This is a genomic window from Variovorax sp., from assembly GCF_035634955.1.
In the GTDB taxonomy this organism is placed as follows: Bacteria; Pseudomonadota; Gammaproteobacteria; order Burkholderiales; family Burkholderiaceae_C; genus Variovorax.
Window position 1 is genome coordinate 396,945 of the sequence record NZ_DASQBZ010000015.1, and the last position, 55,058, is coordinate 452,002.

57 protein-coding genes and 1 pseudogene (2 of these 58 cut by a window edge) are annotated in these 55,058 nt (G+C 69.0%); 46 read left to right on the forward strand and 12 right to left on the reverse strand.

Going from position 1 to position 55,058, the window contains the following annotated elements; translation table 11 throughout:
• The 4 genes from VES41_RS06770 to VES41_RS06785 form a co-directional block, all read left to right on the forward strand.
• Nucleotides 1-538: the 3' portion of a formate/nitrite transporter family protein gene (locus tag VES41_RS06770; protein ID WP_324814615.1), read on the forward strand. Its footprint begins 314 nt before the window's first position; only the last 538 of its 852 coding nucleotides appear in the window; its start codon lies off the left edge, out of view; the stop codon is at nucleotides 536-538.
• A complete protein-coding gene (locus tag VES41_RS06775) occupies nucleotides 535-2,274 on the forward strand; it encodes a protein kinase domain-containing protein (RefSeq protein ID WP_324814618.1) in 1,740 nt (579 codons plus the stop codon). The genes VES41_RS06770 and VES41_RS06775 overlap by 4 nt, the downstream gene beginning before the upstream one ends.
• A gap of 93 nt (nucleotides 2,275-2,367) precedes the next feature.
• Nucleotides 2,368-3,339, forward strand: coding sequence for a tripartite tricarboxylate transporter substrate binding protein (locus VES41_RS06780; protein WP_324814620.1), 972 nt, complete (start codon nucleotides 2,368-2,370; stop codon nucleotides 3,337-3,339).
• Nucleotides 3,340-3,367: 28 nt separating this feature from the next.
• The gene (locus VES41_RS06785; protein WP_324815019.1) at nucleotides 3,368-4,705 is read left to right on the forward strand and encodes an FAD-dependent oxidoreductase; all 1,338 of its coding nucleotides are present in this window, start codon (nucleotides 3,368-3,370) and stop codon (nucleotides 4,703-4,705) included.
• A 19-nt stretch (nucleotides 4,706-4,724) separates the two neighbouring features.
• Here VES41_RS06785 and dmeF read toward each other — a convergent pair whose 3' ends face one another.
• On the reverse strand, nucleotides 4,725-5,693 hold the full coding sequence (gene dmeF / locus VES41_RS06790; protein ID WP_324814624.1) for a CDF family Co(II)/Ni(II) efflux transporter DmeF: 969 nt from the start codon (nucleotides 5,691-5,693) through the stop codon (nucleotides 4,725-4,727).
• A 47-nt stretch (nucleotides 5,694-5,740) separates the two neighbouring features.
• On the opposite strand from dmeF, the gene VES41_RS06795 reads away from it, so the two are divergent.
• Both VES41_RS06795 and VES41_RS06800 read left to right on the forward strand, forming a co-directional pair.
• Complete coding sequence (locus VES41_RS06795; protein ID WP_324814627.1) at nucleotides 5,741-6,016, forward strand: metal/formaldehyde-sensitive transcriptional repressor; 276 nt, start codon at nucleotides 5,741-5,743, stop codon at nucleotides 6,014-6,016.
• A gap of 262 nt (nucleotides 6,017-6,278) precedes the next feature.
• Nucleotides 6,279-7,352, forward strand: coding sequence for an OmpA family protein (locus VES41_RS06800; protein ID WP_324814630.1), 1,074 nt, complete (start codon nucleotides 6,279-6,281; stop codon nucleotides 7,350-7,352).
• Nucleotides 7,353-7,491: 139 nt separating this feature from the next.
• Here the strand turns inward: VES41_RS06800 and psrA are convergent, their stop codons facing one another.
• From psrA to phnD, 4 genes are all read right to left on the reverse strand, one after another.
• A complete protein-coding gene (gene psrA, locus VES41_RS06805; RefSeq protein ID WP_324814633.1) occupies nucleotides 7,492-8,589 on the reverse strand; it encodes an iron-containing alcohol dehydrogenase PsrA in 1,098 nt (365 codons plus the stop codon).
• Nucleotides 8,590-8,719: 130 nt separating this feature from the next.
• Nucleotides 8,720-9,532 (reverse strand): phosphonate ABC transporter, permease protein PhnE, encoded by an 813-nt coding sequence (phnE, locus tag VES41_RS06810; protein WP_414719050.1) that lies wholly within the window; start codon nucleotides 9,530-9,532, stop codon nucleotides 8,720-8,722.
• A 2-nt stretch (nucleotides 9,533-9,534) separates the two neighbouring features.
• The gene (gene phnC, locus VES41_RS06815; protein WP_324814638.1) at nucleotides 9,535-10,347 is read right to left on the reverse strand and encodes a phosphonate ABC transporter ATP-binding protein; all 813 of its coding nucleotides are present in this window, start codon (nucleotides 10,345-10,347) and stop codon (nucleotides 9,535-9,537) included.
• Nucleotides 10,344-11,225, reverse strand: a complete 882-nt coding sequence (gene phnD / locus VES41_RS06820; RefSeq protein ID WP_324814640.1) for a phosphonate ABC transporter substrate-binding protein — start codon at nucleotides 11,223-11,225, stop codon at nucleotides 10,344-10,346. The genes phnC and phnD overlap by 4 nt, the downstream gene beginning before the upstream one ends.
• A gap of 174 nt (nucleotides 11,226-11,399) precedes the next feature.
• Between phnD and VES41_RS06825 the strand changes: the two genes are divergently transcribed.
• From VES41_RS06825 to VES41_RS06850, 6 genes are all read left to right on the forward strand, one after another.
• Nucleotides 11,400-12,263, forward strand: coding sequence for a LysR substrate-binding domain-containing protein (locus VES41_RS06825; RefSeq protein WP_324814642.1), 864 nt, complete (start codon nucleotides 11,400-11,402; stop codon nucleotides 12,261-12,263).
• 181 nt (nucleotides 12,264-12,444) lie between these two features.
• Nucleotides 12,445-14,622 (forward strand): TonB-dependent siderophore receptor, encoded by a 2,178-nt coding sequence (locus VES41_RS06830; RefSeq protein ID WP_324814645.1) that lies wholly within the window; start codon nucleotides 12,445-12,447, stop codon nucleotides 14,620-14,622.
• Between the two features lie 5 nt (nucleotides 14,623-14,627).
• A complete protein-coding gene (locus tag VES41_RS06835) occupies nucleotides 14,628-15,551 on the forward strand; it encodes an alpha/beta hydrolase (protein WP_324814647.1) in 924 nt (307 codons plus the stop codon).
• Nucleotides 15,548-15,826: a hypothetical protein gene (locus VES41_RS06840; RefSeq protein ID WP_324814649.1), complete on the forward strand. Its 279-nt coding sequence runs from the start codon at nucleotides 15,548-15,550 to the stop codon at nucleotides 15,824-15,826. The genes VES41_RS06835 and VES41_RS06840 overlap by 4 nt, the downstream gene beginning before the upstream one ends.
• A 1-nt stretch (nucleotide 15,827) precedes the next feature.
• Complete coding sequence (locus VES41_RS06845; protein ID WP_324814652.1) at nucleotides 15,828-16,124, forward strand: hypothetical protein; 297 nt, start codon at nucleotides 15,828-15,830, stop codon at nucleotides 16,122-16,124.
• Nucleotides 16,125-16,132: 8 nt separating this feature from the next.
• Nucleotides 16,133-17,806, forward strand: coding sequence for a PepSY-associated TM helix domain-containing protein (locus VES41_RS06850; RefSeq protein WP_324814655.1), 1,674 nt, complete (start codon nucleotides 16,133-16,135; stop codon nucleotides 17,804-17,806).
• Between the two features lie 3 nt (nucleotides 17,807-17,809).
• Here VES41_RS06850 and VES41_RS06855 read toward each other — a convergent pair whose 3' ends face one another.
• Nucleotides 17,810-18,772 carry a LysR family transcriptional regulator gene (locus VES41_RS06855; RefSeq protein ID WP_324814657.1) on the reverse strand — a complete coding sequence of 321 codons (963 nt, stop codon included), beginning with the start codon at nucleotides 18,770-18,772 and terminating at the stop codon, nucleotides 17,810-17,812.
• Between the two features lie 92 nt (nucleotides 18,773-18,864).
• Here VES41_RS06855 and VES41_RS06860 point away from each other — a divergent pair, with 92 nt between their 5' ends.
• Both VES41_RS06860 and VES41_RS06865 read left to right on the forward strand, forming a co-directional pair.
• Nucleotides 18,865-20,082 (forward strand): CoA transferase, encoded by a 1,218-nt coding sequence (locus tag VES41_RS06860; protein ID WP_324814660.1) that lies wholly within the window; start codon nucleotides 18,865-18,867, stop codon nucleotides 20,080-20,082.
• A 76-nt stretch (nucleotides 20,083-20,158) separates the two neighbouring features.
• Nucleotides 20,159-21,154 (forward strand): tripartite tricarboxylate transporter substrate binding protein, encoded by a 996-nt coding sequence (locus VES41_RS06865; RefSeq protein ID WP_324814662.1) that lies wholly within the window; start codon nucleotides 20,159-20,161, stop codon nucleotides 21,152-21,154.
• 12 nt (nucleotides 21,155-21,166) lie between these two features.
• Here the strand turns inward: VES41_RS06865 and VES41_RS06870 are convergent, their stop codons facing one another.
• Nucleotides 21,167-22,072 (reverse strand): LysR family transcriptional regulator, encoded by a 906-nt coding sequence (locus tag VES41_RS06870; RefSeq protein ID WP_324814664.1) that lies wholly within the window; start codon nucleotides 22,070-22,072, stop codon nucleotides 21,167-21,169.
• A gap of 123 nt (nucleotides 22,073-22,195) precedes the next feature.
• Here VES41_RS06870 and VES41_RS06875 point away from each other — a divergent pair, with 123 nt between their 5' ends.
• From VES41_RS06875 to VES41_RS06885, 3 genes and pseudogenes are all read left to right on the forward strand, one after another.
• Nucleotides 22,196-22,600, forward strand: a complete 405-nt coding sequence (locus tag VES41_RS06875) for a heme-binding protein (protein ID WP_324814667.1) — start codon at nucleotides 22,196-22,198, stop codon at nucleotides 22,598-22,600.
• Nucleotides 22,601-22,723: 123 nt separating this feature from the next.
• Complete coding sequence (locus VES41_RS06880) at nucleotides 22,724-23,200, forward strand: VOC family protein (RefSeq protein WP_324814669.1); 477 nt, start codon at nucleotides 22,724-22,726, stop codon at nucleotides 23,198-23,200.
• Nucleotides 23,194-23,769 (forward strand): annotated as a pseudogene (locus VES41_RS06885) (glutathione S-transferase family protein); the annotation flags it as partial. The gene VES41_RS06880 and the pseudogene VES41_RS06885, both read left to right, overlap by 7 nt.
• A 15-nt stretch (nucleotides 23,770-23,784) precedes the next feature.
• Here the strand turns inward: VES41_RS06885 and VES41_RS06890 are convergent.
• Nucleotides 23,785-24,114 (reverse strand): hypothetical protein, encoded by a 330-nt coding sequence (locus tag VES41_RS06890; protein ID WP_324814671.1) that lies wholly within the window; start codon nucleotides 24,112-24,114, stop codon nucleotides 23,785-23,787.
• Between the two features lie 224 nt (nucleotides 24,115-24,338).
• On the opposite strand from VES41_RS06890, the gene VES41_RS06895 reads away from it, so the two are divergent.
• The 10 genes from VES41_RS06895 (at nucleotide 24,339) to VES41_RS06940 (ending at nucleotide 33,644) form a co-directional block, all read left to right on the forward strand.
• Entirely contained in the window at nucleotides 24,339-25,475 is a 1,137-nt protein-coding gene (locus VES41_RS06895) for an ABC transporter substrate-binding protein (protein WP_324814673.1), read from the forward strand.
• Nucleotides 25,476-25,495: 20 nt separating this feature from the next.
• Complete coding sequence (locus VES41_RS06900; protein WP_324814676.1) at nucleotides 25,496-26,368, forward strand: branched-chain amino acid ABC transporter permease; 873 nt, start codon at nucleotides 25,496-25,498, stop codon at nucleotides 26,366-26,368.
• Entirely contained in the window at nucleotides 26,365-27,402 is a 1,038-nt protein-coding gene (locus tag VES41_RS06905) for a branched-chain amino acid ABC transporter permease (protein WP_324814678.1), read from the forward strand. The genes VES41_RS06900 and VES41_RS06905 overlap by 4 nt, the downstream gene beginning before the upstream one ends.
• Nucleotides 27,399-28,196, forward strand: coding sequence for an ABC transporter ATP-binding protein (locus VES41_RS06910; protein ID WP_324814680.1), 798 nt, complete (start codon nucleotides 27,399-27,401; stop codon nucleotides 28,194-28,196). The genes VES41_RS06905 and VES41_RS06910 overlap by 4 nt, the downstream gene beginning before the upstream one ends.
• Entirely contained in the window at nucleotides 28,193-28,957 is a 765-nt protein-coding gene (locus VES41_RS06915; protein WP_324814682.1) for an ABC transporter ATP-binding protein, read from the forward strand. Before VES41_RS06910 ends, VES41_RS06915 begins: the two co-directional genes overlap by 4 nt.
• A 123-nt stretch (nucleotides 28,958-29,080) precedes the next feature.
• A complete protein-coding gene (locus VES41_RS06920) occupies nucleotides 29,081-30,307 on the forward strand; it encodes an FAD-dependent monooxygenase (RefSeq protein ID WP_324814684.1) in 1,227 nt (408 codons plus the stop codon).
• A 70-nt stretch (nucleotides 30,308-30,377) separates the two neighbouring features.
• Nucleotides 30,378-31,094, forward strand: coding sequence for an Asp/Glu racemase (locus VES41_RS06925; RefSeq protein WP_324815023.1), 717 nt, complete (start codon nucleotides 30,378-30,380; stop codon nucleotides 31,092-31,094).
• Nucleotides 31,091-31,921 carry an alpha/beta hydrolase gene (locus VES41_RS06930; protein ID WP_324814686.1) on the forward strand — a complete coding sequence of 277 codons (831 nt, stop codon included), beginning with the start codon at nucleotides 31,091-31,093 and terminating at the stop codon, nucleotides 31,919-31,921. Before VES41_RS06925 ends, VES41_RS06930 begins: the two co-directional genes overlap by 4 nt.
• 24 nt (nucleotides 31,922-31,945) lie before the next feature.
• A complete protein-coding gene (locus VES41_RS06935; RefSeq protein ID WP_324814688.1) occupies nucleotides 31,946-33,025 on the forward strand; it encodes a 2,5-dihydroxypyridine 5,6-dioxygenase in 1,080 nt (359 codons plus the stop codon).
• Nucleotides 33,018-33,644: an isochorismatase family protein gene (locus tag VES41_RS06940; RefSeq protein WP_324814689.1), complete on the forward strand. Its 627-nt coding sequence runs from the start codon at nucleotides 33,018-33,020 to the stop codon at nucleotides 33,642-33,644. Before VES41_RS06935 ends, VES41_RS06940 begins: the two co-directional genes overlap by 8 nt.
• Nucleotides 33,645-33,663: 19 nt before the next feature.
• Here VES41_RS06940 and VES41_RS06945 read toward each other — a convergent pair whose 3' ends face one another.
• The 3 genes from VES41_RS06945 to VES41_RS06955 all read right to left on the reverse strand — a co-directional run bounded on the left by VES41_RS06945 (nucleotide 33,664) and on the right by VES41_RS06955 (nucleotide 36,536).
• Nucleotides 33,664-34,275: a TetR/AcrR family transcriptional regulator gene (locus VES41_RS06945; protein ID WP_324814692.1), complete on the reverse strand. Its 612-nt coding sequence runs from the start codon at nucleotides 34,273-34,275 to the stop codon at nucleotides 33,664-33,666.
• 94 nt (nucleotides 34,276-34,369) lie between these two features.
• Nucleotides 34,370-35,419, reverse strand: coding sequence for an RNA methyltransferase (locus tag VES41_RS06950; RefSeq protein ID WP_324814694.1), 1,050 nt, complete (start codon nucleotides 35,417-35,419; stop codon nucleotides 34,370-34,372).
• A 103-nt stretch (nucleotides 35,420-35,522) separates the two neighbouring features.
• Nucleotides 35,523-36,536: an AraC family transcriptional regulator gene (locus VES41_RS06955; RefSeq protein ID WP_324814696.1), complete on the reverse strand. Its 1,014-nt coding sequence runs from the start codon at nucleotides 36,534-36,536 to the stop codon at nucleotides 35,523-35,525.
• Nucleotides 36,537-36,736: 200 nt separating this feature from the next.
• On the opposite strand from VES41_RS06955, the gene VES41_RS06960 reads away from it, so the two are divergent.
• The 12 genes from VES41_RS06960 to VES41_RS07015 all read left to right on the forward strand — a co-directional run bounded on the left by VES41_RS06960 (nucleotide 36,737) and on the right by VES41_RS07015 (nucleotide 48,407).
• Nucleotides 36,737-38,185 carry an FAD-binding oxidoreductase gene (locus tag VES41_RS06960; protein WP_324814697.1) on the forward strand — a complete coding sequence of 483 codons (1,449 nt, stop codon included), beginning with the start codon at nucleotides 36,737-36,739 and terminating at the stop codon, nucleotides 38,183-38,185.
• Nucleotides 38,182-39,453, forward strand: a complete 1,272-nt coding sequence (locus VES41_RS06965; RefSeq protein WP_324814700.1) for a tetratricopeptide repeat protein — start codon at nucleotides 38,182-38,184, stop codon at nucleotides 39,451-39,453. Before VES41_RS06960 ends, VES41_RS06965 begins: the two co-directional genes overlap by 4 nt.
• Nucleotides 39,446-39,661: a DUF1127 domain-containing protein gene (locus tag VES41_RS06970; protein ID WP_324814702.1), complete on the forward strand. Its 216-nt coding sequence runs from the start codon at nucleotides 39,446-39,448 to the stop codon at nucleotides 39,659-39,661. The genes VES41_RS06965 and VES41_RS06970 overlap by 8 nt, the downstream gene beginning before the upstream one ends.
• 239 nt (nucleotides 39,662-39,900) lie before the next feature.
• The gene (locus tag VES41_RS06975) at nucleotides 39,901-40,899 is read left to right on the forward strand and encodes an ABC transporter substrate-binding protein (protein ID WP_324814705.1); all 999 of its coding nucleotides are present in this window, start codon (nucleotides 39,901-39,903) and stop codon (nucleotides 40,897-40,899) included.
• Nucleotides 40,900-40,955: 56 nt separating this feature from the next.
• Nucleotides 40,956-41,714 (forward strand): ABC transporter ATP-binding protein, encoded by a 759-nt coding sequence (locus VES41_RS06980; protein ID WP_324814709.1) that lies wholly within the window; start codon nucleotides 40,956-40,958, stop codon nucleotides 41,712-41,714.
• Between the two features lie 3 nt (nucleotides 41,715-41,717).
• Nucleotides 41,718-42,500, forward strand: a complete 783-nt coding sequence (locus VES41_RS06985) for an ABC transporter permease (RefSeq protein ID WP_324814713.1) — start codon at nucleotides 41,718-41,720, stop codon at nucleotides 42,498-42,500.
• Between the two features lie 3 nt (nucleotides 42,501-42,503).
• Nucleotides 42,504-43,268: an ABC transporter permease gene (locus VES41_RS06990; RefSeq protein ID WP_324814715.1), complete on the forward strand. Its 765-nt coding sequence runs from the start codon at nucleotides 42,504-42,506 to the stop codon at nucleotides 43,266-43,268.
• A gap of 15 nt (nucleotides 43,269-43,283) precedes the next feature.
• Complete coding sequence (locus VES41_RS06995) at nucleotides 43,284-44,831, forward strand: FAD-dependent monooxygenase (RefSeq protein WP_324814718.1); 1,548 nt, start codon at nucleotides 43,284-43,286, stop codon at nucleotides 44,829-44,831.
• An 11-nt stretch (nucleotides 44,832-44,842) separates the two neighbouring features.
• Nucleotides 44,843-45,712, forward strand: a complete 870-nt coding sequence (locus tag VES41_RS07000) for an SDR family oxidoreductase (RefSeq protein WP_324814720.1) — start codon at nucleotides 44,843-44,845, stop codon at nucleotides 45,710-45,712.
• 200 nt (nucleotides 45,713-45,912) lie between these two features.
• Nucleotides 45,913-46,962 carry a porin gene (locus VES41_RS07005; RefSeq protein WP_324814722.1) on the forward strand — a complete coding sequence of 350 codons (1,050 nt, stop codon included), beginning with the start codon at nucleotides 45,913-45,915 and terminating at the stop codon, nucleotides 46,960-46,962.
• Nucleotides 46,963-47,050: 88 nt separating this feature from the next.
• Nucleotides 47,051-47,914 (forward strand): IclR family transcriptional regulator, encoded by an 864-nt coding sequence (locus VES41_RS07010; protein ID WP_324814724.1) that lies wholly within the window; start codon nucleotides 47,051-47,053, stop codon nucleotides 47,912-47,914.
• A 109-nt stretch (nucleotides 47,915-48,023) separates the two neighbouring features.
• Nucleotides 48,024-48,407 (forward strand): DUF1622 domain-containing protein, encoded by a 384-nt coding sequence (locus VES41_RS07015; RefSeq protein ID WP_324814727.1) that lies wholly within the window; start codon nucleotides 48,024-48,026, stop codon nucleotides 48,405-48,407.
• Between the two features lie 15 nt (nucleotides 48,408-48,422).
• Here the strand turns inward: VES41_RS07015 and VES41_RS07020 are convergent, their stop codons facing one another.
• Nucleotides 48,423-48,899: a DUF202 domain-containing protein gene (locus tag VES41_RS07020; protein WP_324814729.1), complete on the reverse strand. Its 477-nt coding sequence runs from the start codon at nucleotides 48,897-48,899 to the stop codon at nucleotides 48,423-48,425.
• A gap of 148 nt (nucleotides 48,900-49,047) precedes the next feature.
• Here VES41_RS07020 and VES41_RS07025 point away from each other — a divergent pair, with 148 nt between their 5' ends.
• From VES41_RS07025 to VES41_RS07055, 7 genes are all read left to right on the forward strand, one after another.
• Complete coding sequence (locus tag VES41_RS07025; RefSeq protein WP_324814732.1) at nucleotides 49,048-49,737, forward strand: TetR/AcrR family transcriptional regulator; 690 nt, start codon at nucleotides 49,048-49,050, stop codon at nucleotides 49,735-49,737.
• 98 nt (nucleotides 49,738-49,835) lie between these two features.
• Nucleotides 49,836-50,369: a TRAP transporter small permease gene (locus tag VES41_RS07030; RefSeq protein WP_324814736.1), complete on the forward strand. Its 534-nt coding sequence runs from the start codon at nucleotides 49,836-49,838 to the stop codon at nucleotides 50,367-50,369.
• Nucleotides 50,366-51,646, forward strand: coding sequence for a TRAP transporter large permease subunit (locus VES41_RS07035; protein WP_324814739.1), 1,281 nt, complete (start codon nucleotides 50,366-50,368; stop codon nucleotides 51,644-51,646). The genes VES41_RS07030 and VES41_RS07035 overlap by 4 nt, the downstream gene beginning before the upstream one ends.
• Nucleotides 51,647-51,700: 54 nt before the next feature.
• Nucleotides 51,701-52,705, forward strand: a complete 1,005-nt coding sequence (locus tag VES41_RS07040) for a TRAP transporter substrate-binding protein (protein ID WP_324814741.1) — start codon at nucleotides 51,701-51,703, stop codon at nucleotides 52,703-52,705.
• Nucleotides 52,706-52,742: 37 nt separating this feature from the next.
• Nucleotides 52,743-53,579, forward strand: coding sequence for a shikimate dehydrogenase family protein (locus VES41_RS07045; RefSeq protein WP_324814742.1), 837 nt, complete (start codon nucleotides 52,743-52,745; stop codon nucleotides 53,577-53,579).
• Between the two features lie 77 nt (nucleotides 53,580-53,656).
• Nucleotides 53,657-54,553, forward strand: coding sequence for an acyl-CoA thioesterase II (locus VES41_RS07050; protein WP_324814744.1), 897 nt, complete (start codon nucleotides 53,657-53,659; stop codon nucleotides 54,551-54,553).
• A gap of 37 nt (nucleotides 54,554-54,590) precedes the next feature.
• Nucleotides 54,591-55,058: the 5' portion of a CreA family protein gene (locus tag VES41_RS07055; protein WP_324814746.1), read on the forward strand. Its footprint extends 21 nt past the window's final position; 468 of the gene's 489 nt are visible here — the first part of the coding sequence; the start codon lies at nucleotides 54,591-54,593; its stop codon lies off the right edge, out of view.

Below are 55,058 nucleotides of genomic sequence, written 5' to 3' on the forward strand. Positions count from 1 at the left end.
GGGCCTGGTGTTCTGCGGCAACTTCGCCGGCGCCTTCACGGTGGCCGTGTTCATGGCGATCATCTTCACCTTCGGCTTCTCGGAGGCGCCGAACATCATCGGCCAGAAGATCGGCCATATCGGCGAAGGCCGCACGGTGGGCTACGCCAACCACGGCGCGGCCGGCATGCTGACGCTGTTCATCCGGGCCGTGATGTGCAACTGGATGGTCTCCACCGGCGTGGTCGCCGCGATGATGTCGACCAGCGTCTCGGGCAAGGCGATCGGCATGTGGATGCCGGTGATGGTGTTCTTCTACATGGGCTTCGAGCACTCGATCGTCAACATGTTCCTGTTCCCGTCGGGCCTGCTGCTGGGCGGCAACTTCACGATCATGGACTACCTGATCTGGAACGAGATCCCAACCGTGCTGGGCAACCTGGTGGGCGGACTGACCTTCGTCGGCGCCACGCTCTACTCGACGCACTACAAGACGGCGCCCAAGCGCGCGGTCGCCGCACCGGCGGCCAAGAGCGTGGCCTCGCGCGCCGCCGCTTGAGCGATACCGGGCCGCGCGTCGCGCTCGGCCAGCATTCGCAGGCCGGGCACGCAGGCGGCGTCAACCAGGACTTCCACGGCGCGGTGCTGGCCCGCGAGCCGCAGCGCTCGCGCAAGGGCATCGCGCTGGCACTGGCCGACGGCATCGGCTCGAGCCGCGTCAGCCAGGTGGCCAGCGCCGCGGCGGTGCGCGGCTTCCTGGACGACTACTACGCCACTTCCGAGGCGTGGTCGGTGCGGCGCTCGGGCGAGCGCGTGCTGGCCGCCACCAACGCGTGGCTGCATGCGCAGAACCAGCGCGGCCATGCCCGCTTCGACAAGGACAGCGGCTACGTGTGCACCTTCAGCGCGCTGATCCTCAAGGCGCGCGAGCTGCATCTGCTGCACGTGGGCGATTCGCGCATCTACCGCGTGCATGGGCAGTCGCTCGAGCAGCTCACGCAGGACCACCGCGTGCGCCTGTCGGCCAACGAGTCGTACCTCGGCCGCGCGCTGGGCGTGAACCCCGGCGTGGAGATCGACTACCAGTGCCTGCCGGCCGAGCCCGGCGAGGTGTACCTGCTGGCCACCGACGGCGCCTGCACCGCGCTGGAAGCCGCCGCGGTGCACGAGGCGCTGGCGCAGGCGGCAGACGACCTGGACGCCGCCGCCCGGGCGCTGGTCGAGCGGGCGCGCGAACACGGCAGCGACGACGACGCCACCGTGCAGCTGCTGCGCATCGACGCGCTGCCCGTGCCCGATCCCGAGCGCCTGCCGCTCTCGCGCGAGGCCCTGGCGCTGCCGCCAACGCTGGCGCCGCGCACGCAGTTCGAGGGCTACACCATCGTGCGCGAACTGCACGCGAGCGCGCGCAGCCACGTGCACCTGGCGCTCGACGATGCCAGCGGTGCGCAGGTCGTGATCAAGACGCCCTCGACCGACCTGCGCGAGCAGCCCGACTACCTCGACCGCTTCGTGCTGGAGGAATGGGTGGCCCGGCGCATCCACCACCCGCACGTGCTGCGCCCCGCGGCCGATGCGCGGCCGCGCCGGCACCTGTTCACCGCGATGGAGTACGCATCGGGCCAGACCCTGGCCCAGTGGATGACCGACCATCCACGCCCCGCGCTGGAGGCCGTCCGCGCCATCGTGGCGCAAGTCGCGTTGGGCTTGGCGGCATTCCACGGCAAGGAGATGCTGCACCAGGACCTGCGGCCCGAGAACATCATGGTCGACGCCACCGGCACGGTGAAGATCATCGACTTCGCCGCCGTGCACGTCGCCGGGCTGGCAGAAGGCATGGGCGAGCCCCACGCGCGGGCGATCCTGGGCTCGCTGCAGTACACCGCGCCGGAATACTTCTGCGGCGGCGCCGGCAGCGAGCGCTCGGACCTGTTCTCGCTGGCGGTGCTGGCCTACCAGATGCTCACGGGACACCTGCCCTACGGGTTGCAGGTCACGCAGGTGCGCGGCCCGGCGGACCTGCGCCGCCTGCGCTACGAGCCGGTGCGCCATCGCCGGCCCGAGTTGCCGGCCTGGCTCGACGCCGTGCTGGCCATGGCGCTGCATCCGGACCCGGCCAGGCGCCAGGAAAGCCCGGTGGCGTTCGCGCAGGACCTGAAGGCGCCGGGCCCGCAGTTCCACCGCGCCGCTGCGCCGCCGCTGATCGACCGTCACCCGGTGCGGTTCTGGCAGGCCTCGACGGTGCTGCTGGCATTGGCGGTCATCGTCCTGCTGGGCCTCCTGCTCGCGCGCTGACCAGGTGGGCCAGACCAGGGCCGGGCCCCGAGGCACGATGGGCGCCCTGGGGCTAGACTCGACCGTTTCACTTTCAGATACAGTTTTCGCAACATGCAATTCGCCCGCAGAACCGCCCTGATCGCCGCCTGTTCCGCCGCACTGCTCGCAGCCGGCGGTGCCCATGCCCAGTCCTGGCCCAGCAAGCCGATCCGCCTGATGGTGGGCTTCCCGGGTGGCTCGACCCCCGACATCGTGGCGCGCATCGTCGCCGAGCCGCTGTCCAAGGCCCTGGGCCAGCCGATCGTGGTGGACAACAAGCCCGGCGCGTCCGGCAACATCGCCGCCGACCAGGTCGCCAAGGCCACCGACGACCACACCATCGGCGTGGTGATCAACGGCAACCTGACGTCGTCCCAGATGCTGTATCCGAACCTGCCGTACGACCCAGCCAAGGACTTCAGCTACCTGTCGCTGCTGGCCACCGCGCCGCTGGTGCTGGTGGCGAACAACAGCGTGCCCACCGGCAAGGCCTTCGTCGAGGCAGCCGCCAAGAGCGGCCAGAAATGGAGCTACGGCTCGGTCGGCGTGGGCTCGGTCGGCCACCTGGGCATGGAGCTGATGAAGTCGCGCATTCCGGGCTTCCAGGCGGTGCACGTGCCCTACCGCGGCAATCCGCAGATCCTGACCGACATGATCGGCGACCAGGTGCAACTGGCGCTGATCCCGCCCGGCCTGGCCATGCCGCAGGCGCAATCGGGCAAGGTCAAGGCGATCGGCCTGACCACCGCCGGCCGCAGCGCGCTGGTGCCGGATCTGCCGCCGCTGTCGGAGATCGGCGTGAAAGACTTCAACCTCGAGGTCTGGACCGCGCTGATCGGTCCGGCGAACCTGTCGCCGGCCGCGCAGAAGCGCCTGACCGACGCGCTGGCGACCATCATGAAGTCGCCCGACGTGCGCAAGAAGCTTTTCGACCAGGGCTGGCAGGCCGTGGGCACCTCGCCCGAAGGCATGAAGCTGCGGGTCAAGGAAGAGGCCGCCATCATGGGCAAGATCATTTCGAGCCAGAACATCAAGCTGCAGTAATCGCGTCGGAGGTCTCTGGTTGGAAAACATGATCGAGCCGGCGCGCGCGTTGCCGGTGTTTGGCAGCTATGACGTGGTGGTGGTGGGCGGCGGGCCGGCAGGCATTGCCGCTGCCTTGAGCGCGGCCCGCCACGGCGCGCGAACGCTGCTGGTGGAGCGCTACGGCTTCCTGGGCGGCATGGGCACGGCAGGCGGGGTGACCAACTTCGCCGGGCTGTACGGCCGCGTGGACGGCCAGATGCAGCAGGTGGTGCGCGGCGTGGCCGACGAGCTGCTGGCGCGCATCGATGCGCTGGGCGGCCTGAACAACCCGCAGGACGGAATGGGCGGGCGCATCCGCGTGCGCTCGTACGATGTGTCGGCCTACAAGTGCGCCGCCGATCCGCTGCTGCTCGAGGCCGGCGTGCAGATGCTGTTCCACGCGCAGGCGGCGGGCGTGATCCTCGAGGGCGCACGCATCGCGGCGCTGGCGGTGGAGACCAAGTCCGGCCGCCAGGCGATCCGCGCCAACAGCTTCGTCGACTGCTCGGGCGACGCCGACGTGGCGGCGTTCGCCGGCGTGCCCTTCGAACTGGGCGACGGCGCGGGCAGCGGCCTGTTCCCGACCACCATGTTCCGCGTGGGCCAGGTGGACGCCGCGCCGGCGCTGCAGGCGGTGGGCGAATTCAAGGCCATCAACGACTGGATCGACAAGGTCAAGGCGGCAAAGCCCGGTGCCTACCGCTTCGCGCGCGAGGGCGCGATCCTGCGGCCCAACATCGACCCGCGCGAATGGCGCGTCAACGTCACCCAGATCAGGAACGCGCACGGCAAGGCCATGAACGGCGTGGACGCGCGCGAACTGAGCGAGGGCGAACTCGAAGGCCGGCGCCAGATCGCGGAGTTCTTCCGCTTCCTGAAGGCGGAGATTCCCGGCTTCGAGCACTCGGCCATCGTCGACATCGCGCCGCAGGTGGGCATCCGCGAGACGCGGCGCGTGCGTGGGCTGTATGCGCTCAGCGGCGAGGACATCCTGGGTTCGGCGCGGTTCGACGACACCATCGGCATCAATGCCTGGCCGATGGAGTTGCACGCCGACGGCCGGGTGGACTGGCACTTCCCGCGCGACGCGGCCAATGCGGTGAACCAGCTGCCCTGGCGCATGCTGGTGGCGCACGGCGTGGACAACCTGCTGGTGGCGGGCCGGTGCGCCTCCATGACGCACGAGGGCCAGTCGGCCGCGCGCGCCAGCGGCGCCTGCTTCGTCATGGGGCAGGCCGCGGGCACGGCCGCCGCCATGCTCGGCAAGGACGGCGCCTTCGGGCGCATCGACGTGCCGGCGCTGCAAGGCGCGCTGGCCGCAGACGGGGCGCGGCTGGCCGCGTAGCTGCGCGCGACGCCGGCCCTCAGGCGGGGGCCGGTGCGTTGACCTCGACGGTCACGTGCGCCAGCTCTTCGTGAATGCTCAGGAGCTGCCGCACGTCGTCCGCATTGAGGTCATCCTTCGCCTCGAGCGCGACGATGCAGGCGTACTTGCCTTTGCCCACGCGCCACACGTGCAGGTCCGAGATGGTCGCGGCCGGGGCGCCCTCGCCGATGGCCTCGCGTACTTCGCGCACGACCGGCGCGTCCATTTCCGCGTCGAGCAGCACGCGGCTGCTGCTGCGAAGCAGTCCGAGGGCCCATGCCGCGACCAAGGCGGCGCCGACCAGACCCATGACCGGGTCGAGCCAGCCGAAGCCCCAGAGCATGCCGCCCACCAGCGCGACGATGGCCATGACGGAGGTGGCTGCGTCCGCGACCACGTGCAGGTAGGCGGATCGCAGGTTGATGTCTTCATGGGCGGCGTCGCCGTCATGCGCGTGGCCATGTTCATGGTCGTCACCGTGACCGTGGTGATGCCCGTCCTTGAGCAGCCAGGCGCAGGCCAGGTTCACCGCGAGGCCGATCACGGCGACCGCGATGGCCTGCTCGTAGCCGATGGCGGCGGGCGACAGCAGCCGCACCACGGACTCGTAGACCATGAGACCAGCCACGAGCAGGAGGAACAGGGCGCTGGTGTAGCCGGCCAGAACCTCGATCTTCCAGGTGCCGAACGCGAAGCGTGGATTGCCGGACAGGCGTCGCGCGGCGACGTATGCCGCCACCGACAGGCCGAGGGCAAGCGCGTGGGAGCTCATGTGCCAGCCGTCGGCCAGCAGCGCCATGGAGTTGAAGTAGTAGCCGCTGGCGATCTCCAGGACCATCATCGTCGCGGTCAGCCAGATGGCCAGCCGGGCCTTCTTCTCGCCGAGCGGATTGCCCTCGTCGAACACGTGCGAATGGGTTCGGCGACCCGCAGTGGGGGATGGGTTCACGGATACGGCGCTGTTCATCAGGATACTGTACCCCAGTATGTTGGCGCGCTCTAGAATCGCGCTCCATGGCACATACGGTTCTGAACAGGAAGCCCTTGCTGGCGCGCATCCGCCGCATCAAGGGCCAGGCGGAAGGGCTCGAGCGCGCGCTCGAGGAGGCCCGGGACTGTTCGGCGATCCTGCAACAGCTGGCGGCCATCCGCGGTGCAGTCAACGGCCTGATGCTCGAAGTGCTCGAGGGCCACGTTCGCGACCATCTCGGCGCGGACGACATACCCGCGGCGCAGCGCGAAGCAGACCTGGACCTCGTGGTTTCCGTGCTGCGCTCCTACGTCCGATAGCGCCAGACGGACTGTGTTGTAGGACGGCGCCGACGCGGCAGGCGCATTGCCGCCCGCAGCGCTACCACAGACTCGTTGCCGGTTCGCCACTGCCTGGGTTCGGCACTGCAAGATTTGCAACCGCAGGTGCGAGCGCTTACTGGGCGATAGACACACATGGTTGCGCATGTGCCGGACGGCGCACTTGCCCGGACTTACGTTCCGGATTCATTTCGCTTCGGCAGTGACTCTCATCAACCCTTCTACGAATCGAGAGGTTTTCATGTTCGACCGACGCTCACTAGTTGCCTGCTGTGTACTTGCCCTTCCATGTGCGACCGGCCTAGCGCAGTCGTACACGGCCGAGCAGTACTTCGACAACCGCTGGTACATCACCCCTTTCGGCGTGTACGTCAACCCGGACGGCGGCCGGCTGGCCGACGACGGCTGGGGCGGCGGACTTGCGATCGGCAAGCCGATCAGCCCCTACTGGAACCTCGAACTGCGCGGCCAGTACGAGGAGATGGACTCGACCTGGCTCGGCCCCGACAGCAAGTACAAGAACTGGAGCGGTACGTTCGACGCGCAGTGGTTCTTCCTCGGCCGCCAGGGGCTTCGCGCATGGCAGCTGGGCAGCGTGCAGCCCTATCTGGTCGGCGGCATCGGCGCCATCCAGGACAAGATCAGCGGGCAGGCCGGCAGCGACAGCAAGACGAGCTTCATCGCCAACGCCGGCGTGGGCATCGTCTGGCCGTTCTCGTCCTGGGGCCGCCTGGTGGCCGACGCGCGCTATCGCTACGACGACAACGCCGACCGGTTCGTGAACAACCAGGGCCAACTCGACGAATGGATGTTCACCGTGGGCCTGCAGATCCCGCTCGGGGCGCCCCCGACCGTGGCCCAGGCAGCGCCGCCGCCGGCGCCGATGGTTGCGCCTCCGCCTCCGCCGCCGCCGCCGATGCGCAACTTCCAGCTCTCGTCGGATGGAACCTTCGTCTTCGACAAGGCGGTGCTCACGCCAGCGGGACGTACCAAGGTCGACGAAATGCTGCAGGAGCTCAAGACCTCGAACTTCCGTCCGCGCTCCATCATGGTCGTCGGCTACACCGATCCGCTGGGCAGCACCGAGTACAACCAGCGCCTGTCCGTGGCGCGGGCCAATGCAGTGCGTGACTACATGGTCCAGCAGGGCGTGCCGGCAGGCGTGATCCAGACCGAAGGCCGGGGCGAGACCGACCTGAAGATCACCGAAGCCGATTGCCGCAGCCAGGGCGCCAGGAGCCGCAGCGCGCTCATCGCCTGCCTGCAGCCGGACCGCCGCGTGGAGATCCGTGCGACGGGCGAGCAGGTTCAGTAACCTGGCGGGTTACCGCCGGCCAGCGGCCGGCGGCCACTGGACACCGCCCGGCGCGCGAACTGCGCAGCGCCGGGCGGATCCTCAGTCCTTCACCACGGGAACGTGAACGTCTTGCAGTTGGTGTCTGCGACGGCCGTGCTCATGCGGCCTCCCGCATGGCCGTGCCGATGAAGTTCCGGCCGCGCGCGCCCGTGAGGGCGTAGGCGACCATCTTCTCGGCCTGCTCGTCGGTGACGCCGTAGTCGGCGAAGCGCGTCTTGACGCCCAGGCGCTCCATGAACGCAGCCAGGCGCTGCGCGGCGCCGTCCAGCGGCCCCAGTGCGCGGGCCAGTACTGCGTCGCGCTCGGCACTGCGGCCGAGCGCCCGCTGCAGCACCATCGGCAGCGGAAACGAGCAGGCGATGCCGTGCGGCAGGCCGTAGCGCAGTGTCATCTCGTAGGAAATGGAATGCGCCAGGGCCGTGCGGGTGTTGGAGAACGCCATGCCCGCCTTGAGGGCGGCCAGCGCCATGCGCCCGCGCAGGCCGACGTCGTCGAGACTGGCCATGAGCCTGGGCAGCGTGTCCAGGATGTCATGGATGGCGGCGACCGCGAAGGTGTCGGAGACCGGGTTCGCGTTGACGTTCCAGATCGACTCGAGCGCATGCGACAGCGCGTCCAGCCCGCTCTGCAGCGTGACCGCGGCGGGCAGCGACAGCATCAGCTCCGGATCGATGACAGCCACGTCCGGCCAGGTCTGCGGCAGGTGCAGCGAATACTTCTTCTGCGCCGCGCGGTCCCAGACCGTCGCCCAAGGCGTGACTTCGCTGCCCGTGCCGGCGGTCGTCGGCACCGCGATCAGGCGCTTGCACCGGGCCGGCTCGAAGGGGCGGCCTGCGGCCAGGGACTCCACCAGCTCGTCGAAGCGGCCGGAGGCGGTGCCGACCATCAGCGCCTTGGCGGTGTCGATGGCGCTGCCGCCGCCCACGGCGACGATCACCTGCGCGCGTTCGGGCGCGCGCCAGAAGTCGTCGTACAGCGCGCGCAGTTCGGCCACGTCGGGGTTGGGGCGCACGTCGTCGATCACGCCGGCCAGGCGGTCGCCGAGCAGCTGTTCCAGGCGCGCGACCAGGCCGAGCTGGCGCGCCTCCGGAAAGGTGACCACGACGGCGCGCTGGCCGTCGAGCAGGCCGGGCAGCGACGACAGGGCGCCGGCCCCGTACACGCTGCGCACGGGGTTGAAATACTCATGGGACATGAAGGAAGCCTCTAGGTCGAAAGTTCGTTGTGGTTCAGCGCGAGGTCGCTGCCGACGTCGTGCCGCGCGCGCAGCTTGTGCCTGGCCGTCACCGCCGCCACCAGGGCGCCGGCCTCGGCGGGGCCGGTCATCAGCGGGCGCCCTTCTGGATCCAGGCGCGCAGGCGGGTCGACACATAGTCGGCCACCATCACCATGGCGATGATCACGAGGATGCAGGTGGCGGTGTCCTGGTACTGGAACAGCTTCATGCTGCCCACCAGCTCGAAGCCGATGCCGCCCGCGCCCACCATGCCCAGCACGGTGGCCTGGCGCAGGTTGGTCTCGAAGCGGTAGAGCACAACGGCGATCCAGGCGGTGATCACCTGCGGCAGCACGCCGAAGATGATGGTCTGGATCGGCCCGGCGCCGGTCGCACGCAGCGCCTCGATCGGCCCCTGGTCGATCTCCTCGATGGATTCGGAGAAGAACTTGCCCAGCATGCCGGCGCCGTGCACCGCCAGGGCGAGTACGCCGGGGAACGGCCCCAGCCCGACGGCAGCCACGAAGATCAGTGCGAGGATGATCTCGTTGATGCCGCGCGTGACGTTGAACACCTGGCGCGTGAACTGGTAGACGGCCAGGTTGGGCGTGAGGTTGCGCGCGGCGAAGAAGCACACCGGCACCGCCAGGATGACCGACAGCAGCGTGCCCCACAGCGCGATCTGCACCGTCTCGATGGCCGGCGTGATCAGCTTGTTGATGAAGGACCAGTTCGGCGGCAGCATGCGCGAGAGGAAATCGCCGATCCACGGCAGGCCCTTGGCCAGTTCGCCGAAGCTGACCTGCGCGCCGGCCGCCGCCCACCACAACACCGCCAGGACCCCCGCGCCGGTGGCCAGGCGCGGCCACCACCCCATGTTGCCCGGCTTGGCGACGAGCAGCGTGTATGAGCCGACATTCATGGTCAGGCCTCCTCGAGTTGCAGTTGCCGCAGCACCGGCGCCGGCGTGGCCGCCATGGGCGAGGCGCTGTGCGCCTGGCCTTCGTCCAGGCCGGGGTAGATGCGATGAAGCACGTCGCCCGTGAGCTGGTCGGGCCCGCCTTCGAACACGATGCGGCCGCCCGACACGCCGACGATGCGCTCGCCGAACTCGCGGGCGTAGTCGACCTGGTGCAGGTTGCACACCACCGAGATGCCCAGCTCGCGGCTGGCCTGCTTGAGGTAGTTGAGAACCGTGCGCGAGGTCTTCGGATCGAGGCTGGCCACCGGCTCGTCGGCCAGAATGATCTTGGGCTGCTGGGCCAGCGCGCGGGCGATGCCCACCCGCTGCTTCTGCCCGCCCGAGAGCGTGTCGGTGCGCAGCTCGGCCTTGTCCTGCAGCTCGACGCGCCGCAGGCACTCGAGCGCGATCTCGACGTCCTTGCGCGGGAAGATCTGCAGCCACGACAGGACCGAAGGCATGGCGCCCAGCCGGCCGGTCAGCACGTTCTTCTGCACCGACAGGCGCGGCACCACGTTGTAGTGCTGGAAGATCATCGCCACCTGGCAGCGCAGCCGCCGCAGGCTGGCGGCGTCCGGCTTGAGAAGCTGGCCGTCGATGTGGATCTCGCCGCTGGTGGGTTCGGCCAGCCGGTTGATGCAGCGCAGCAGTGTCGACTTGCCGGCGCCGGACGGGCCCAGCACCACCAGGAACTCGCCCGGCTTCACGTCCAGGTCGATGCCCTTGAGGGCCTCGAATGCGCCGAAGCGCTTGGTCAGGCCTCGGATCTTGATCACTTCATCGCCTTCAGGTCGAGGTGGAGGATGCTGGCCGTCTCGCGGATGACGTCGTAGGCCTTGTCGTTGGTCGGGTGGAAGCCGTTGAGCATCCCCTGGTCGGACCACGGGATGTCCTTGACTTCCAGGAACGCCGCCTGCACCCGCTTCTTGAGAGCGGGGTCCAGGTCCTTGCGCCACACGGTGGGCGACTCCGGAATGGGGTCGGACTTCCACACGACCACCAGGTCGTCGCGGTTGGCCAGGCCCTTGGCGATGGCCGCGTCCAGGATGCGGTCGGCGATCGCCACCGCGTCCACCTTCTTGTTCTGCACCGCGACGGCGTTCGAGTCGTGCGAGCCGGAGAAGATGACGCGGCCGAAGTCCTTGTCCGGATCGAAGCCGGCCTTCATCAGCCCGGCCTTGGGGAACAGGTGGCCGGAGGTGGACGTGGGGTCGACGAAGGCGAAGGTCTTGCCCTTGAGGTCGGAGACCTTCTGGATGCCGCTGTCCTTGCGCGCCACGATGAGCGAGTGGTAGTAGCTGCGGCCGGCCTTCTTGGTCTCGGCGACGGCGAAGGCCTCGATCGGCGCCACGGTCGTGCCCATCACGTACGAGAACGGGCCGAGGTAGGCCACGTCCAGGCGCTTGGAGCGCAGCGCCTCGATCACGCCGTTGTAGTCGGCCGCCACGAAGGGCTTGACCGGCATGCCGAGCGACTTCGACAGCATGTCCATCATCGCCTGGCTGTTGGCGATCATGGCGCGCGAGTCTTCGGACGGGATCAGGCCCACCGTGAGCACGTCGGCGGCATGCGCCGCGCCGGTGCCGAGGCCGATCAGGGGGGCGCCCAGCACGGCGGGCGCGCAGGCGAGGAGGGAACGTCGGGTGAGCTTCATCGAGGTCTCCAATTGCGGAACTGAGGGATCCGTCACTTTTTCCGCGCCACTTCACAGGTTCATGACGCCGAGGCGGACTTTCGGCGCAGACGCCACATTCAGCCAATTCAAGTTTTTTGACCTATGTATTGAGCAAACCTATAGTTCGGCCGGGATAACACCGAGACTCGATTCATGCGGCTGACTCAATTGCGCTCTTTCCATGCCGTGGCCACGAGCGGCAGCTTCACCGCCGCCGCGCAAAGCCTGCACGTGAGCCAGCCCACCGTGACCACCCAGGTCGGCCAGCTCGAGGCGCTGTACAAGGTGGAACTGTTCCACCGCGCCGGCCGGCACGTGCGCCCCACCGAGATGGGCGAGCGCCTGCTGCACCTGTCGCGCCAGGTGTTCAGTCTGGAGGCCGAGGCCGTGCAGCTGCTGCGCGAGTCGGGCGAACTGCGGACCGGCCACCTGCGGGTGGCGGCCGTGGGGCCGGCGCAGGTCACGAAGATGCTGGCTGCGTTCCACCAGCACTATCCCGGCATCAAGGTGTCGGTCAGCACGGGCAATTCGCAGGACGTGCAGGACCGCCTGGCCGACTACAGCGCCGACGTCGGCGTGCTGGCCCACGTGGCGAGCGACAAGCGCTTCGTGTCCGTGCCCTACAGCGACCACCCGGTGGTGATCTTCTGCTCGACGCACCACCGCTTCGCGCGCAGGCGCAGCATCCGCACCGACGAGCTCGCCGGCGAGAAGCTGATCCTGCGCGAGCTCGGCTCCACCACGCGCCGGGCGATCGAGTCCGCGCTCGCCGCCGCCAAGGTGGAGGCGGAGGTGGTGATGGAAGTCGGCAGCCGCGAGATCATCCGCGAGGCGGTGGCGCAGAACCTGGGCGTGGCCGCGGTGTCGGAGGTGGAGTTCATCCCCGGCCCGGGCCTGCACGCGGTGCGGCTCGACGACGCGCAGGTCAGGACCTACGTGCACATGGTGTGCCTGGCCGAACGCCGGGACATGCGCATGGTGCGGGCGTTCTTCGAGGTGGTGGGCAAGGAGCCCTGAGGACGCGCGCCGGTGCCAGGCCACACAGGACGGTCGGACGACGAATATAGAATGCGACTCGTTCGCATTCGTATTCAGGAAAACCAGCATGAAGTGTGCAGTTCTCGCGTTGCCCGGTCGTCGTCCTCCCGTCCGCCGTTTTCCCCCGCGCGTTGACCAGGCAGATATTCGTTCCGCCGCCGTGGGCGCACCGCTGCCCCGGGCCGCGCAGCTGGCTTGTGCTGCCTTCCTCGCCGGCGGCCTGTACGCCCCGGCCGCCGTGCTGGCCCAGTCCGCCATCACGGCCGAGAGCGCCGCACCGCCCGCCGGCGCCCTGCCCGCCGTGACGGTGACCGCGAGCCCGACGGGGCCGGAAGCGCTTCCGCCGGTCTACGCGGGCGGACAGGTCGCCACCGGCGCAAGGCTGGGCCTGCTGGGCAACGTCGACGTGATGGACACGCCGTTCAACACGACCAGCTTCACCTCCGAACTGATCGAGAACCAGCAGGCGCGCACGCTGGCCGACGTCGTGCGCAACGACCCTTCGGTGCGCTACACCACCTCGTCCGGCCATGCCTACGAGAACTTCCGCATCCGCGGCTTCGACGTGAACCAGAACGACATCGCCATCAACGGGATGTACGGCCTGGCGCCGATCGGCCACGTGCCGCTGGAGTTCGTCGAGCGCGTCGAACTGCTCAAGGGGCCGAGCGCACTCTTCGGCGGCATGGCGCCGAGCGGGGCGGTGGGCGGCACCATCAACCTGGTGCCCAAGCGTGCGGGCGACGAGCCGCTGTCGCGCGTCGGCCTGGGCTACGAGTCGGACGGGCAATGGGGCGGGGCGGTCGACCTGGGGCGCCGCTTCGGGCAGGACAACGCCTGGGGGCTGCGGGTCAACGGCGCGTACAGCGACGGCGACACGGAACTCGACGGCCAGTCGAAGAAGCGGGAGTTCGTCTCGGCCGCGCTGGACTACCGGGGCCGCGACCTCAAGGCATCGCTGGACGCCTACAGCAGCAAGGAGTCGTACCGCGGCGGCACGCCCGCCATGTTCTGGTTCTCGAGCACCGCGATCCCCGCCGCGCCGGCCGCGTCGATCAACCAGTTCCCGGCGGCGCGCGGAGATCTCGAGAGCAAGGCCGCCATTGCCCGCGCCGAGTACGAGTTCAACCCGAACCTGTCGGCATTCGCCGCGGTGGGCGTCAAGCATGACGACTACGCCGGTTTCATCAACGGCACGCACGTGCGCAACATCAATGCGCTGGGCACCAGCACGACCACCGTGACGGCGGCCCAGTTCGGCTACGAGAAGGACGTGTCTTCCGAAGCGGGCCTGCGCGGCAAGTTCAGCACCGGTCCGGTGCTGCACGAGGTGGTCCTGCAGGCCTCCAACCTCGACCAGGAAGCCGGCTCGGCCAACAACTCGTCGAGGCCGTTCACGACGAACATCTACGACCCGGTGTACACGGCCATGCCCGCCATCCCGACGCTGGCACCCATGACGAGCGAATCGACCCTGCGCAGCCTGGCGCTGGTCGACACGATGTCCTTCATGCAGGACATGCTGCGGCTCACCGTCGGCCTGCGCAACCAGTCCGTCAAGACCACCAACTTCAACGCTGCCGGCGCCGTGACCGGCGCCTACGACGAAAGCGCCGTCACGCCCGCCGTCGCCGCCGTGTTCAAGCCATGGGGGCCGGGCATCTCGCTGTACGCCAACTACGTCCAGGGCCTGAGCAAGGGCGACAGCGTGTCGCCGCCGCTGTATGCCTACAGCTACACCTTCGCGCCCTACAAGTCCGAACAGGTCGAAGGCGGGGTCAAGTGGAACGCGGGCACCTTCACCAATACGGCGAGCCTGTTCCAGATCACCAAGCCCATGCTGATCACCGTGGACGGCAACGTGCCGTCGGACGGCGGCGAGAAGCGCGTGCGCGGACTGGAGTGGAATACCTTCGGCGAGATTGCACCGGGCGTGCGCCTGCTGGGCGGCGCTACCTACACCGACGGCGTGCAGACGAAGACGGCCGGCAGCGCCTACGACGGCAACACGGCCGTCGGCGCGCCGCGCTGGCAGGGCAATCTCGGCGTCGAGTGGGACACGACGTTCGCGCCCGGCCTGACGCTGAGCGGGGGCGTCATCGCCAGCTCCAGCCAGTACGTGAACGCGGCCAACACGCAGGAAATCCCCGGCTGGGGCGTCTTCGCACTGGGCGCGCGCTATGCCACGCAGATGGCCGGGCGCGACCTGGTGCTTCGGCTCAATGTCGCCAACCTGTTCGACAAGCGCTACTACTCCGGCGCGTTTAGCGACACCACGCCCATCGCCACGCTCGGCCAGGGCCGGACAGTGGGTGTGTCGGCGACGATGGAATTCTGACGCCCATGCACGCCCATCGCGCGGTGCTGCGCCATCTTCTTCTCGCCGCGGCCATGCTGGTGCCGGCCGCTCGCGCGCCGGCAACCGAGCGCGCCTCCGCGTGGCAGGACGTCGTGCTGCCCGAAGCCCGGCAGCTGGACGTCACATCGCGCACGACCGGCCACGGCTACCGCATCTTCGTGGCCGCGCCCGCGGGGCCGGCCCCGGCCACGGGCCACCCCTTGCTCGTCGTGCTCGACGGCAACGCGGCGTTTCCCGTGGCGGCATTTCTGGCGCGCTCGGCTGCCGCCCGCAGCGAGGTCACCGGGCACGCGCCGCCGGTCGTGGTGGGCATCGGCTATCCGGGCGCGCGCGACTTCGACGTGCCCGCGCGAAAACGCGACTACACGCCCGGCCGCCCCGACGCACCAGCCACCGAAGGCGGCGCGGCGAGCTTCCTCGACTTCATCGAGCAGGAGGTCAAGCCGCTCGTCGCCTCGCGCCACAGCATCGACCCGCAGCGGCAGGCGTTGTTCGGCCACTCCTTCGGCGGCCTGTTCGTGTTGCATGCCCTGTTCTCGCGGCCGGACAGCTTCTCGACGTTCATTGCCTCCAGCCCTTCCATCTGGTGGCAGGACAAGCTGGTGCTCGACGGGTTGCCGCGCTACGAGAAGCTCGATCCCGCCCGCAGGCCGCGGGTGCAGATCAGCGTCGGCGCGCTTGAAGACGCGCCGCGCAAGGGCAACTACTCGCCCGAGACGCTCGCGTTGATCGCCAGCCGCCCCATGGTGCCCGAGGCGCGCGCCCTCGCGCGGCGCCTGCAGCAGGCGCCCGGGACCGAAGGCCGGGTGGCCTTCCACGAGCTGGCCGGAGAAGACCACGGCCCGGCCTGGCTGCCGGCCATGACGCGAGGCATGCAATTCTTCCTCGAGCAACCGGCGTCCCCATGATCGCCTACGTCTGTACGCTGGCCGGCCTGGTCTTCGTGCTGCTCGGCAGCGCGGGCGTCTATCTCGCCTCGCCCAACCAGCGGTGGCTGGTCTCGCCGCTGCGGCGCGGGCCGGCGCGCACCGCCGGCACGGGCTGCTGGCTGCTCGGCTGGCTGTGCTTCGCCCAGACGATGACCGCGCTCACCGCGATCTTCGCGCTCGCCACCACGCTGATGCTGGCGCTGGTGCTGCTGCCTTACGCCGGCGCCCTTCGTTCGCTGCGCCGGGAGCCATGACATGAAACATGCCCGGCCCCGGCCGATCCGTCCGGACTGGATCGCCAAGACACTGGCCGGCCTCGTACTCGGCCTGACGCTCGCGCTTGCCGCCAGCGGCATCCTCTCGGTCCTGACCGCCGACGTGCCGCTCGCGGTCCGCGGCCAGCTGGCCATGTGGATCGTCCCGCCGATCTGGCTGTTCACGCTCGGTCTCGTGTACTTCTTCGAGAGCGGCCTTCGCGCCTGGCTTTGGCTGGGCGGCTTCAACATCGTGGCCTGCGGCGCCTGGTGGGCGTTGCGCGCCGCGGCCATCTGACACATCGCATGAGAGCCGACCACATCCGGATCTACAAGTCGGTCCACACCTGGACCGGCATCGTCAGCGGCATGGCATTGTTCATTGCCTTCTACGCGGGTGCGCTGACCGTCTTCAAGGAGCCTATCGAGCGGTGGGCGTCGCCGCCGGCGCCGGCACCGGCACAGCAGGTGCCGCTCGACCAGGTCCCGCAACTGATCGCCAGGACGATCGGCGACCATCCTGCCGTCGCCAGGGGCTTCACCATCCACGTGCGGGAGAACGAGGGCATTCCCGCGCGCATGGCCTGGGATGTGCGGGACCCGGGCGCCGGCGACCACGACGAGTCGTCGAAGCGGCACTTCGCCGCGACGCTGGACGCCAGCGGCGCTGCCTCGGTCGGGGAGGTCCACCCGTCCAGGCTCGGCGCGTTCATCGACGTGCTGCACCGCGTCGTCGGCCTGCCGTTCGACAACGACCCGGGCCGCTGGTTCATGGGTGTCGTCTCCGCCCTGTACGCGGTCGCGCTGATCTCGGGCGTCGTGGTGCTGCTGCCTTCGCTGGTCAAGGACTTCTTCGCGCTGCGGGTGGGCAGGAACCTCAAGCGCATGTGGCTGGATGCGCACAACGTGGTGGGCATCGTCAGCCTGCCCTTTCATATCGTCATGGCGCTGTCGGCCGTGGTGTTCGCTTTTCACGACCAGATCTACGACCTGCAGGACAGGCTCGTGCACGAGGGGAAGTGGTCAAGCGCATTCCAGCGCCCGCAGACGTCTGCCGCGCCGCCGCCGCCGCCGCGGGACGTGGGCACGATGCTGCCGCCGGCCGAACTGCTGGCCCGGACACGCGAGATCGCGCCGGGCCTGGCGCCCACGATGCTGCAGTACCAGCAGGTCGCGGGCCCGCGCGCGGTGGTGCGCGTCTGGGGCAAGGACACGTCCGCGATCTCTCCTCGCGCGATGGGCGGCTTCGTCGCGCTGGATCCGTACAGTGGCAAGGTCCTCGACAGCGATTACCTGCCGGGCCGCCAGAATGTGCCCAATCTCTTCATCAGCAGCTTCTTCGCGCTGCACATGGCGTCGTTCGGCAACGCGGCCGTGCAATGGATGTACTTCGTGCTGGGGCTCGCGGGGGCGTGGCTGTTCTACAGCGGCAACCTGCTGTGGATCGAGTCGCGGCGCAAGTCCGCACGGAACGCCGGCGCAAATCCGGTCCAGCGCCTCGACACGCGGCTGATGGCCAGCGCCACGGTGGGCATCTGCCTGGGCAGCGTCTGCGGCATCTCGTTGATGCTCGTCGCTGCCAAGTGGCTGCATGGACGGGTCGGCGACCTGACGGGCTGCCTTCAGCTCGTCTACTACGGCATGTTCTTCGCCGGCGTCGCCTGGGCGTTCATGCGCGGCGCCGCCCGGGCCGGCATCCATCTGCTGTGGACCGCCGCTGTCGTGACGGCTGCCATTCCGTTGACGAGCGCCATCGGCTGGCTGGTGCCGCAGACGGGCGCCTGGGCGCACGGGTCGGCGGCCACGCTGGGCGTCGACGCGGTGGCCGCGGCCCTGGCCGCATGCTTCGCATGGATGGCTCGCGCGACGGCGCGCCGCGCCAGGACGGGACGGCCGGACAGCGTCTGGGCCATCGAGGCGGCGCGGCAGCCGGCGCCCGCTCCCGGGCAGGCGCTGTCGCTGGACCCGCACGCGCGCTGACGCCTACCTGAACCGCTGCGACGCGAGCGTCGCGCCGACCTGCCTGACCGCGTCGGCGAACGCCTTCAGCACTGTCGGCGGCTCGAGCGTCTCGCTGCGTGTGAACAGCCCGAACGACGGCAGGCTTACGGCGGGCGCCACGTTCACCCTTCGCACCCCGCCTCTGGCCGCCTCGTCCACCGCCTGCTCCAGGCGCACCGCGCACAGCAGGGTGGGGTCCAGGCGCAGGACCGCGCCGACGGTCACCGACGACATGGCCTCGACGACCGGCTCGGGCGGCGTGACGCCGTCGTTCAGGAAGGCGGTCATGAAGGCCTGCCGCACCAGCGTTTCCCTGGGCGGCAGGACCCATGGCGCATCGCGCAGGTCGGCCCAGCGCATGGCGCGCCGTGCCGCCATGCGGTTGGCCGCCGAGGTCATCACGCACAGTGTGTCGTCGAGCAGCAGTTCCGAGCGCAGGCGCGGCAGCATCTGGCTCGAAAGCAGTTCGGGCGTGATGGCCCCGAAGACGCAGTCGAGTTCGCCCTCGAGCAGCCGCTGGATCAGCTCGTAGACCCGGCCTTCGCGTACGTGCACGGCCGCGCCCGGCATGCGCTCGCGCAGCCGGACGATGGCGGCCGGCACGGTGGCGGTGACCGAAGGCGCGCCCAGGCGCAGCACCGCGGCGACGCCGTTGTGCATGGCGTCGACGTCCTGCGTGGCGCGCGCCAGCTCGTTGAGGGCCGCGCGAGCGCGGTAGACGACCGTCGCGCCCAGGGCATTGACCTGCACGCCCTGGTGGCTGCGCTCGAACAGCCTGGCGCCGAAGGAGCCTTCGATCTCGCCGAGCATCTTGCTGATGGCCGGCTGGCTCAGGTGCAGCCGCGCTGCGGCGCCGCGCATCGTGGCGGCTTCCGCCAAGGCCACGAGCAGGTCGAGATGCCGCAGGCGCAGCTTGCGTACCAGATGGTCTGTCTTGGCGTCCATGTCGTCCCGCTCCGGGTGATCACCAAACGTGATCAGCACCTCACGATTATCGAATTTTCAAGAATCGCCCAGGAGGATAACGTCACCGCCAAATGAACAGCGACCATCCAGAAGAACGGCGGGCGGCCCGTCCGGCCACGCCTCTCGCGGGCGTCCGGGTCCTCGACCTGGGCCAGTACATCGCCGGCCCCGGGGCGGCCATGGCGCTCGGCGAACTCGGCGCCAGCGTGATCAAGATCGAGCCGGTTGCGGGCGACCAGGCCAGGCACATCGGCCGCTATGGCGAGTCGATGATCCGGGCCTACAGCCGCGGCAAGCGGTCGATCGCGCTGAACCTCAAGAGCGAGGCCGGCAGGGCGGTTGCCTGGCGGCTGATCGCGGACAGCGACGTCGTCATCCAGAACCTGCGGCCCGGCGCGGTGGAGTCGCTCGGCCTCGGCCCGGCCGCCGTGCGCGAACGGTTCCCGCGCCTGATCTACCTGTCGATCTCGGGCTTCGCCAGCCAGGGCCCGTCGCGCGACCGGCCCGGCTACGACATCGCCGCGCAGGCCGAGAGCGGGCTGATGTCGGTCACCGGCGAGCCGGACCGGCTTCCGCAGAAGGTCGGCGTGCCGGTCATCGACGCGGCGGCGGCGCACCTGGGCGCGCAGGCAGTTCTGGCGGCGCTGTACGGCCGCGAGAAGACGGGCCTGGGCGAGACGCTGCAGACCTCGCTGCTCGAAGTGGCCGTGCACCTGCAGGCCACCACCTGGAGCGACTACCTCGGCGGCGCCCCCGAGCCCATGCGCATCGGCGATGGCCAGCCCAACAACGCCCCGGCCGCCGAGGTGGTGCCCACGCGCGACGGGCACATCGTGCTCTCGGCCTACGCCGACGATCATTGGGCGCGCTTTTGCCGGGTGGTGGGGCGCGAAGCCCTGGCACGCGACCCGCGCTTCTGCACGAACGCCCTGCGCGTCGAGCACCGCGGCGAGCTGCGCGCGGTGCTGCGCGAGTGCCTCTCGGGTTTCACCAGCGACGAATGCGTGGTGCTGCTCGGCGGCAACCAGATCGTCGTGGGCGCGGTACGAAGCTACCGCCAGGTGCTCGAAGGGGCTGACCTGCAGCAAAGCGGCATGCTGGTCGAAGCCGTGGGCGCGGACGGCATCCGCTACCGCGCCCTGGGCCTGCCGTACAGCCTGGGCGATGCGCCACGTGCCACGCCGCCCGCCGCACCCGCCTGCGGCGCGGATACCGACCGCGTGCTGGCCGATGCCGGCTACGGTGCCGCCGAGATCGCCGCGCTGCGCCAGGCCGGCGCCGTGGCCTGAGGACTGCGACGAGAAGCCGCAACTCCGGCCGACCCGAGATCGACAACGCAACCCGACAACAACGGAGACGACGAACATGCAAGCACTGAACCGCCGCAGCTTCCTCGGCACGGCAACCGCCGCTGCCGCTACCGCCGGCATTGCACTTCCATGGAGCACCGGGGCGCTGGCGCAGGCATGGCCGGCGCGCCCCGTCCGGCTCATCTCGCCCTACAACGCCGGCGGCTCCAACGACATCCTCACCCGCGTGCTCGGCGACTACCTGTCGCGCCAGCTCGGCCAGGGCTTCGTGGTGGAGAACAAGGCAGGCGCCGGCACGCGCATCGCCAACGACTTCGTCGCCAAGGCGCCGCCGGACGGCTATACGCTGCTGCACGCAGCCGCGCCCATCGCGATCGGCGAAGCGCTCTACAAGGACCTGCCCTACGACGTGCACAAGAGCTTCGCGCCCATCTCGAGCACCGCCATCGCGCCGCTGTTCCTCGTCGTCAATGCCAGCGCGCCCTACAAGACGCTGCCGGAATTCATCAAGCACATCAAGGCGAGCCCCACGGGTGCGACCTTCGGCTCTCCCGGATCGGGTTCGGCGCCTCACCTGACCGCCGAACTGCTGCTGCGCGCGGCCGACGCGAAGGGCATCGTGGTGCAGTATCGGGGCGACGCGCCGGCCTACACCGAGCTGCTTGCCGGCCGGATCGACGCCACGCTCACCGCCATCTCGACGGCCGTGCCGCACATCAAGGCCGGCAAGCTGCGCGTGCTGGGCGTGGCGACCGAGGAGCGCACACCGGTATACCCCGACGCACCGACCATCCGCGAGCAGGGCCTGCCGAATGTGGTGGGCTACGGCTGGTACGGCCTGCTGGCGCCGGCGGGCACGCCGGCCGACATCGTCCAGCGGCTGAACGCGCAGATCAACGCGGCCGCGGCCGACGCCGAGGTCCGGCGCAAGGCCGAGGACGTGGGGCTGCAACTGCGCGCCGGCACGCCGGCCGCGTTCAGCGCGTTCATCGCGTCCGAGACGAAGAAGTGGGCGCAGATCATCAAGGCGGCGAACATCACGGCGGAGTGAGGGCCGCGGCCGTCAGGCCAGCGCTGCCGCGTTCTCCCCGATCAGTTCGGCGACGAGATCCACCATCAGCCGCACGCGCGGCGAGCGACGGACGTCGGGGTGGACGACGCACCAGATCTCGCGCGGCGGCGGCAGCGGGGCGCCTTCCATCTCGACCAGCCCTTCATCGGGCCGCGCCAGGAAGACCGGAAGCATCGCGAGCCCCATGCCGGCGCGGCATGCGCGATGCACGGCGGCAAGGTCGTTGCTGCGCAGGACGAACGGCCGATCGCCGGCCAGGCGCGCGAGCAGCTTCTGGTGCGGCACGTCGTTGAGTGAATCGCCGTAGCCCAGGAAGCGCCAATCGGCCTCGGGGCGCTCGCGCCACGCCGGCGCCGCGTAGAGCCTGAAGCCGAGCTCGCCCACCTTGCGCGCGGCAAGACCCGGTTCGACGGGACGCATGAAGCGCAGCGAAAGATCGGCCTCCAGACGATGGAGATTGGCGGTGCGGACTTCGCCGTGCAGGTCCAGGTCGATGCCCTTCCATCGATCCATTCGCGCGGCCAGGAGCGGAACGAGGAACTGGCTGGCGAACACCGGCGGCGCCGAGATGCGGACCGTCCCGTGCAGGTTCGCGGTCGAGCTGGCGGCGCGATCGAAGGCCAGTGCTTCGCGCTCGAGGCGCTCCGCCGGCTCGATCAGCGCATCGCCTTCGCGGGTCAACGTCCAGCGGCGCGGAAGCCTGTCGAACAGGCGCACGCCCAGGCCCGACTCCAGGGCGCCGACACGGCGCGCCACGGTGGAGTGCTCGACGCGCAGTGTTCTGGCGGCACCCGAGAGGCTGCCCTCGCGCGCCACGGCCAGAAAGAAGCGCACGTCGTCCCAGGTGGACGCGCCTTGAAGTGGGGAAGCGGGAACTTGGCCGGTCGATTTGTGCACAGCAGATGCGAAGAAATCAGGAATAGGCAAGCGGGCCGCCGATTCCTAGCATCGGCCACTTCATCCACTTGCAGGTATCTCGAAATGAGTTCAGCGTCCCAGATCATTCCATACGGCCCACCCTTGTCGCTCGAGCTTGCGCGCAAGGTTGCGGCAGCGGCCGAAGCCGAGGCGACGGCGGCCGGCTGGCCGATGGTGATTGCCGTCATGGACAGTGCGGCCAACCTCGTCGTGCTGCACAAGATGGACCATGCGCAGACCGGGAGCGTCCCGATCGCGCAGGCCAAGGCAGAGAGTGTCGTGAAGTTCAAGCGGCCGACCAAGGCCTTCGAGGACGCGCTGACGGCGGGCGGCATCAATCTCCGCTTGCTGGCGACGCTCGGCGCCTGCCCGCTCGAGGGCGGGCTCCCCTTGCTGGTCGAGGGGCGCCTGGTGGGCGCGATCGGCGTCTCGGGAATGCAGTCCACCCAGGATGCTCAGGTCGCGGCCAGCGGCGCGCGGGCGATGGCCGGCAGCGCTGCCTGCTGATCGGGGCGGCGGGCTCGCGCACGCGGTGTGCGAGCGCCGTGCCGCACGCTCGCGCTACAGTGCGCCTGGCCAGGGATTGAAAGCCGAGCCGCGCGCAACCGGCCGCGCGCCAAGGAGACATCGATGACGGTCAAGCGCATGGACAACGTCGGCATCGTGGTGGAAGACCTCGATGCCGCCATCGCGTTCTTCGTGGAGTTGGGGCTCGAACTCGAGGGGCGCGCCCCGATCCAAGGCGAGTGGGCCGACGGCGTCACCGGCTTGCGCGGCATGCGCGTCGAGATCGCCATGATGCGCACGCCCGACGGTCACAGTCGGTTGGAGCTGTCCCGCTTCCTCGCGCCGCCGGTGGTTGCCGATCATCGCGGCGCGCCGGTCAATGCCCTCGGCTATCTGCGCGTCATGTTCGCCGTGGATGACATCGACGACACGCTCGCCCGGCTTGCCGGCCGCGGGGCGAAGCTCGTGGGCGAGGTGGTCCGGTACCAGGACATCTACCGGCTGTGCTATGTCCGCGGCCCCGAGGGCATTCTCATCGGGCTTGCCGAGCAGCTCGGGCAGCAGGCGGGCCGGGAGAATCCTGTCGAGCATGCGCACTGACGGAAGCCGGCCTGCCCTACGAGGTCCGCCTGGTGTCCTTCCGCGCGATGAAGGAGGCCGCGCACCTGGCGCTGCATCCCTTCGGGCAGATCCCGACCTACGAAGAAGGCGATCTCGCGCTGTTCGAGACCGGCGCCATCGTGTTGCACATCGCCGAGCGCCGCCCGGGCCTGCTCCCCGCCGATGCCAACGCGAGGGCGCGCGCCATCATGTGGATGTTCGCGGCGCTCAACACGGTCGAGCCGCCCATTCTCGAACTGGTCACCGTCAAGCTGCTGGAGGGCGACAAGCCGTGGAAGGCCGAGCGCCTGCCCATCGTCCAGGACCGGGTGCGGGCCCGGCTGGCACAGCTGGCCGACCGCCTGGGTGGCGGCGACTGGCTGGACGGCGGCTTCAGCGCGGGCGACCTGCTGATGGTGTCGGTGCTGCTGCGGGCCAGGCCGTCCGGCCTGCTGGACGAGTTTCCGGGCCTGGCCGCGTATGTCGCCCGCGGCGAAGCGCGGCCGGCGTACCAGCGGGCGTTCGCGGCGCAGCTGGCGGTCAACGCCGGCCCTGCGCCCGCGGGCTGACGTGGCGCAGCGGCCTCAACCCTGCCAGACGCCGTAGCCCTTCGCGCGCAAGGCGATGCCCAGTTCCACTTCCATCTCGCGCGCCCGTTCGTAGGGCATCGGGTTGAAGCGCTCGTACAGCGGCGGGAGCAGGCGCAGGCCGTAGTCGCGCACGTACGTGTTAGCCTGGATGCCGGCCTTGTGCTTGTCGAAGCGCAGGTCGGGGTCGAGCCCGGTCATGCCGACGTACACGAAGGGGCGGCCCAGCTGCCAGTCGGGGTTGGCGCGGCGAAAGCGGGCGTGGTTCCAGACGCGGTCGTCGAGCTCGACGACATAGACGCAGTGGTGTCCTTTTTTGCGGGGCATGGAAGTTCTCGCGGGCATTGTCGTGCGCGCAGCCTCGAAGCCGGTGGCGTGCACCGAGAAGAGTCGACGCCGCTGGCACACAGTTTGCTAACTGAGTGATCAATTAATTTCTCGGGGTTAGTACCGGTTGTGGCCGGTCCCATCGGCCATAGACTCGCGAGATAAATTAATTGAGTGGCTAATTAATGTGCCGGCAACGCGCCGGCTTCCTTCTGGAGCATTGCATGACCTTCTCTTGGAAACCTCTCGTCGCGGCCCTTGCGCTGCCCACCCTGTGCCTGACCGCCGCCGCGCAGGAAAGCGTGAAGATCGGCGTCATCCAGCCGCTGACCGGCTCGGTCGCCTACAACGGGCAGGCCTTCGTCGCCGGCGCCAAGCTGGCCGTGGAGCAGCGCAATGCCGCCGGCGGCGTCGGCGGCAGGAAGATCGAGTTGGTGATCGAGGACGGCCAGTGCCGCCCCGCCAACTCCGTCAACGCGGCCGAGAAACTCATCCAGCGCGACAAGGTGGTGGCGGTGGCCGGCGCCTTCTGCAGTTCCGCCACAGCCGCGGTCATGCCGGTGGCCGAGAAGTACAAGGTGCCGCTGCTCACCGGCGTGTCGTCCAAGGCGGACCTGACCGACAAGGGCATGCAGTACTTCTTCCGCTCGGCCGAGACCGACCGCCTCATGTCCTCGACCTTCAGCAAGATCCTGGCCGAGAAGCTGCAGCTCAAGTCGGTGGCGTACATCGGCGTCAACGACGACTGGGGCCGCGGCGGCGTGGAGGACTTCTCCAAGGACATGGCTGCCCACGGCGTGAAGACCGTGATGAAGGAATATTTCGACCACGGTGCCACCGACTTCTACACGCTGCTGACCAAGCTGCGCGCGGCCAAGCCGGACGGCGTGTTCGTGGCGGCGGAAACGCAGGACGGCTCGATCCTCGTCAAGCAGTTCAAGGAGTTCGGGCTCAACACCAAGATCTTCGGCGTCGGCTCGTGGGCCACGTCCGACTTCATCGGCCTGACCGGCGAGGCATCCGAAGGCATCTATGCCGCCGTGCCGTACGCGTCGAGCATGCCCGGCGAGCGCAACGGCGCGTTCGTCAAGGCGTACGCCGCGGCCAACAAGGAAAAGCCCGGCAAGTACGGCGCCGCCGGCTACAACGCGCTGAACATCCTGATGGAAGCCGTCGGCCGCGCCGGCAAGGCCGAGCCCGAGGCGATTCGCGACGCGCTGCGCAAGACCGACTACCAGGCGCCCAACGGCCGCTATCGCTTCAGCGAAAAGGGCGAGGGCTACGGTTTCGACGTCGTGCTGGTGCAGATCGTCGGCAAGGAGCCCAAGGTGGTGGCCGAAGCGCCCACCGAAAAGCCCTGAGCGCGGCAGGAAGTCCTTCCATGGATCTGCTGCTGCAATATCTGGCCAACGGGCTCGTCACGGGCTCGTTCTATGCGCTGTCGGCGCTGGGCCTGACCCTCATCCTCGGGCTGATGCGGGTCGTCAACTTCGCGCATGGCGAGCTCTACATGCTCGGCGGCGTGATGGGCTGGTGGGCCACCACCCGCCTGGGCCTGGACTTCTTCACCGGCCTGCTGCTGGTGGCGGTGGTGATGGGCGCCTTCGGCTGGCTGGTCGACCGCTTCCTCATCGAGCGCATCCGCGACCAGGGCGAGGAGGCCGGCATTTTGCTGACCATCGGCCTGTCGATCTTCCTGGCCAACACGGCGCTGCTGGCCGTCGGCACCGCGCCGCTCAAGGTCGAGGCGCCGATCGCGGCGTCGCCGGCGTTCTTCGGCCCGATCGTGCTGACCAAGCTCAGGCTGTTCGCCGTGGCGGTGTGCGCGTTGCTGATCGTGGCCTCGTGGCTGACCATCCACAAGACCCGGCTGGGCCGCGCCATGCGCGCCACCTTCCAGGACCCGATGGCCGCGCGGCTGGTGGGCATCCGCACCGCCAACGTGTACGCCGCCACGTTCGCCATGGGCACCGTCATCGCGTCGATGGCCGGCATGCTGCTGGGCTCGATCTACTCGGCGCAGGTGTCGGTGGGCGGGCTGGTGAGCATGAAGGCCTTCGTCGTCGTCATCCTCGGCGGCATGGGCAGCTTTGCCGGCGCCATCGCGGGCGGCCTGCTGCTGGGCGTGGCCGAGGCGCTGTGGGGCGGATACGTCGCCACCGGCTGGGTCGACATCATCGGCTTCGCGCTGGTGATCCTGACCCTCGTCTTCCGCCCGTACGGGCTGTTCTCCAGAAGCGCGGAGCGAGCATGAGATTCGAACGCAACGGTTTGCTGGGCTTCCTGGCGCTGGCGGCGCTGGTGCCCTTCGTGGTGCATGACCAGTACGTCCTGCACATCGCCATCATGGTGCTCTTCTACGCAGTGCTGGCCACGTCGCTCAACCTGGTGGTGGGCTACGTCGGCGAGTTCTCGCTGGGCCACACCGCCTTCCTGGGCACCGGCGCGTATGCCGCGGCCATCCTGTCGACGCAGCACGGCTGGCCGATGTGGCTGACCGTGCCGGTGGCCGGCGTGCTGGCCGCCGTCATGGGCGCGCTCATCGGGGCGATCACGCTGCGCCTGCAGGGCCCGTTCTTCGTGATCGTGACGCTGTCGTTCGCCGAGGTGCTGCGCCTGGTGGCGGACAACTGGATCGGCCTGACCAACGGCCCGATGGGCATTGCCGGCGTGCCGCAGCCGGCCATGCTGGCGGACGCCGGCAACCTGGCCGGCAAGCACTTCTACTACGCGGTGGCATGGGCACTGCTGGCGGTTTCGCTGTACCTGTCCTACCGCTTCGTGCACTCGAACGCGGGGCGCGCGGCGGTGGCCATCCGCGAGAACCGCTACGTGGCCCAGTCCATCGGCGTGCGGCCGCTCACGTACTCGATGCTGGCGCTGGTGCTCGGCGCCTTTCTCTCGGGCATGGCCGGCGGCTTCTATGCGCACTACATCTCCTTCGTGGGGCCGGAGATGTTCCGCTTCGCCTTCATGGTCAGCATGATCATCATGGTGCTGATCGGTGGCAAGGGCACGCTGCTGGGGCCGCTGATCGGCGCCTTGCTCGTGACCTTTCTCGAGGAGTACCTGCGCGAGGCCAAGGAGCTGCGCCTGTCGATCTTCGGCCTGGCCGTCATCGCCATCGTGCTGTTCCTGCCACAGGGCCTGATGGGCTTCGCGGGCCGGCGCCGCGAGCGCCGCCTGGCGGCATCGGGCGGTGCCTCCGGCGCGCCCGGGGCGTCCAACCCGCCCGCGGCACCGCGCGCCGGCCAGGCCGCGCCCACGCCCGCCGGGAGGCCCGCATGAACGCCGCGCTGGCCATGGCGCCGCCCGCCACGCTCGAAGTGCGGGGCCTGAGCAAGTCGTTCGGCGGCATCCACGCGGTCAAGGACATCAGCTTCGACGTCCGCCCGGGCGAGATCGTGGGCCTGATCGGCCCGAACGGGGCCGGCAAGACGACCTGCTTCAACCTGATCACCGGCTTCTACACGCCCACTGGCGGCCGGGTGAGCTACGGCGGCGCCGACGTGACGGGCGACAAGCCCTTCAGGATGGCGCGCCGCGGCATCGTGCGCAGCTTCCAGAAGACCAACATCCTCAAGTCGCTCACGGTGTTCGAGAACGTGCTCACGGGGCACTACCTGGAGGCGCGGCAGTCGCTGTGGCGGACGTTCTTCCCGGGACGGCGCGTGCGCGAGGCCGAGGCCGCGGTGCGCGACAGCGCCGCGCGCATCGTCGAGACCATGGGCCTGGCGCACCGGATGGACACGCCCGCGTCCATCCTGTCGTGCGGCGAGCTGCGCCTGCTCGAGGTGGCGCTGGCCCTGGCCGCGAAGCCGCGCGTGCTGATGCTCGACGAGCCGGCCGCCGGGCTCAACAGCCAGGAGGCGCGCGCCTTCGGCGACATTCTTCGAACCCTGCCGGGCCGGCTGGTGGAGTCGGTCCTGATCGTGGAGCACAACATGGGATTGGTGATGGCGGTGTCGGACCGCGTCGTGGTCATGCACTTCGGCGAGAAGCTCGCCGAAGGCTCGCCGGCGCAAGTCCAGGGCGATCCACGCGTGGTGGAGGCCTACCTGGGCCGGGAGGCGGCGGTATGAGTGCCGTGCTGGACCGGCCGGCCGCGCCGCAGGCGGCAGCCCCGGCGCAGGGCGCACTGCTCGAACTCAGGCAGCTGCACGTGAGCTACGGCAAGACGGCGGCGCTGCACGGCGTCGACCTGGCCATCGCACCGGGCGAGGTGGTGGCGCTCATCGGTGCCAACGGCGCCGGCAAGAGCACCACCTTGCGCGCCATCTCCGGCCTGCTCAAGCCGACCCGCGGCGACATCCTGTTCAAGGGCAGGCCGATCGGCGGTCTGCCGGCGGACCGCATCGTCGGGCAGGGCATTGCCCAGTCGCCCGAGGAGCGCCACGTCTGGCCGGCGATGACGGTGCAGGAGAACCTGGCGCTGGGTGCCTACCTGTGCAAGTCGCGCGCGGGCATCGACGAGAGACTCGAGAAGGTCTACGCGCGCTTTCCGCGGCTCAAGGAGCGCCACAGGCAACTGGCGGGGACGCTCAGCGGCGGCGAGCAGCAGATGCTCGCCATCGGCCGCGCGCTCATGTCGGAGCCGTCGCTGCTGCTCCTGGACGAGCCCAGCCTGGGCCTGAGCCCGCGCATGGCGCAGGAGGTGTTCGACTTCGTGCGCGAGATCCATGCCCACGGCGTGACGGTGCTGCTGGTCGAGCAGAACGTGCACAACGCGCTGTCGGTGGCGCAGCGGGCCTACGTGTACGAGACGGGCCGCATCGTCGCCGAGCGGCCGGCCGCCGAACTGCTGCGCGACACGGCATTGCTCAACGCCTACCTCGGCGGCTGAACGGGCGAGGCGGCAGCGCCGGGCGCGCCGCCTTTGCTCCTCCCCTCGAGTCCCATTCATTAATTAATTGATCGTTTATTTATCCGGTTCGCGATAGCCGGAACGAAGAAAGGCTGAAGACACATGAACAAGACGCTCAAGGTCGGTATCGTCGGCGCCGGCATCGGCGGAGTCGCGCTGGCGCGCGCGCTGCGGCTGCGCGGCATAGACGCGTACCTGTTCGAACGCGCGGGCGCGTTCGGCGAGATCGGCGCCGGCGTGCAGATCACGCCCAATGCGGCCAAGGTGCTGCGCGCCCTCGGCCTGGCCGACCAGCTCGACCGCGTCGGCTTTCTGCCCGAGGCGATGGTGGGACGCAACTGGGACACCGGGCGCGAGCTGTTCCGCACGCCGCTGCGCGAGATCTGCCCGCGCCTGTTCGGCGCCGACTTCTACCACGTGCACCGCGCCGACGTGCACGCAATCCTGTGCCAGGACATTCCTGCCGACCGCGTGCGGTTCAACGTCCAGTGCGTCGGCGTCGACCGTACCGCGCACGGCGCCACGGCGCGCTTTTCCGACGGCAGCAGCTTCGAGGCGGACCTGATCGTCGGCGCCGACGGCATCCACTCGGTGGTGCGCGACGCGCTGTGGGGCCAGTCGAAGGCCAGCTTCACCGGCCACATGTGCTGGCGCGCACTGGTGCCGGTGGCGCAGCACCCGCTGCCGTTCGTGAGCCCCGACGCCTCGTTCTGGATGGGGCCCAAGGCGCACATCGTCACCTACTACGTCAAGGGCGGCGCCGCGGTGAACATCGTGGCGGTCAACGAGAGCGCCGAGTGGGTGGCCGAATCCTGGACCGAGCCGAGCACCCGCGAGGAACTGCTGGCGGCCTACCAGGGCTGGCACCCGAACATCATCGCGCTGTTCGAGCGCGTCGAGTCGTCGCAGACCTTCAAGTGGGGCCTGTTCGACCGCGACCCGATGCAGGCCTGGTCGCAGGGCCGCGTGACGCTTCTCGGCGATGCGGCCCACCCCATGCTGCCCTTCCTCTCGCAGGGCGCGGCCATGGCCATCGAGGACGGCTATGTCCTGGCCGCGGCGCTGTCGCACTGCCCGGACGTCGAGGCCGCGCTGCGCGCGTACGAGGCCGAGCGCCGCCCGCGCACCGCGCGGGTGCAGCTGGAGGCGCGCGAGCGTGGCCGCACCTACCACCTGTCGACCCCGGAGGAACAGCGCCAGCGCGACCTGGAGATGCAGCGCCAGCAGGCGCAGAACCCCAATGCGGTGGGCATCAAGGCCGAATGGGTCTACGAGTACGACGCCACGCGCTGCATCGAGCGCTTCGACGCCGAGCAGGCGGTGGCCTGACGCACGGGAGCACGAGCACATGAAGACACACTTCCGGATCGGACAGATCGTCCCCAGCTCCAACACCACGATGGAGACGGAGATCCCGGCCATGCTGCGGCTGCGCGAGCAGATCCGCCCCGAGCGCTTCACCTTCCATTCGGCGCGCATGCGCATGAAGCATGTCAACAAGGAGGAGCTGGCCGCGATGGACGCCGAGTCGGACCGCTGCGCGCTCGAGCTGAGCGACGCGCGTGTCGACGTGCTGGGCTACGCCTGCCTGGTGGCGATCATGGCCATGGGCCGCGGCTACCACCGCCAGTCTCAGGCGCGGCTGGGCGCGGTCACGGCGGCCAACCAGGGCGCGGCGCCGGTGGTGAGCAGCGCAGGCGCGCTGGTCGAGGGCCTGCGCGTCATCGGCGCGCGCCGCATCGCACTGGTGGCGCCCTACATGGTGCCGCTGACGAAGCTGGTCATCGACTACATCGAGCACGAGGGCTTCGAGGTGGTGCACTGGCGCGCGCTGGAGATTCCGGACAACCTCGAGGTCGGCCGGCATGACCCGGCGCGGCTGCCGGGCATCGTCGCCGGCATGCCGACCGGCGAGGTGGACGCCATCGTCCTGTCGGCCTGCGTGCAGATGCCGTCGCTGCCGGCCATCGCGCAGGTCGAGGCCGCCACCGGCAAGCCGGTGCTGACGGCCGCCGCGGCCACCGTCTACGCCATGCTGCGCGAGCTCGGGCTCGATCCGGTCGTGCCCGGCGGCGGCGCGCTGTTGTCCGGCGCCTACCCGGGAGCGAAGGCATGACGGCGTCCACCTTCATGTACGGCGCGCAGGTCCGCGCCAACGGCATCCGCCAGCACTACCTGCGCTACGGCCCGGGCGCGGCGCAGTGCGCCAGCCGCGACGCCGTCGTCCTGGTGCCGGGCATCACGAGCCCCGCGGTCACCTGGGGCTTCGTGGCCGAGCGCTTCGGCCGGCACTTCGACACCTACGTGCTCGACGTGCGTGGGCGCGGCCTGAGCGAGGCGTCCGACACACTGGACTACAGCCTCGACGCCCAGGCGGCGGACCTCATCGCCTTCGCTGCCGAACTCGGGCTGGAGCGCTTCGCCTACGCCGGTCATTCGATGGGCGGGCGCATCGCGATCCGCGCCGCGGCGCAGCGGCCAGCGGGGCTGACGCGGCTGGTCGCGGTCGACCCGCCGGTGTCCGGGCCCGGGCGTCGTCCCTACCCGGCCCGGCTGCCGTGGTACGTGGACTCCATCCGCATGGCGCGCCGCGGCATCTCGCTGGAGGACATGCGCACCTTCTGCCCGACCTGGTCGGACGAACAACTGCGCCTGCGCGCGCAGTGGCTGCACACCTGCGACGAGCGCGCCATCGTCGCCAGCTTCGAGGCCTTCCAGACCGACGACATCCATGCCGACGTGGCGCGCATCCGCGTGCCCATGCTGCTGCTGACCGCCGAGCGGGGCGACGTGGTGCTGCCGGCGGACGTCGACGAGCTGCGCACGCTGCTGCCGGCACTTCAGGAGCGGCGCGTGCAGGGTGCCGGCCACATGATCCCGTGGGACAACGAAGCCGGCTTTCATGCCGCCTTCGGCGACTTCCTCGGGCATCCCATCGATTGAAACCCCTCGACCTGGAGAACTGCCATGGCCGTCAGTGATACCGACCTCATCCGCGCCTGGACGCAGGTGCTCACGTTGTCCCGGCTCGAGGCCGGCGACGCCGTCACCGTGCTGACCAGCGACCACACCCATCCGCAGACTCTGCGCTGCGCCGTCACCGCCGCCTCGATGCTGGGCGCCGTCGTCAGCCGGCTCGACCTGCCGCCGGTCAACGGCGACAAGGCGCTCAGCCGCGATCCGCTGGCCTACCTGGGCACCACGCCGCTGACCGGCAACCCGCCGGCGATCGCGGCGCTCAAGGCGTCCGACCTGGTGCTCGACCTCATGACGCTGCTGTTCTCGCCGGAGCAGCACGAGATCCTGCAGGCCGGCACGAAGATCCTCCTGGCCGTCGAGCCGCCCGAGGTGCTGCTGCGCATGGTGCCCACCGCAGAGGACCGCGAGCGCGTCATGGCGGGCGTGGCGCTGCTCAAGGCCGGCCGTGAGATGCACGTGACGTCCGCCGCCGGTACCGACCTGCGCTGCCCCTATGGCGAGTACCCGCTGACCGCCGAGTACGGCTTCGTCGACGCGCCCGGCCGCTGGGACCACTGGCCGAGCGGCTTCGCCTTCACCTGGCCGAACGAAGGCCAGGCGCACGGGCGCATCGTGCTTGCGAAGGGCGACGTGCTGCTGCCCATGAAGTCGTACGTCGGCGAGCCCATCACGCTGACCGTCGAGAAGGGTTTCGTCACCCGCATCGACGGCGGCCAGGAGGCGGAGATGCTGCGCGAATACATCGAGTCGTTCGCCGATCCCGAGGCCTACGCCATCTCGCACATCGGCTGGGGCCTGCAGAAGCGCGCCTACTGGTCGACGCTGGGCCTGTACGACCGCGAGGGCACGATCGGCATGGACGCGCGCGCGGTCAGCGGCAACTTCCTGTTCTCGCTGGGCCCGAACAACGAGGCTGGCGGCAACCGCACCACGGCCTGCCACATCGACATTCCGATGCGCCGCTGCACGGTGGCGGTGGACGGTGTCGAGGTCGTGCAGGACGGGCGCGTGGTCGAGTCGCTCATGGCCGGCGGCGCTCAGGCCGCCAGGGAGGCCGCGCATGCATGATGCGGAAGATACCGCCGTCTACGGCCGCCAGGGGTTCGGCGCCGCGCTGTCGCTGCGCGCGCCGTTCGGCCTGCTGGTGGTGGACTTCGTCGAAGGCTTCGCCGACCCGGCCGTGTTCGGCGGCGGCAACATTCCGGCGGCCATAGAGCGCACGCAGCAGCTGCTTGCGCTGGCGCGCGAGCAGGCGTGGCCGGTGGCGCACAGCCGCATCGTCTATGCCGACGACGACAGCGACGCGAACACGTTCTGCGACAAGATCCCCGGCATGCTCACGCTCAAGGAGCACACGCCGGCGAGCGCCATCGTGCCGTCGCTGGCGCCGCGGGCGGGCGAACTGGTGGTGCGCAAGAACGTACCGTCGGCCTTCTTCGGCACCACGCTGGCGCCCTGGCTCACGCATCATGGCGTGCGTACGCTGGTGGTGGCCGGCTGCGTCACCAGCGGGTGCGTGCGTGCCAGCGTGGTCGACGCGATGTGCTGGGGCTTCGCGCCGGTGGTGGTTGCCGACTGCGTCGGCGACCGGGCCATCGGCCCGCACGAGGCCAGCCTGTTCGACATGCAGCAGAAGTACGCCGAGGTGATGACGCTGGACGCGCTGCGCGCGCAGCTGCGGCGCTGACGGCGGCGCCTTGTTGCGCTCAGGCGGCCTCGAAGCCGCCGACCACGAAGCGCGTCACCTGGTCGATGATGGATTCGACGTCCGAAGGGTCGTAGGTGCCCGGCGGCGCCATCTCTTCCATGCGGTGCGTGTCCGAGAAGGCGTACAGGTAGGTGCCGATCATCATCGTCACGCGCCAGTACGCGTCCAGCTCGCCGAGCCTGGGCAACGCCTTGCGCAGTGCCTCCACGTACAGGCGCGTCGAATCGCCGTAGGCGTGCGTGCGAAGCTCGTACGAGATCTCGGGCGGCTCGGTGTGCAGCCGCGCCTGCAGGCGCAGGAAGGCGCGCCCCTGCGGCGATGCGCGCAGGCTCAGCGTGGGCAGCAGGAAGGCCCGCACGATGTCCGTGACGCTGGCCTTGCCCTTCTTGCGCAGGCCTTCGAGCCGCTCGATGCGCTCCTGCGAGATCGGCGCGCTGCGACGCAGGAACACCTGTTCGAACAGACCGAACTTGGAGCCGAAGTAGTAGCTGATGAGCGCCTGCGTGACCTTGGCCTTCTGGGCTACCTCGCGCAACGACGTGCCGGCATACCCCAGGCTGGAAAAGATGTCTTCGGCGGCGTCGAGGATGTCGTTGCGAACCTCGCTCACGCCTTCGGGCCGGCCCGGGCCGCGCGTGGTGCGTTTTCGTTGGCTCCCGCCTGTCTTTGCGACCATCTGGTTGTTTGTTTGATTAGGTGATTAATTACACCATGCGGGCGGCCATTCGAATGGGTGCTTCGGCCGGTGCGCCCGCTTCGGCCATGCGCGCGCGCAGCTGGCCGCAGCCGGCATCCACGTCCTGACCGGCCGAGTCGCGCAGCTTGGCCAGGATGCCGCGGCGGTGCAGCGTGCGCGCGAACGCCTCGCAGCGTTCCCAGGACGGGCGGCCGAAGCCGGTGCCTTCGACCGTGTTGAAGGGAATCAGGTTGAGCACGCCGAACCGGCCCGAAAGCAGGCGCACGATGCCGTCGAGTTCGTCCGGCCCGTCGTTGACGCCGGCCAGCAGCGTCCACTGGTACTGGATGGGGTAGCCGCTGGCGCGGGCGTAGGCCTCGGCCGCATCCACGAGGGCCTCGGGCGTCATGGCGGGCGCGCGCGGCAGCAGCTGGCGGCGCAGGTCCGCCCGCGTGGTGTGCAGCGACAGCGCCAGCGCCGGCCGCACCCGCTGCTGGCTCGCCAGGTGCTCGAACACGCGCGGATCGCCCACCGTGGAGAGCACCAGGCTCTTGTGGCCGATGCCGCCGGTCGTGCCGAGCAGCTCGATCGCCTCCATGACGTTGTCCAGGTTGTGCGCCGGCTCGCCCATGCCCATGAACACCACCTTGCGCACCGCCCTTCGCGCGCGCGCCAGCGCCACCTGCGCCACGATCTCGGCGCTGCCGAGCTGTCGCAGCAGCCCGTCGCGCCCGGTCATGCAGAACCGGCAGCCGACCGCGCAGCCGACCTGGGACGACACGCAAAGCCCGCCGCGCGGCAGCAGCACGCTCTCGACCGTCTGGCCGTCGGCGAGGGCGACCAGCAGGCGCTCGGAGCCGTCCGCGCCAGGATGCGCGGAGTGGACGCGCGCGAGCGCCGCGAGGTCGGATTCGATCTCGGGGAGGGCGGCGAGCAAGGAGGAGGGAAAGAAAGTGCCGGGTTTGCGCCGGCCGGTGTCGCGCGGCAGCGCATGCGACCACAGTCGCAGCACGCGCTGCTCGTGCAGGGGGCCGGCGCCGGCCTGGCGCAGGCGGCGTTGGATGTCGGGAATGCGCATGGCAGGGGCGGGTGGATTCGGGGGGCGGGACGGCTCGCTGAGGAGGGCTGTTCTCGGTTCGCGTGGATTCTGCACGCGTCGTCTGCTGTCGGGCGGCCGGACCCTATGCCGGTGCCGGACCCGCGTCGCGCTCGCGCCGCCACGCGCCCGGCGGCTTGCCCACCATCCGCTTGAATGCGCGCGCGAACGCCGCCTCGGACTCGTAGCCCACATCCAGCGCGATCGACGCCACCGTCGAGCGCGTCTCCAGCAGCAGGCGGGCGCCCGCCTGCATGCGCCACTGCGTGAGGTACTGCATGGGTGGCATGCCGACCAGTTGCGTGAAGCGTTCGTGCAACGCCGATCGCGACAACCCGACGCGGCGCCCGAGTTCGTCGAGCGTCCAGTCGCGCGCGGGCTCCTGGTGCATCAGCGCCAGCGCGTTGCCCACGAACCTGTCGTGCAGCCCGGCGAGCCAGCCCGCGGATTGATCCGGAAGCCGGTCCGCGTAGCGGCGCACGGCGTTGACGAACATCATCTCGCTCATGCGCGCGAGCATGGCTTCGCCGCCGGGCCGCCTGGCGTGCGATTCGGCCACGGCCTGCTGGGTGAACCTGGCGATCCAGCTGTCGTCCTCCGTGGCGCGCAGATGCATCAGGCGCGGGAGGGCCTCGACCAGCGGATTGAACGGTTGCAGGTCGCACCCGAGAAAGCCGCACACGATGGTGGTGTCCGGCTCGTCGCCGTGCACCGCCGGGCCGGCAATCTGCGCATTGCCGCCGTTGTAGGCGATGCGCAATGGCAGTTGGTCGATCTGCAGTCCGGGGAACCAGCTCATGTCCGACTCGCCCCGCATGCCCGGCGCGCTCGAGACCACGTGCGCGTCGCCGTGCGGAAACATCACCACGTCGCCCTGCTTCAGGTGCGCCGAGGGTCCGCCGGGAATGCTTGCCCAGCAGTGGCCCTTGGCCACCGCGTGATATTCGATGACGTGCTCCACGCCGCGCATCAGCAGCGGTGCCAGCTCGCGGGCCGGCAGCGCCTCGGCGGCCCAGTCGCTGTTGCCGCTGACGTTGAAGAACACGGCGCCGCGCAGGCGCACGCCGCGCAGCACGTCCGACAAGGTGTCCTGGCTCATGGGGCCGTCACGGAGCCTCGATCAAGCGGGGCGGACGCGCGATCAAGGGCGCCGGCCGCGCCCGACACGAACCGGACGCGCAGGCAAGTTCGGCGGACGCGCGGCGCGGCGCCGCAAAGCACCGATCCGAAAAATGAAGGCACCCGCTGCGAACGGTTCGCGGCGGTGCAAGCAGCAACCTCTTCATCCCGGAGCACCTCATGCGATTTCTGAACTACCTTACGCTGGACAAGGATGTCCGGCAACTCGGCCAGACGGATGTCGACCACCTTCGCGCCCAGGTCAGCGGCGGCCTCCTCATGCAGGGGGATGACGCGTACGACGAAGCGCGCAAGGTCTGGAACGGCACCGTCGACCGCCGGCCGGCGCTGATCGCGCGCTGCCTGACCGACAGCGATGTCCAGGCCTGCACGCGCTTTGCCGCGGCGCATCGCATGCTGCTAGGCGTGCGAGGCGGCGGCCACCACATCGCCGGCAACGCCGTCCCCGAAGGCGGCCTGATGCTGGACCTGTCGGGCATGCGCGCCGTACACATCGATCCGGCCGCCCGCACCGCCCGCGTCGGGCCGGGCGCGCTGCTCGGTGACGTGGATCGCGAAGCACAGGCCCACGGCCTTGCCACGCCGCTGGGCATCAACTCGACCACCGGCGTCGCGGGCCTGACGCTCGGGGGCGGGTTCGGCTGGCTGTCGCGCCGCCATGGCCTGACGATCGACAACCTGCTGTCGTGTACGGTGGTCACCGCCGACGGCGCCGTGCGCACCGCCTCGGCCACGTCCGAGCCGGAGCTGTTCTGGGCACTGCGCGGCGGCGGCGGCAATTTCGGCGTGGTGACCTCCTTCGAGTTCCGGCTGCACCCGGTCGGCCCGGAGGTCTACGCCGGCCTGGTGGTCTACCCGCATGCGCAGGCGCGCCAGGTGCTGCGCGCCTGGCGCGACTTCACGGCCGACGCGCCGGACGAACTGAGCGTCTGGCTGGTCATGCGCAAGGCGCCACCGCTTCCGTTCCTGCCGGAGGCGGTGCACGGCCAAGGCGTGGTGGTCCTTGCGCTGGTCTACAGCGGCAACGTCGCCGATGGCGAACGCCTGGCCGCGCCGGTGACGCGCTTCGGCGACCCCCTGGGCGTCGCCCTGGGGCCGACGCCGTACGCGGCCTTCCAGACCGCCTTCGACCCGCTGCTGGCGGCCGGCGCGCGCAACTACTGGAAGTCGAACAACTTCAGCCAACTGGGCGACGCGGCGCTCGACACCATCGTCGCTGCGGCCGGGCGGCTGCCGGATCCGCAGTGCGAGATATTCGTGGCCCAGCTGGGCGGCGCAGTCTCGCGCGTGGCGCCGGGCGCCACGGCCTACGTTGCGCGCGACGCGCGCTACATCATGAACGTCCATGGCCGGTGGGCCGACCCGGCCGACGACGAGCGGGTGCGCGGCTGGGCGCGCCGCGCCTTCGAGGACGCGGCCCCCCATGCCACCGGAACCGGCTATGTCAACTTCCTGACCGAGGACGAGTTCGAGCGCGTGGCAGCCACGTACGCCACGAACCACGCACGCCTGCGGGCGGCCAAGCAGCGATTCGACCCGGACAACCTGTTCCGCATGAACCTCAACATCGAGCCGGCAGACCCGCCCCGGACAGGAGCGCAGCCATGAGCCGGGTCGACGCGCGGGGATGTGCGATCACGGGCGCGACCCCTGCGGGGCTTGCGGCCTACGAGCAGGGAGTGCAACGCTTCCTGGGATGGCGCGTCGGCGTGGACGAGGCCATGGCCCGGGCGCTGCAGCATGCACCGCGCTTCGTGATGGCGCACGTGTTGCAGGCCTGGCTCCTGGCATGCAGCCGCGACCCGCGGCAGGTGCGGCGCGCGCTGCCGGTTCTGGCGCGTGCCGAGACCTTGCCGTCGAACGAGCGGGAGCGGCAGCACCTCGGCGCCATCGCCGCCGTGCTGTCCGACGACTACGAGGCTGCCAGGTCCAGGCTCGGGCACCTGTTGCGCGAGCATCCGCGTGACTTGCTGGCCCTGCACGCCGCGCATGCTTTCGACCATGTCGTCGGCGACACCGCGACGATGCGCGACCGCGTTCAAGCCGTGCTCCCGCATTGGCCGCGTGCCCTGCCGGGCTGTCACGCGGTGCTGGCGATGCACGCGTTCGGCCTGGAGGAATGCGGTGACTATGTCGGCGCCGAGGCCGCGGCGCGCGCCGCACTCGAGCTCGACCCGTCCGACGCGCGGGCACATCACAGCATGGCGCACGTCTTCGAGATGACGAACCGGCCCCAGGACGGTCTTCGCTGGATGCAGGCCAATCGCGATGCGTGGGCGACCGGAACCGTCGTCGCGACGCACGGATGGTGGCACACCGCTCTCTTCCACCTGGCGCAAGGCGATGGCCGGGCGGCGCTGGCGGTGTATGACGCCTTCATCTTCGTGCCCGGTACCCGGGCCGTCGGTGACCTGATCGACGCCGCGGCGCTGCTCTGGCGCATTGCGCTGGCTGGCGGCGACGTGGGTTACGCGCGCTGGCGTGCGCTCGCCGACGCCTGGTCGCCGCACATCGACGACGGCTTCTGCAGCTTCAACGACCTGCATGCCATGCTGGCCTTCGTCGGCGCAAGCGACGAACTGCTGGCGCGGGCCATGGAGGAATTCCTGACGCAGGCGCAGGCGCGGCAGACGCGGCATGGCCTTTCGACGCGAGAAATGGGGCTGCCTGCATGCCGTGCGCTGATGGCCTTCGGGAGGGGGCATGACACCCTGGCCATCACGCTTCTTGCCAGTCTTCCCGGCACGGTCCCGCGCCTTGGTGGCAGCCACGCCCAGCGCGACCTGCTGCGCCTGACCCTGCGCAAGGCTGTCGGGCGCGTGCTGCGGCCGTCGCGTGGCGAACGTGACGCGCTGCGGGAGGCTCAGGATGCGTGAAGCCGACACCCATGCGGCAGGCGGCCCGGTGCTCGTGCACCGCATTCCCGGGCTTGCCCACGACGTCTTGCGTCTGTGGACGGCAAGCCGGCAGCGCGCGAGAGCCCTGCGCGAGATCGCGTCGATGGATGCCGCAATGCTGCGCGATCTGGGCCTGTCGCATCACGAAGTGGCGCGGCAGATGGTGCAGCGGCCGATGGACCGATAGCGGAGCCAGGGCGGACTCGGCTTTTCGAGCTTTCATGCGGGGGCGGCCGGGTGCGGGTTATCCCTCGTAGCCCGCGACCGTGCCGCTCCTATACTCCGATTCGTTCTGTATTCGCATCGTGCGTTTCGTATTCAAAACATCCAGGTGATTCAGCCTGCTCATTCGCGAGGTCAGTCTTGATTCGTTCATTGCCAATCCACCGGTGTTCTCGCGGAGCGCGCATCGCCTCCGCGCGTCTCGTGATCGCGCTGGTTGCAGCCGCCGGTCCGATCTTCGCATCGGCCCAGGCGCCTTCGGCCAAGGATGAATGCGCGAACGTGGATCTGGCGGCGGCGCCGGCCCAGCCCGTGCCGATCCGTTACGGACTCACCGGCGGGGGCGAGGAGCCGCTGGCCCTGCTCTGGGCCGACAAGGCCAGCTACCCGGGCAATGGACGCTTCTATTCGCTCGAGCCGCAAAAGTACGCCTCCAACGATCGCATGACGGCCGCGCAGGCCGGACAGATCGATGCCGGCTCGATCAGCCTGACGGCGCTGATCACCGGCGTCCGCGTGGGCCTGGATCTGCGGGCGGTCGCGTCCATCGTCGAAACGAGCGATCAGGACAACCAGGGTGCCTTCGTCTCCCTGATCGACGGCGGCGTCGGCGATGCCGCGCAGTGGAAGAACAAGCGCATCGGCTACTACGGCCCCAACACCATCAGCGAGTACTGGGTGAAGAGCGCATTGCGCCGCGCCGGGCTGAATCCCGCCGAGGCCCGGTATGTCTCGCTGCCGCCGCCAGCCCAGGAGCAGGCACTGAGAAACCATCAGATCGACGTCGCCTGGCTATCGCGCCAGTTCCTGGCGAAGGCCGAGAAGACCGGAGGCGTCAAGGTGGTGCTGCGCCCCATGCAGGCGACTGCGCAGGCACATCCGAGCACCCTGGTGTTCTTCACGCGGCAGTTCGTCAATGCTCATCCGCAAGCCTACTGCGCATGGCGCCGCGACTACCAGAAGGCTCTTGAGAACTGGCGCGCAGGCCGCGACGGCCTGTACGCCAAGCTCATCGCCGCCAAGTACCTGACGCCCGCCGCCGCCGACGCCGGATCGGACGGAGGCCGGGCGGAAGGCGGCCGGATCAATGTCCGCGACGTGCAGGCCACCATCGAGGACATGGTCGGCGCGGGGTTCCTGCCCGCGGCCCGCACCGTTGCGGCGGAGGACCTCCTGATGAAGGGCTACGCCCTGCGCAAGTAGTGCGCCCCGCGCTGCCATTCAGCACCACCGCTCCTTCGCGGCAACCTCCGAACTTCATGCTCAGCGTCAACTCCGTCGTCAAGAAATTCCGCCGTGGATCGCACGTGGTCCACGCCCTCGGCCCCGTCGACCTGCAGATTCGCCAAGGCGAATTCGTCACCATTCTCGGCCCGAGCGGCTGCGGCAAGACGACGCTGCTGCACATGCTGGGCGGCTTCGAATCGCCCACCTCCGGCGCGGTGGAGATCAATGGCCAGGCGGTGACGGCGCCGAGCCGCAAGCTGGGGATGGTCTTCCAGGAGGCGACGCTGTTTCCCTGGAAGACCGTGCTGCAGAACATCGCGTGGCCGATCGAGCAGCGCGGCGTGCGACGCGCCGAAGCCCTCGACAGGGCGACCGAGTACCTCGACAAGGTCGGCCTGCATCGCTTCGGCAAGGCCTATCCCAGCGAGCTGTCCGGCGGCATGCGCCAGCGCGCCGCACTGGCGCGAACCCTCGCGATGCAGCCGGAGGTGCTCCTGATGGACGAGCCGTTCGGGGCCCTGGATGCGCAGACGCGCGAGGAGATGCAGGAGGAGCTCACCCGTGTCTGGCAGGCATCCGGCCTGACGGTGGTGTTCATCACCCACGACATTCCGGAGGCGATCTTCCTTGGTGATCGCGTCGTCGTCCTGGGTGGCAAGCCCGGCACCGTCATGGAGGACTGCGCCATCGACTTGCCGCGTCCGCGCACCAGCGCCACCAAATCGCACCCGAAGGTGCTCGAGTACCGCAGCCATCTGTGGGAACTGATTCGACGCGCTTCGGCGGCCTGAGCGATGCACAAACCCGATACCAATGAAGGCACCCGCCTCTGGCCGGTGACGCTCGCGTCCGTCATGCTGATTCTTTGTGCCTGGGAGGCGGCGAGTCGCCGCGCGGGTTCGCCGGAGTACTTCCTGGGCCCGCTCGAGATCGTCGGTGCCGCCGTCGCCAGGCTCGTGCATGGCGACGTGCTCGAGCCCGCCGTGCGAAGCATCTCCAGGGCTTTCGGTGGCTTTGCGCTCGGAGGGGCGCTCGGCGTGGCGCTGGGGCTGCTGTCGGGCGTGTCCCGCACGGTCCGGGATCTGTTCGACGTGCCGCAGGCCTTCGTCCATGCCATTCCCAAGATCTCGCTATTTCCGGCGGTGGCCGTCTGGCTGGGCTTCACCGACACCAGCCGCATCCTCATCATCGCCCTGAGCTGCTTCTTCCCCGCCTACCTCAATGCCATGAGCGGGGCGCTGGGCATCAACCCGCGATACCTGTGGCTGAGCAGGAACAACGAGGTCTCCCGGCTGGCGAGCTTCTTCCAGGTCGTCCTGCCGGCGAGCCTGCTGCGCACGATGGTCGGGCTGCGGATCAGCCTGATGGTGGCGTTCATCCTCATGGTGGCAACCGAAGTCGTCGGCCATTCCGACGGTCTCGGCACCATCGTCATGGAGTCCTACCAGGAGGGCGACTACCGGCAGATGTACGCCGCGATCCTGTACATCGCGCTGGCCGGCTACCTGTCCAATCTCGCGCTCGAATCCGTCGCGCGCAGGTTGTGCCGCGGCCAGGCCATGGAATTCGGAGGCTGACCGATGACATCACCGAAGACGCGCGCACGGTGGTGCAGGATCGGTGGGATCGTGCTCCTGCTCGCCGTGTGGCAATGCTTCGCCATGCTCGGCAGCACCCGCATGTTCCCGGGTCTCGATGCAGTCGGCCGCCAGTTCGTGGCGCTGATCTCCAGCGCGGAGCTGCTGGACGCCGCCGCATCGACATTGTCCAAGGGTGCCATCGGCCTGCTCATCGCCACCTGCCTGGGTTCGGTCGTGGGCGTGGCGTGCGCATACAACCGGGTGATCGACGCGGCCGTGCATCCGATCGTGTCGTTTCTCTACCCGGTGCCCAAGCTCGCCCTGTATCCGGTCGTGATCCTCGTGTTCGGACTGGGCGCCTCCTCCAAGGTGGTGCAGGTCGCACTGGAATGCTTCTTCCCGCTGTTCGTGCAGATGTACGCGGGTGCGCGCTCCGTGCCGAAGAACATGGCCTGGCTCGCGGCCAACAACGAGCTGGGCCCGCTGCGCTTCGCCACCGACGTGCTGCTGCCGACGATGCTGCCGTTCCTGCTCACCGGTTTGCGCGTGGCGACGCCGATCATGCTCATCGTCATGTGCGTGACCGAGTTCGTCGGCGAATCGCGCGGCCTTGGCGCGCTGATCGTCCAGTACTCGTCCTATTTCGACACGGCCTCGGCTTTCGCCGTGGTCATGTTCTTCGGCCTGCTGGGATTGGCGGCGGACCGACTGATCGTCTTTGCACGCACACGCCTCGTTCACTGGGAACGCGGCGGTCAACTTTGAACTGAAGGAATCACCATGAGTTTTCAAGAGCGCGACGTCGTGATCGTCGGCGCCGGCCTGGCGGGGTTGTCCACGGCCGTGTTTCTGGCGCTCAATGGCGTTCGGCCGCTGCTGGTCGAGCGCAACGCCTCGACGTCGATTCTTCCCAAGGCGCGGGGCCAGAATCCCGTGACGATGGAAGCGATGCGGGTGGCGGGCGTCACCGACGCCATCGTGGCGGCCAGGCCGCCGGGCCGGCCCGGCATCACGTCCAAGGTCTCCGAGAGCATGACCGGCAAGGTGATCTACGACCACGTTGCGCATCGGCCCGACTTCTCCAGGTTTTCTCCCGAGGTTCCGGGCATGGCCAGTCAGGCCCGCGCCGAAGAGGCCCTTTTGCGCCGAGCCATGGAACTCGGCGTGGAGGTGTGGTTCGAGTGCGCATGCGATGCCGTGGCCGAGGCGCCCGATCATGTCGAACTGCAGCTTCGGCGGATCGGCGCGGACGAGGCAATCGCGATGCGTGCCAGGTATGTCGTGGCAGCCGACGGCATCCGCGGCGGCATTGCCGGGCAACTGGGCATCGGGTCGCATGGCCTGGGGCACCTGAAATCCGTGACCGCGGTGCGCTTCAACGCAGACCTTTCGAAGTGGGCCGGCGACAACGCCATGACGATCCACTACGTGAAGAATCCCATGCTGCCCGACGGATCCGGGATTCTCGTGAGTACCGACTACACGAACCAGTGGGTTGCGAACTTCTCGGCCGACCCGGCGCGAGATGCCGAGACCACGCACGCCCTGATCCGCCTGCTGGTGGGCGTGCCGGATCTCGAGTTCGAGGTGACGGGGGACACCACCTACAACTATTCCCACCGCATTGCCGACAGGCTTTGCACCGAGCGCGTCTTCCTCACCGGCGACGCTGCGCACGTGATGCCGCCCACGGGTGGCCAGGGCGGCAATACCGCCATGCAGGATGGGTACTACCTGGGCTGGAAGTTGGCATTGGTGCTCAAGGGCCTGGCCGGGCCGGGTCTGCTTCAGACCTACGATGCGGAGCGCAGGCCGTATGCGGAGATCGTGTGCACCTGGCAGGCGGCGAACCTGGCCGAGCGTCGCGACATGAAGAACCTGGCGACCCTCACGGGCGAGCCCATCGACCATGCCAGGATGATGTTCGGCTACGTCTGCCTGGAAGGGGCGCTGGTGCGCGACCTGGCAGATTCGCTGCCAAGCTCCTCGGACCCGTTCGAAGATCCCGCGCGGCCGACCGGGTCGCCCGGCGCAAGGGTTCCCTACGTGACCCTGCACGTCGCGGGCGAGCAGGTGAACACCCGGCGTCTTCTTGGGCAGCATTTCCAGGTCTACACGACTGACGCGGACTTTGCCGGGCAGGCGAGCGCAGTCGCCGCCGAACTGGGGCTGGAGCAGAGGGTCGCGGTGGTCGACTCCGTCGAGCCGCTGGGGGCAGGCGTGGATCAGGCGGTCCTGGTGCGGCCCGACGGGATCGTGGCGTGGCGCGGTGTCGCAACGCCGCACGGGCTTTCGAGCGCGTACCGCCAGATCCTGGCGCGCCACTGAGCCGGGTGGCCATGTCCAGAGTACTTGTGGCGGGCGCATCGGGGCGTGTCGGGCATCACGTGGCGCGACGCCTCCGTGCGCAGGGCCGGGCCTTGCGCCTTCTCTTGCGTCCGGAGGAGGCCCGGGGCTTCTGTCCCGAGGATGGCGACGAAGTGGTCACCGGCGACTTCAACAGCCCGGACAGCATGGCCGAGGCGTTCACGGGCGTGGATGCGGCTTTCATGTACGCCCCGGACGCCGACGCCAGCCCTGCCGTGTTCGGCGCGGCGCGGGCCTGCGCGGTGCAGCGCATCGTCATGCTTTCCTCGGCCTCGGTCGTCAAGGCGCCCCCGGGGCCGAATCCGATCGCCGAGCGGCATCGCGCCGCAGAGGCCGCGGTGAAGGCGGCAGGACTTGGCTTCACGTTCATCCGTCCCGACACCATGGCGTCCAACTCCCTGCAATGGGTGCAGAGCATTCGTGCGGACGGCTGCGTGTACACGGCGTGCCCGGACTCGATGCGCAATCCGGTCCATGAAGACGACGTGGCGCTGCTGGCGGCGTTGGCGCTGCAATCGGATGCGCACGCCGGACGCGCCTATTTCGTCACAGGTCCGCAGGTGCTGCGCATCCGCGACCAGGTCGACGCGATCGCAGCCCAACTGGGTGAAGCGATCACCTGCGTTCGCATCGGAGAAGAAGATGCGCTGGCTCGCAGCATGCTGGCGTCGCCCGGACTGTCGCGCGCCGCCGCGCAGAGGCTGCTCGACTACCTGAAGAAGTCGGTGACGGTGAAGCCCGACGTCAGCGACGAGTTTGGCGAGGCCACCGGCTACGTGCCCAGGCCGTTCAGCGATTGGGTGTGCGACCACCTCGACGCCTTTCGCAGGCCGGCCAACTGAGGCGCCGGCCCGTGCAGCGCACTCGACACATGCAGCGGAGGTGTGCCGTGAAAAGCTGAAGCACCCCGCCCTCTCTCCAGTCGCGCCGATCGGTCCGTCATCAGCACGCGTGTTGTGTCGGGGCGGTCGTGCGCCTACGCACGTGGCAGGGGTGTGCCCGCCACGGCCGGCTTTGCTCATCCCGAAAAAGAAAGAGTCAGATGAAACTGCAACGTGCGCTGAGTGCTGCTGCGCTCGCCTTGATGGTCATGCCCCTTCACGCCCAGTCGAATGTACAGGTGTTCGGGCTCTTGGACACGATGGTCTATCACAAGGAGCTTGCCGGTCGGCCAAGCATGCCCTCGGACCGTGTGGACGGGGGCGGGTTGAATACGTCGTTCCTGGGGTTTCGTGGCGCCGAGGAGCTTGGCAGGGGTTTGCGGGTGCGCTTCGAACTCACCTCGTTCTTCCGCAGCGATACGGGGCAGATGGGCAGAAGCGACACCGACCCGTTCTTCTCGCGCTCGAGCTGGGTAGGCCTCCAGGGCGGTTGGGGCGCGGCCAGCCTGGGCCGCCAGACCACCCTGAGCTTCACGAACATGGTCAGGTACAGCGCATTCGGCGGATCGTCGTCGTTCAACCCGAGCTTCCTGCACAACTATCTTTCCAGCATCACCCAGCCGATGCTCACCGGGAGCGGCGCCGCCGATTCGGCGTGGAACAATGCGGTGAGCTATGAGACGCCCAAGTTCGCTGGATTGGTCGGCGCTCTCTACTACGCGCCGTCGGAATCGACCAATGCCGGCAGGCGCTTCGGCGCATCGCTGTCGTTCACGCGCGGCGCGTTTTCCATGGGGCTCGTCGGAGAGCGCATCGACGACATGTCGCTGAACTATGCGGCGCCGCCTACGGTCGCTCTCATGCGCGACTCGCGCCTGTGGAACCTGGGCGCTTCCTACGACCTGACGTTCGTCAAGCTCTACGCCCAGATGATCAGCACGAGCCTGAGCAATGCTGCCACGGACATCGACCTCGACACGGTGACCATCGGGGGGTCGGTGCCGATCGGGCCGGGCAAGGTGCTCGTCTCCTATGGGCAGACATCCAAGTCGCAGACCCGGCAGGCCGACGTCAAGCGCGAGACCACTTCGCTGGCCTACGACTACAGCCTGTCGCGACGCACCGACCTGTACACGGTCTTCATGCACGACGGGATGACCGGCAAGTCGAGCGGCAACGGCTACGCGGTCGGCATTCGACATCGCTTCTAGGATGACTTGACGACCCCGGCGGCCTTCGTGCCGAGCCGAAGGCGCCGGGCGTCAAACGTAGAATCGGCTCGCTCTCAAATCACACCTCATGGTTCAACGAAAACAGAAGCAACCGTCCTCGAATGAGGCAGGCCCGCCGAGTGAGGAGACGTCATCCAGTGCAAAGGACCCCTATTGGGTCGACGCGCTGGCCCAGGGGTTGGCAGTACTGCACGTGTTCGACGGTGACCGTCCCGCATTGACGCTGCCCGAGATCGCCGCCAGGCTCGGTTGGAGCCGCACCAAGCCGTTTCGTTTCGTCCATACGCTTGAGAAGCTCGGCTACCTCACGCGAGACGAGTCCGGCCGGGCGTTTCGCCTCACGAGCATGTCCATGCAGTTGGGATTCGCCTATCTCAGCCGCGTACCGCTGGTGGAGATGGCGCAACCGGTTCTCGATCGCCTGCGCACGCAAGTGGGTGCATCGACGCATCTGGCAATCCTGGAGCGAAACGAACTGGTCTACATTGCCCAGGCGCGCGTCCAGTTGCCGACCGCCATCAACATTCACGTAGGTTCGCGCCTGCCGGCTTACGCCACCTCCATCGGCCGCATCCTGCTCGCCCACCAGTCCGACGACGCGCTCGACGAGATCGTCGGCGGCGAGCCGCTTCAGGCGCGCACCCCGAAATCGACGGTGGACCCGAATACGCTTCGGCGAAACCTCAGGCGCGCGCGCGAGCAAGGCTACGTCTTCAATGACGGGGAGTTCCAGGAAGGGATTCGCTCGGTCGCCGCGCCCATACTCGATGCGCGGGGAAACGCGGTCGCCGGAATCAATGCCACGGCCACCTCGTATGTGTTCGACGACAAGACGGTATCCAGCCTGGTGATCCCGGCCGTGTGCAATGCCGCCAGCGAACTGAGTCGGTCGCTGGGCTATGCCGAGCGCGACAGGGACGGCGCTGCCTGAAGGCGGTGGCGGGCCCTCGGGCCTTCCGGCAGGCGTGCCCGCGTGCCGACCGGGCGTTGGGTTTTCTCCGGGCAGGGTTTAAAGTCGGCATCGCCATCGGCCCCAGCGCATGGAAGACATCCTTCACACCGCCGCCTTGTACCTGTCGCACCTGCTCGAGGCGATCACGCTGGTGCTGCTCGGCATCGGGGCGCTGATGGCGATCAAAGACCTGCTGGCGGGCGTCCTCGCGCGCCGGCCGGTCAACGAGATCACCCTCGGGGTCTGGCAAGGCCTGTCGCGCTGGGTCATCGTCGGGCTGGAGTTCCTGCTGGCGGCCGATCTGGTGTCCACGGTCGTGTCCCCGAGCTGGGACGAACTGGGGCGCCTGGGTGTCATCGCGGCGATCCGCACCGTGCTGGGCTACTTTCTCAGCCGCGATCTCCAGGAGGCCCGCAAGATCGCTCGAGAAAACGCGGGCCTGGCGCAACGCGACCGCGGCGAGCCTGTGTGAGCCGGGGCGGCCGGCCTATGTGCCGAAGGGCCCGATGCCGAAGTTCATGCTGAAGATCGCCAGGCAGCCCATGGCCAGGAGCAGCAGCGCGACGATGAGCGTCATCGATACCGGAAAGCCGCTGTCGGCATGTATGAGGCCTGCCGCGCGCATGGCCTCGCGCTCGCGCCGCAGCTCGACCATGAAGCGCCAGTGGTAGACAATGCCGAAGATCAGCAGGAACACGCCCAGCCACACCAGCGCCTGACCGAAGTTGCGGGAGGCTTCGCTGTTCTTGAGCACGCCCGAGTCGTGCAGCTTGTGGAAGAACTGGAAGATCGTGAAGCCGAAGCCGATCAGCGACAGCGAGGTGCGGATCACCGACATCAGCGTGCGGTCGGCGCTCATGCGCGTTCGCTGAAAGGACATGCCCGTGCGGCGCGCCGCCAGTTCGGTCGACGCGTCCGCGGATACGAGGCTGCTTGCCGATGATGGGGCAGGTCGTTCGCTCATGATCGGCGCGATCCTAGAGCAGCTTGGCCGGGGCGCGCAGGTGGGCGGCAATACGCATGCGCCGAGCAAGGCCATGCCGCCGGCGGCGGGCTTGCGCGCACCCGCACCGCATGCCCGCGGCGGCCCACGCGCAGCCTATACTTCATGAATGAACGAACTGGTACATGCCGGAGCGCGCCGCCCGGGCGGGCGCAGCGCGGCGCCGGCACGCAAGGCGCCGGGGCGGACCAACGACCCTGAGCGCACCCAGGCGAACATCCTGGCCGTGGCGGCGGTGGAGTTCGGCGAGAAGGGGCTGGCCGGGGCGCGCATCGACGACATCGCCGAGGCGACGCACACCAGCAAGCGCATGATCTACTACTACTTCGGCGGCAAGGAAGGGTTGTACCTGGCCGTGCTGGAGGAGTCGTACCGGCGCGTGCGCGACGTCGAGTCCGAGCTGAACCTGCAGAACCTGTCGCCGGAGGACGCCCTGCGCCGTCTGGTCGAGTTCACCTTCGACCATCACCTGCACCACGAGAACTACATCCGCCTGGTGATGTCCGAGAACATCAACCGCGGCCAATACATGGCGCGCAGCCAGCGCATCCAGGACCTGAACGTGCCGGCCATCGCGGCGATCCGCGATCTCTACCTGCGCGGCGTCGAGGCCGGGGTGTTCCGCCCGGGACTCGACCCGGTGGACATCCATGCCTCCATCTCGGCGCTGAGCTTCTTCAACGTGGCCAATCGCCACACGTTCGGCACAATCTTCAAGCTCGACATGCAGTCGCCCGCCTACATCGCCCAGCGCCGTGCCAACGTGTCGGAGATGGTGGTGCGCTTCGTGCGCAAGTAGCACCCGCGGGACTGCCGCCCGCGGCCGTCGGCGGGTGGGTTTACCCGCGATTGAAAAACTAACCAGTCCGTACAAAATCGGCGGATCGGAGACAACTCGTGATCCAGTTCCTCATCGACCGCATCTGCCGGTTGTTCGTCATCCTGATGGTCCTGGCGCTCGCGCTCATGGTCATCATGGTGTTCGGCAACGTCGTGCTGCGCTATGGCTTCAATTCGGGCATCACCGTCTCGGAGGAGCTGTCGCGCTGGCTCTTCGTGTGGATGACCTTCCTCGGCGCGGTGGTGGCGGTGCGCAATCGCGCGCACCTGGGCACCGACGCACTCGTGGCCCGCCTGCCGATGGCCGGCCGTAAGGTCTGCTTTGCGGTCGCGCACCTGCTCATGCTGGCCATCTGCTGGTGGATGCTGCGCGGGGCCTGGCAGCAGACCCGCATCAACTACGGCACCACCAGCGCCGTCATGGAGGCTTCCATGGCGTGGCTGTACGTCAGCGGCATGGTCTTCTCGCTGCTGGCCGGCCTGATCTTCGCGCATGAGTTGTGGCTGCTGTTCACCGGCCGGATCAGCGACGACCGCCTGGTCTCCGTCGCAGAGTCCGAGGACGCTCCGCCGGCGGAGGTGGCCAGGTGACGATCGCGATCTTCCTGGGTGCGCTGCTCGGCGCCATGGCGCTGGGCGTGCCCATCGCCTTCTCGCTGCTGGTATGCGGCGCCGCGCTCATGTGGCACATGGACATGTTCGATGTCCAGATCCTCGCGCAGAACACCATCGAGGGCGCCAACAGCTTCCCGCTGCTGGCCGTGCCCTTCTTCATGCTGGCCGGCGAGATCATGAACGCCGGCGGCCTGTCGCGGCGCATCGTCCATTTCGCCATGACGCTGGTCGGGCACATCAAGGGCGGCCTGGGCTACGTGGGCATCATGGCCGCAGTCATCATGGCGTCGCTTTCGGGTTCGGCGGTGGCTGACGCCGCGGCGCTGGCCGCGCTGCTGCTGCCGATGATGAACCGCGCCGGCTACGACACGGCGCGCTCGGCCGGCCTGCTGTCGTCTGCCAGCATCATCGCGCCGATCATCCCGCCGTCGATCGGCTTCGTCATCTTCGGCGTGGCCGCCAACGTCTCGATCTCCAAGCTGTTCCTGGCCGGCATCGCGCCGGGGATCATGCTGGGCGCCGCGCTCTGGCTCACCTGGTGGTGGCTGGTGCGCAAGGAAAAGATCGAGGCGCAGCCGCGCGCCGGCAGCCGCGAAGTCCTGCTGGCACTCAAGGACGCGACCTTCGCCCTGGTGCTGCCGGTCATCGTGGTGGTCGGCCTGAAATTCGGCGTGTTCACGCCGACCGAGGCGGCAGTGGTCGCGGCGGTGTACGCGCTGTTCGTCTCGACCGTGATCTATGGCGAGCTCAAGTTCAAGCAACTGTTCGGCCTGTTCGCCGCGGCGGCACAGACCACTGCGGTGATCATGTTCCTGGTGGCGGCGGCCATGGTGTCGGCCTGGATGATCACGGTGGCCAACCTGCCGGCCGAGCTGGTCACGCTGCTCAAGCCGCTGCTCGACAGCCCCACGCTGCTGATGATCGCCATCATGGTCATCACGATGCTGGTGGGCACGGCGATGGACATGACGCCGACCATCCTGATCCTCACGCCGGTGTTCATGCCGATCATCAAGGCCGCCGGCATCGACCCGGTGTACTTCGGCGTGCTGTTCATGATCAACAACGCCATCGGCCTGATCACGCCGCCGGTGGGCACGGTGCTGAGCACCGTGGCCGGCGTCGGCAAGGTCAGCATGGATGACGTGACCAAGGGCGTGTGGCCCTTCATGGTGGCGCAGTTCGCCGTGATGTTCCTGCTGGTGCTGTTCCCCAGCCTGGTCATGGTGCCGGCACGCTGGCTGCACGGCTGAGCGGCGCGGCGCGCCACGCCTTTTCCCTTTCCAACGACGACGAACGGAGACAACATGAAACGCCACTTCATCAAGACGGTCATCGCCGCCAGCGCGCTCGCCGCCATCGGGCTCGGGCAGGTGCAGGCCCAGACGCGGACCATCAAGTTCGCCAACCAGAACGCTGCCGGCCACCCGATCGTGCTGGGCATGGAGAAGTTCGGGCAACTCGTCGAGGCCAAGTCGGGCGGCAAGCTCAAGGTCAACGTGTACCCGGGAGGCGCGCTGGGCAGCGACCAGGCCAACCTGTCGGCCCTGCAGGGCGGCACGCTGGAGATGGCCTCGATGAACTCGGGCATCTTCGCCAGCATCGTCAAGGAATTCGCCATCTACGACTTCCCCTTCCTGTTCGGCACGCCGAAGGAAGCCGACGCGGTGGTCGACGGGCCGTTCGGCACCGGTCTGCACAAGAAGCTGGAAGACAAGGGCCTGGTCGGGCTGGCGTACTACGAGCTGGGCTTTCGCCAGCTGACCAACAGCCGCCGTCCGGTGGCCAAGGTCGAGGACATCGCAGGGCTGAAGCTGCGCGTGATTCCCAACCCGATCAACATCGACTGGGTGAGCGCGCTGGGCGCCAACCCCACGCCGCTGCCGTTCCCCGAGCTGTACGCGGCGCTGGAGCAGAAGGCGGTCGACGGCCAGGAGAACCCGGTGGCCACCATCCGCGGCGCCAAGCTGTACGAAGTGCAGAAGTACATGACGCTGACCAACCACCAATACAACCCGCAGTCGGTGGTGATCAGCAAGAAGTTCTGGGATTCGCTGTCCGCCGGCGACCAGAAGATCCTGCAGGAGGCTGCGACGGAGTCGGCCGTGTACGAGCGCGAGCAGTCGCGCGCGCAGGCCGCCAGCATCCTGGCGGAACTCAAGAAGAGCGGCATGGAAGTGACGGAACTGCCGCCGGCAGAGGTGGCCAAGCTGCGCGAGAAGATGAAGCCGGTGATCGCCAAGCACACCGCCACGGTGGGCCAGGACACCGTCAACGCCGTCATGGCCGAACTGGACAAGGCACGCAAGTAGCGCTCGGGGCAACTCCGCGAACAGGCAGCGCACGCACGTGAACATCGACGGCCGGACAGAGGTGATCGCCCACCTGGGCTATCCCACCCACGCCTTCAAGGCGCCGATGATCTACAACCCGTACTTCGAGGCGGACGGGATCAACGCGGTGGTGGTGCCCTTCGCCTGCAGGCCCGAAGATTTCGCGCATGCCCTGCGCAGCCTGTTTCGCATGGACAACGTGCGTGGGGCGCTGATCACCATGCCGCACAAGGTGAGCGTGGTCGACCTGCTCGACGAAGTCACGCCGACGGTGCGGGTGGCCGGCGCCTGCAATGCGGTGCGGCGCCTGCCTGACGGCCGCCTGCAGGGCGACCAGTTCGACGGAGCCGGCTTCGTGCGCGGGGTGCAGCGCAAGGGCGTTCGCCTGCCGGACACGCGCGCGCTGGTGGTCGGCGCCGGCGGCGTGGGCAGCGCCATCGCCGCCTCGCTGGCCCAGGCGGGCGTGGGCGAACTGGCGCTGTTCGACGTGAACGCCGGCGTGGCGCTGGCGTTGGCGGCGCGGCTGCGCGAGCACCATCCGCACCTGCCGGTGCACACTGGCAGCGCCGATCCGCAAGGCTTCGGCCTGGTGGTCAATGCCACGCCGCTGGGCATGGCCGAGGGCGATCCGCTGCCGTTCGACGTCGACCGGCTGCAGTCCGGCACCCTGGTCGGCGAAGTGGTGATGCGCACGGAAACCACGGCCTTGCTGGCAGCCGCCCAGGCGCGCGGCTGCCGCGTGCAGGTCGGCACCGACATGCTGTTCGAGATGATTCCGGCCTACCTGGAATTCTTCGGGCTGCCTGTCACGACCCCCGAGCGGCTGCGCGCCCTCGCCCGCGTGAAGTACTGAGCCCAGGCGCTGCGCCCCCGCGCGACAGGCGCAGGGCGCGGGATTTGCTAAGGTCTCGCCTTTGCGATCCGCCTGCCATGACTTCCACGAATTCCAATCCCCCCGATCCCGCCACGGCGGCATCCCTTGTGGCGGCACTGGTCGCCCTGATGCAACTCGAGCCGACCGGCGAGGACCGGTTCCGGGGCCGCAGCGACGACATCGGCACGCCCGCCGTCTATGGCGGCCAGGTCCTGGGCCAGGCATTGCTGGCGGCCCAGCGCACCGTCCCGGCCGAGCGCGCCGTGCATTCGCTGCACGCCTACTTCCTGCTGCCGGGCGAGCACGCGCCGATCGACTACACCGTGCACCGTCCGCGTGATGGGCGCAGCTTCAGCACCCGCCACGTGATCGCGCGCCAGGACGGCCGCGAGATCTTCGAGATGGCCGCGTCGTTCCAGACGCGCGACGACGGCATCGACCACCAGGACGACATGCCGCCGGCGCCGGACCCGCTCGCCCAGCCGACCGAGTACGAGCGGCGCCTGGCGCTGGGCGACAAGGTGCCGGACGACCTGCGCCTGCGCGGGCTGGTGTCGCAGGGCCTCGAGTTTCGCGTGGTCGATGCGCCCGACCTGCTCGCGCCCGAGCGGGTGGCGCCGCGCTCCATGATCTGGATGCGCGCCGTCGCGCCGCTGCCGGACGACCCGATCGTGCACCGTGCCGTGCTGGCCTACGCTTCCGACAACGGCCTGCTGCGCGCCGCGATGAACCCGCACGGGCTGACTTTCCTGCGCGGGCGCATGCGCGTGGCGAGCCTCGACCATGCCATGTGGTTCCATCGCGACTTCCGCATGGACGAGTGGCTGCTGTACGTCATCGATTCGCCCAATGCCGGCGGCGCCCGCGCCTTGTGCCGCGGAAGTATCTTCACGCGCGACGGCCGCCTGGTCGCGTCGACGGCGCAGGAGGGCATGATCCGGATCAGGCCGTAGCAGGCGACAAGGCGCAAGCCGAAGGGAGAGAAAGAGCATGAAGAAGATCACTGCATGGCGGCTTGCCGCGTCGCCGCCGCTGCTGCTGTTGGTTGCGTTGGGCGCTGCGCACGCCGAGCGGGTCGGCGAGGTGGACACCGCCTTCAAGCTGATCGGCCCGGACCACAAGGTCGTGGTCGAGGCCTACGACGATCCGAAGGTCAAGGGCGTGGCCTGCTACGTCTCGCGCGCCGTCACCGGCGGCGTCTCCGGCGCGCTGGGGCTGGCCGAGGACAAGGCCGAGGCGTCCATCGCCTGCCGCCAGGTCGGCCAGATCCAGATCAGCGAGCCGCTGCCGCGCCAGGAAGAGGTGTTCAGCCAGCGGCAGTCGGTGCTCTTCAAGCGCTTGCGCGTGGTGCGCATGGTCGACGTGCCGCGCCACACGCTGGTCTACCTCACCTATTCCGAGAAGCTGGTCGACGGCTCGCCCGAGAACGCCGTGACCGCGGTGCCGGTGGACCGCGCG

Excerpts from the sequence above, each read along its gene's own strand:
- VES41_RS06865 (WP_324814662.1), top strand. The coding sequence starts at position 20,159 with ATGCAAGCACTGAACCGCCGCAGCTTCCTCGGCACGGCAACCGCCGCT.
- VES41_RS06955 (WP_324814696.1), bottom strand. The coding sequence starts at position 36,536 with ATGAGCCAGGACACCTTGTCGGACGTGCTGCGCGGCGTGCGCCTGCGC.
- VES41_RS06890 (WP_324814671.1), bottom strand. The coding sequence starts at position 24,114 with ATGCCCCGCAAAAAAGGACACCACTGCGTCTATGTCGTCGAGCTCGAC.
- VES41_RS07025 (WP_324814732.1), top strand. The coding sequence starts at position 49,048 with ATGAACGAACTGGTACATGCCGGAGCGCGCCGCCCGGGCGGGCGCAGC.
- VES41_RS06915 (WP_324814682.1), top strand. The coding sequence starts at position 28,193 with ATGAGTGCCGTGCTGGACCGGCCGGCCGCGCCGCAGGCGGCAGCCCCG.
- VES41_RS06970 (WP_324814702.1), top strand. The coding sequence starts at position 39,446 with ATGCGTGAAGCCGACACCCATGCGGCAGGCGGCCCGGTGCTCGTGCAC.
- VES41_RS06935 (WP_324814688.1), top strand. The coding sequence starts at position 31,946 with ATGGCCGTCAGTGATACCGACCTCATCCGCGCCTGGACGCAGGTGCTC.
- VES41_RS06835 (WP_324814647.1), top strand. The coding sequence starts at position 14,628 with ATGCACGCCCATCGCGCGGTGCTGCGCCATCTTCTTCTCGCCGCGGCC.
- VES41_RS06910 (WP_324814680.1), top strand. The coding sequence starts at position 27,399 with ATGAACGCCGCGCTGGCCATGGCGCCGCCCGCCACGCTCGAAGTGCGG.
- VES41_RS06920 (WP_324814684.1), top strand. The coding sequence starts at position 29,081 with ATGAACAAGACGCTCAAGGTCGGTATCGTCGGCGCCGGCATCGGCGGA.
- psrA (WP_324814633.1), bottom strand. The coding sequence starts at position 8,589 with ATGTCCCATGAGTATTTCAACCCCGTGCGCAGCGTGTACGGGGCCGGC.
- VES41_RS07000 (WP_324814720.1), top strand. The coding sequence starts at position 44,843 with ATGTCCAGAGTACTTGTGGCGGGCGCATCGGGGCGTGTCGGGCATCAC.
- VES41_RS06880 (WP_324814669.1), top strand. The coding sequence starts at position 22,724 with ATGACGGTCAAGCGCATGGACAACGTCGGCATCGTGGTGGAAGACCTC.
- VES41_RS07015 (WP_324814727.1), top strand. The coding sequence starts at position 48,024 with ATGGAAGACATCCTTCACACCGCCGCCTTGTACCTGTCGCACCTGCTC.
- VES41_RS07040 (WP_324814741.1), top strand. The coding sequence starts at position 51,701 with ATGAAACGCCACTTCATCAAGACGGTCATCGCCGCCAGCGCGCTCGCC.
- VES41_RS06780 (WP_324814620.1), top strand. The coding sequence starts at position 2,368 with ATGCAATTCGCCCGCAGAACCGCCCTGATCGCCGCCTGTTCCGCCGCA.
- VES41_RS06905 (WP_324814678.1), top strand. The coding sequence starts at position 26,365 with ATGAGATTCGAACGCAACGGTTTGCTGGGCTTCCTGGCGCTGGCGGCG.
- VES41_RS06850 (WP_324814655.1), top strand. The coding sequence starts at position 16,133 with ATGAGAGCCGACCACATCCGGATCTACAAGTCGGTCCACACCTGGACC.
- VES41_RS06895 (WP_324814673.1), top strand. The coding sequence starts at position 24,339 with ATGACCTTCTCTTGGAAACCTCTCGTCGCGGCCCTTGCGCTGCCCACC.
- VES41_RS07020 (WP_324814729.1), bottom strand. The coding sequence starts at position 48,899 with ATGAGCGAACGACCTGCCCCATCATCGGCAAGCAGCCTCGTATCCGCG.
- VES41_RS07010 (WP_324814724.1), top strand. The coding sequence starts at position 47,051 with ATGGTTCAACGAAAACAGAAGCAACCGTCCTCGAATGAGGCAGGCCCG.
- VES41_RS06855 (WP_324814657.1), bottom strand. The coding sequence starts at position 18,772 with ATGGACGCCAAGACAGACCATCTGGTACGCAAGCTGCGCCTGCGGCAT.
- VES41_RS06860 (WP_324814660.1), top strand. The coding sequence starts at position 18,865 with ATGAACAGCGACCATCCAGAAGAACGGCGGGCGGCCCGTCCGGCCACG.
- VES41_RS06960 (WP_324814697.1), top strand. The coding sequence starts at position 36,737 with ATGCGATTTCTGAACTACCTTACGCTGGACAAGGATGTCCGGCAACTC.
- VES41_RS06995 (WP_324814718.1), top strand. The coding sequence starts at position 43,284 with ATGAGTTTTCAAGAGCGCGACGTCGTGATCGTCGGCGCCGGCCTGGCG.
- VES41_RS06900 (WP_324814676.1), top strand. The coding sequence starts at position 25,496 with ATGGATCTGCTGCTGCAATATCTGGCCAACGGGCTCGTCACGGGCTCG.
- VES41_RS06795 (WP_324814627.1), top strand. The coding sequence starts at position 5,741 with ATGGCACATACGGTTCTGAACAGGAAGCCCTTGCTGGCGCGCATCCGC.
- VES41_RS06845 (WP_324814652.1), top strand. The coding sequence starts at position 15,828 with ATGAAACATGCCCGGCCCCGGCCGATCCGTCCGGACTGGATCGCCAAG.
- VES41_RS06925 (WP_324815023.1), top strand. The coding sequence starts at position 30,378 with ATGGAGACGGAGATCCCGGCCATGCTGCGGCTGCGCGAGCAGATCCGC.
- dmeF (WP_324814624.1), bottom strand. The coding sequence starts at position 5,693 with ATGAACAGCGCCGTATCCGTGAACCCATCCCCCACTGCGGGTCGCCGA.
- VES41_RS06825 (WP_324814642.1), top strand. The coding sequence starts at position 11,400 with ATGCGGCTGACTCAATTGCGCTCTTTCCATGCCGTGGCCACGAGCGGC.
- VES41_RS06940 (WP_324814689.1), top strand. The coding sequence starts at position 33,018 with ATGCATGATGCGGAAGATACCGCCGTCTACGGCCGCCAGGGGTTCGGC.
- VES41_RS06990 (WP_324814715.1), top strand. The coding sequence starts at position 42,504 with ATGACATCACCGAAGACGCGCGCACGGTGGTGCAGGATCGGTGGGATC.
- VES41_RS07050 (WP_324814744.1), top strand. The coding sequence starts at position 53,657 with ATGACTTCCACGAATTCCAATCCCCCCGATCCCGCCACGGCGGCATCC.
- VES41_RS06950 (WP_324814694.1), bottom strand. The coding sequence starts at position 35,419 with ATGCGCATTCCCGACATCCAACGCCGCCTGCGCCAGGCCGGCGCCGGC.
- phnE (WP_414719050.1), bottom strand. The coding sequence starts at position 9,532 with ATGAATGTCGGCTCATACACGCTGCTCGTCGCCAAGCCGGGCAACATG.
- VES41_RS06800 (WP_324814630.1), top strand. The coding sequence starts at position 6,279 with ATGTTCGACCGACGCTCACTAGTTGCCTGCTGTGTACTTGCCCTTCCA.
- VES41_RS06785 (WP_324815019.1), top strand. The coding sequence starts at position 3,368 with ATGATCGAGCCGGCGCGCGCGTTGCCGGTGTTTGGCAGCTATGACGTG.
- VES41_RS07005 (WP_324814722.1), top strand. The coding sequence starts at position 45,913 with ATGAAACTGCAACGTGCGCTGAGTGCTGCTGCGCTCGCCTTGATGGTC.
- VES41_RS06985 (WP_324814713.1), top strand. The coding sequence starts at position 41,718 with ATGCACAAACCCGATACCAATGAAGGCACCCGCCTCTGGCCGGTGACG.
- VES41_RS06930 (WP_324814686.1), top strand. The coding sequence starts at position 31,091 with ATGACGGCGTCCACCTTCATGTACGGCGCGCAGGTCCGCGCCAACGGC.
- VES41_RS06980 (WP_324814709.1), top strand. The coding sequence starts at position 40,956 with ATGCTCAGCGTCAACTCCGTCGTCAAGAAATTCCGCCGTGGATCGCAC.
- phnD (WP_324814640.1), bottom strand. The coding sequence starts at position 11,225 with ATGAAGCTCACCCGACGTTCCCTCCTCGCCTGCGCGCCCGCCGTGCTG.
- VES41_RS06840 (WP_324814649.1), top strand. The coding sequence starts at position 15,548 with ATGATCGCCTACGTCTGTACGCTGGCCGGCCTGGTCTTCGTGCTGCTC.
- VES41_RS06965 (WP_324814700.1), top strand. The coding sequence starts at position 38,182 with ATGAGCCGGGTCGACGCGCGGGGATGTGCGATCACGGGCGCGACCCCT.